Origin of the sequence: Micromonospora sp. NPDC048894, from assembly GCF_040649765.1 — a bacterium.
In the GTDB taxonomy this organism is placed as follows: Bacteria; Actinomycetota; Actinomycetes; order Mycobacteriales; family Micromonosporaceae; genus Micromonospora; species Micromonospora antibiotica.
On the sequence record NZ_JBEZFY010000005.1, the window covers coordinates 170,812 to 228,482 of the forward strand.

Consider the following 57,671-nt stretch of genomic DNA (forward strand, 5'->3'; position numbering starts at 1 on the left):
TGGTCACCACGTCGGCGCTGAACGCCTGGCTGACCATCGCCTTGATGAACTGCTGCTGGTGGCGCTGCCGGCCGTAGTCGGCGTCGGGAACGCCGTTGCGGGGGTAACGCTGCCGGACGTAGTCCAGCGCCTGCCAGCCGTTGAGGTGCTGGTTGCCCTTCTTGTAGACCGCCTGCGGCCCGATGTAGCCCTCGCCGTACGGGTTGCCCTTGCGGTGCTTGCCGTTCGGCTCCCGGTGCTCGGACTTGACCTGACGCTCGATGTACATGTCGACACCGCCCATCGCGTCGACGATCTTCTGGAAGCCGGTGAAGTTGATGATCGCCCCGGCGTCGAACCGCTCGATCCCGGTCGCCTTCTGCACGGTCTTGGCGAGCAGTTCGAAGCCCTGCGGGGCGCTGGGGTTCTTGCCCTCCACGATGCTGCCGAACGACATCGCCGCGTTGATCTTGCCGGAGCCACCCCGGTAGCCGGCCTTGTCGAACTTGGGGATGTCGACGTAGAGGTCGCGCGGAATGGAGAAGATGTACGCCTGCTCCAGCGACTCCGGCACGTGCAGCACCATGATCGAGTCGGCCAGCGGCGGGGTCTTCGCGTCCCGGGGGTCGATCCCCACCAGCAGGATGTTCAACGGGCCCTTGACGTTGCTCTTGCGCTCCTGCGCCCCGGCCGCCTTGTCACCGAAGAGGTCGGCCTTGCCCACCGAACCCTCGTAACGCGACAGCAGCGTCTCGTAGCCCACCAGGACCGCGCCGCTGAGCATCAGCAGCACGACCCCGAAGATGGTGCACACGCGCGCCCAGCGGGGCACCCCGGACCAGATCGACCGCCTGCCGCCCTTGCCGGTCTCACCGACCGCGCCGGCCCTGCCGATCCCGCCGCCCTTACCGTCCCTGTCGCCCTTGCCGGCCTTGCCCACCAGCAGCTCCATTCGTCGCGCACGGGGACTCGTCACGAGGATTCGTCACGCCCACGAAGAGGAGACGGGCGTACCCGGTCGAAAAGTTGCACCGCGTCGACACCCGAACCCGAGAGTCGTTCTCGAAACGGTACCCCGCCTCCCGACCAGTCCTGCGCCCGGCAACCGGACACCGGCCCCCAGCAGGCACAACAACGGCCGAAGGCCACCCCGGCTCGCGCCGGGGTGGCCTTCGTGGGACGACTGTCGAGGGGCTCAGCCCTCCGACATCAGCTCCTTCGCCTTGCGCTCCAGGTCCTCCAGACCACCGCACATGAAGAAGGCCTGCTCGGGGAAGTGGTCGTACTCACCCTCGCTGATCTTCTTGAACGCCTCGATGGTCTCGGCGATCGCGACCGTCGAGCCCGGCACACCGGTGAACTGCTCGGCGGCGTAGGTGTTCTGCGAGAGGAAACGCTCGATCCGGCGGGCCCGGCCGACGGTGAGCTTGTCCTCCTCGGACAGCTCCTCGATGCCGAGGATCGCGATGATGTCCTGGAGGTCCTTGTAGCGCTGGAGGATGCGCTTGACCTCGGTGGCCACCGTGAAGTGCTCCTCGCCGACGAACTCCGGGGCGAGAATCCGGGACGAGGACGCCAGCGGGTCCACGGCCGGGTAGATGCCCTTGTCGGAGATCGACCGCTCCAGGTTGGTGGTCGCGTCCAGGTGGGCGAACGTGGTGGCCGGCGCCGGGTCGGTGTAGTCGTCGGCGGGCACGTAGATCGCCTGGAGCGAGGTGATGGCCTGGCCCCGGACGGAGGTGATCCGCTCCTGGAGCTCGCCCATCTCGTCGGCCAGGGTCGGCTGGTAACCCACCGCGCTCGGCATCCGGCCGAGCAGGGTGGAGACCTCGGAACCGGCCTGGGTGAAGCGGAAGATGTTGTCGATGAAGAGCAGCACCTCCTGCTTCTTGACGTCCCGGAAGTACTCGGCCATGGTCAGCGCCGACAGCGCCACCCGCAGCCGGGTGCCCGGCGGCTCGTCCATCTGGCCGTAGACCAGCGCGGTCTTGTCGATGACGCCGGACTCGGTCATCTCGGCGATGAGGTCGTTGCCCTCACGGGTGCGCTCACCCACGCCGGCGAAGACCGAGGTGCCACCGAAGTTCCGGGCCACCCGGGTGATCATCTCCTGGATCAGCACCGTCTTGCCCACGCCCGCGCCGCCGAACAGGCCGATCTTGCCGCCCTTGACGTACGGGGCGAGCAGGTCGATGACCTTGATGCCGGTCTCCAGCATCTCGGTCTTCGGCTCCAGGTCCGCGAAGGCCGGGGCCTTGCGGTGGATGCCCCACCGGTCGTCCGCGTCGAGCGTCTCGCCCTCGGTGAGGTTGAGGCACTCGCCGATGGCGTTGAAGACGTGGCCCTTGACGGCGTCGCCCACCGGGACGGTGATCGGGGAGCCGGTGTCGACCACCTCGGCGCCCCGGACCAGACCGTCGGTCGGCTGCATGGAGATGGCGCGGATCAGGTTGTCACCCAGGTGCTGGGCGACCTCCAGGGTCAGCGTCTTCTCACCACCGGAGAGGTTCACCTCGACGTGCAGGGCGTTGAACAGGGCCGGCATGCCGTCGCGCGGGAACTCGGCGTCGACGACCGGGCCGATGACCCGAACCACGCGACCGGTGGCCGTCCTGGTCTCTGCCGGTCCCCCGGCAACTGCGGATACAGTCATCACACTTCACTTCCCGACGCGGCCAGCGCGTTCGCGCCGCCGACGATCTCACTGATCTCCTGGGTGATCCCGGCCTGGCGGGCCGAGTTCATCTCACGCGTGTACTTCTCGATCATCTCTTCGGCGTTGTCGGTGGCGCTCTTCATCGCCCGCCGCCGGGCCGCCGACTCGCTCGCCGCCGACTCCAGCAACGCCGCGTAGATCCGCGTGTTGATGTACCTCGGCAACAGCGCGTCGAGCAGCGACTCCGCCTCCGGCTCGAACTCGTACGCCGGCAGCAGCCCCTCGGAGCGCGGCCGGTCCTCGACCTGCATCGGACCGATGATCTTGGTGACCGGGTTCTGCGTCATCAGGCTGTGGAACTCGGTGTAGACGATGTGCAACTCGTCGATGCCGAGCACGCCGTCCGGCCCGGCGTCACCGTCGGTGTCGTCGGCACCGGCGGTGAACGCCGCGATCAGCGTCTCGCCGACCTCACGGGCGTCGGCGAAGGTGGGCTGCTCCGAGAAGCCGGTCCAGTTCGCCGCGATCTGCCGGTTGCGGAACCGGTAGAACGTCAGGCCCTTGCGCCCGATGACGTAGAGCACCGGCTCCTTGCCGTCGGCGGTGAGCCGGGCGATCAGCGACTCGGCGGTCCTGATCGCGTTGGAGCTGTACCCACCGGCCAGGCCCCGGTCGGAGGTGACCAGCAGGACGCCCGCCCGCCGCACCCGCTCGCGCGGGGTGAGCAGCGGGTGGTCGATCCGGGCGTTCGAGGCCAACGCCGTGAGCACGCCGGTGATCGCCTGGGCGTACGGCAGAGACGCCGTCACCCGGGCCTGGGCCTTGGCGATGCGGCTCGTCGCCACGAGCTCCATCGCCTTGGTGATCTTCTTCATCCCCTTCGCCGAACGGATCCGTTGACGAAGAACGCGTACCTGGGCCGCCATGACTCAGCCCTACTGCTTCTCGGCGTCGCCGCCGGCGTAGCGGGTGACCGTCTCGCGGTCGGCCTCACCCTCCAGCGGCTTGGCGGGCGCGTCGTTGACCCGGTGCTCGTCGGCCTTGCCGAGGAAGACCTGCTTGAACTCGGCGATGGCCGAGTCGAGCGAGGCCGCGATGTCGTCGCCCCACTTGCCACCGGCGATCGAGGCCAGCACGCCCTCGTGCTTGTGCCGCAGGTACTGGAGGAACTCCGACTCGAAGCGGCGGACCTCACCGACCGGGACGTCGTCCAGCTTGCCCTCGACGCCGGACCAGACCGAGACGACCTGCTCCTGCACCGGGTACGGCGAGTAGTTCGGCTGCTTGAGCAGCTCGACCAGCCGGGAACCCCGGTTCAGCTGGGCCTGCGAGGCCTTGTCCAGGTCGGAGGCGAAGGCGGCGAACGCCTCCAGCTCACGGAACTGGGCCAGGTTGAGCCGCAGCGAGCCGGAGACCTTCTTCATCGGCTTCATCTGCGCGGCACCACCGACCCGGGAGACCGAGGTGCCGACGTTGATGGCCGGCCGGACGCCCTGGTTGAACAGGTCGGACTCCAGGAAGATCTGGCCGTCGGTGATGGAGATGACGTTGGTCGGGATGAAGGCCGAGATGTCGTTGGCCTTCGTCTCGATGATCGGCAGGCCGGTCATCGAGCCGCCACCCAGCGCGTCGGAGAGCTTCGCGCAGCGCTCCAGCAGGCGGGAGTGCAGGTAGAAGACGTCACCCGGGTACGCCTCACGGCCCGGCGGGCGACGCAGCAGCAGCGACACGGCCCGGTACGCCTCGGCCTGCTTGCTCAGGTCGTCGAAGACGATCAGGACGTGCTTGCCGCCGTACATCCAGTGCTGCCCGATGGACGAGCCGGTGTACGGGGCGAGGTACTTGAAGCCGGCCGGGTCGGACGCCGGGGAGGCCACGATGGTGGTGTATTCCAGCGCGCCCGCGTCCTCCAGGATGCCCTTGATCGAGGCGATCGTGGAGGCCTTCTGGCCGATGGCGACGTAGATGCAGCGGACCTGCTTCTTCGGGTCGCCGGAGCGCCAGTTGTCCCGCTGGTTGAGGATGGTGTCCAGCGCGACGGTGGTCTTGCCGGTCTTCCGGTCGCCGATGATCAGCTGCCGCTGGCCCCGACCGATCGGGGTCATCGCGTCGATCGCCTTGATGCCGGTCTGCAGCGGCTCGTCGACGGACTGCCGGGACATCACGTTCGGGGCCTGGAGCTCCAGCTCGCGGAAGCCCTCGTCGGCGATGTCGCCGAGGCCGTCGATCGGCTGGCCGAGCGCGTTGACCACGCGGCCGAGGAAGGCGTCGCCGACCGGGACGGAGAGCACCCGGCCGGTGCGCTTGACGCGCTGCCCCTCCTCCAGCTTGGCGGAGTCACCGAGAACGACGACACCGATCTCCCGGACGTCGAGGTTCAACGCCACGCCGAGCGTGCCGTCCTCGAACTCCAGGAGTTCGTTGGTCATGGTCGAGGGCAGGCCCTCGACGTGGGCGATGCCGTCACCGGTGTCGGCGACGGTGCCGACCTCCTCGCGGGAGACGTCGGTCGAGTAGGAGGAGACGTAGCGCTCCAGGGCGCCGCGGATCTCCTCCGTCGAGATGGTCAGCTCGGCCATCCTCTGCTTCCTTAAAATTCAGGGGCCCGGGATACCTAGTACCGACCGGTCCGAATGGCGTCGATCAAAGGGCGGCGAGGCCGCTGGTCAGCGCTGCACGAGCGCGTTGCGGGTCTCGTTGAGGCGGCGCAGGACGGTGCCGTCGTACAGGTCGGAACCGACCCGCACGCTCACCCCACCGAGCACCTCCGGGTCGACCGTCTGCTTGACGGAAACCTCTCGACCGTACATCGCGGAGAGGCGGGCACCGAGCCGTCGCTCGTCGGCCTCACTCAACGGGGCAGCCACGGTCACGTACGCGACCTGGCGGTCCCGCCGGTCGGCGGCCAGCTCGACCAGCCGGGTGAGCGCCCCGGTGAAGGAGCGTCCCCCGAACCCGCCGAGAGCCACCTCGACGAGGCGGACGGTGACCGGACGGGCCTTGCCGGCGAGCAGTTCCCGGGCCAGCGCGGCCCGCTGCCCGGCCGGGGCGATCGGGTCGGCCAGCGCCGCGGAGAGCGCGGACTGACCGGTGACCACCTGGCCGAAACGGAACAGCTCGTCCTCGACCTCACCGAGGTCGCCGGCGGAGTCGGCGCTGGCCAGCAGCGCCTCCACCCCGAGCCGCTCGGTGCCGTCGAGCAGCTCCGACGGTGCCGACCAACGGCCGGCGACCAGGCCGGACAGCAGGTCGAGCGCGTCCGCGCCGATCTTGCCGGCCAGGATGCCGGTGAGCAGCGCCGCACGGTCGTCGCCGCTGCGGGCCGGGTCGGACAGCGCCCGGCGCAGCCGCGGCTCACCCCGCAACAGGGCGGCGACGGCGAGGATGTCGTCGGCGGTGGAGGCCACCACCGACGGCTCCGCACCGCGGACGTACGCGTCGAGGCGCTCGGCCGCGATCGCGTACGACTCCCGGCTGGCGGCCTGCATCAGCGGGCCCCCGTGCTCTCGAGGTTGCTCAGGAACCGGTCGACGGTGCCCTTGCGGCGGGCCTCGTCGGCCAGCGACTCCCCGACGATCTTGCTGGCCAGGTCGACCGCGATGGTGCCCACCTCGGTACGCAGCTCGCGCACGATGGTGGCCCGCTCCGCGGCGAGCTGCTCCTTGCCGGCCGCGATGATCCGGTCGGATTCCTCCCGCGCCTTGCCGAGGATGTCCTGCCGGATGCCCTCCGCGTCGGCCCGGGCGTCGTCCCGGATCTTGGCAGCGTCGGTACGCGCCTCGGCGAGCTGCGCGCGGTACTGCTCGAGGAGCTGGTTGGCCTCGGCCTGGGCGGCCTCGGCGCGCTTGATGCCGCCCTCGATCGCGTCGACCCGGGCCTGGAACGTCTGTTCCATGCGGGGGAAGACGAACTTCATCAGGACGAAGCAGAGTACGGCGAAGGCGACGCTGCCGACCACGATCTCCTGCCAGATCGGGATGATCGGGTTGTGCGTCGACTCACCACCCTCAGCGGCGAGGAAGTACATGGATGACCTCCTGGTCTGCGGGGACTGGGTCAGCCGGCCCAGATGAAGCCGAAGGCGATGCCCAGCAGCGCGAGCGCCTCGATGACGGCGAAGCCGATCCAGACGTACGGCAGGGTCATCCGGGACGACTCCGGCTGGCGGGCGGTCGACTGGATGTAGGCGGCGAAGACCAGGCCGACGCCGATGCCCGGGCCGATGGCGGCGAGGCCGTAGCCGATGGCGGCGGTGCTGCCGGTGACCTCGGCGAGAACGCTAGCGTCCATGGGTGTGGTTCCTCCTGGGTATCTCGCGTGACTCTCACGCGGGACGACAACGGGTTGATGCGGTGGACCAGTGCTCGCACGCTGGCGAGCCCCCGCCCGGTGGACCAGTGCTCGCTCGCGAGCCCCCGCCCGGTGGATCAGTGCTCGTCGGCGAGCGCGCCCTGCACGTAGCTTGCGGTGAGGACGGTGAAGACGTATGCCTGCAGGCAGATGACCAGGAACTCGAGGAAGGTCAGCGCGATGGTCATCACCCAGGACAGCACCGAGACCGGCGCCAGCCAGGCGTTGGCGCTGATCATCGCGAAGCCGCCGAGGGTGAAGACCAGCAGCAGCATGTGCCCGGCGAACATGTTGGCGAACAGACGCACGGCCAGCGAGAACGGCCGGACGATGAAGGTCGAGAAGAGCTCGATCGGGATCAGCAGCGGCAGGATGAACCAGGGGGCCGGCGGAACCAGAGAGTTCTTGAAGTACTTCACGAAGCCGTGCTGCCGGATGCCGATGTAGTTGAACAGCACGTAGCTGATCACCGCGAGGATCGCCGGGAAGGCGATGTGCGAGTTCGGCGAGATCTGGAACAGCGGCACGATCGCGAAGAAGTTGGTCAGCAGGACGAAGCAGAAGAGCGTGGTGAAGTACGGCGCGAACCGCACCCCCCGGTGCCCGAGCATGTCGACCGCGATGTTGTTGCGGACGAAGCCGTAGATCGACTCGGCGAGCCACTGCTTCTTGGTCGGGACCAGCTGCGGCTTCCGGTAGGTCGCCAGGAAGAAGATGATCAGGATGCCGGCCGCGACCCAGACCATCGCCGTGATCTTCGTGAACCAGTACGAGTCGTGCGCACCCCAGGGCAGGATGCTGGGCAGGTAGAAGTCCTCCACGCTGGGTGGGAATGCCGCCTGGCCCGCTGCCAGGACGTTCGCCTGTCCGAACACCGCGTCCCTTCCTAAGTAGGCGTGCCGAGCCGACGGACGACCAGGATGATCCCCCCGGCCATGCCGAGCACGACACCGATCCCGGTGGCGATGCCGCCGGAGTCGAGCCACTGGTCGACCAGCCAGCCGATGAAACCCCAGACGAGCATGCCCCCGATGAGGTACGAGAGCGCGGTCCAGCCCTGACCGGCGCCGGTCGGAACGTCGTCCGGACCGCCGGTGGGTTGGGGGGTTTGGTCACCAGCCATGACGGGGCGAACGATATCAGTCGGGAAGACGAGGCTGTGCCTCACCCCCCGCACAACCGTCGTTGTGTGGGCATCAGGCGGGCTCCATCGTCTGGGGGCACGCTACTCCCCTTCGGCCAGTGAGAGAATGACCGCACGCCGACAGTCGCCCACCCGTCCACCATGTGGGACGCCCGGTTCACGGTCGACGGGAATTCCCGCTGCTCAGCCACCAGATGTGCACTCCGGTCCAGACCGCCACGCCGGCGGCGATGCCGACACACAGCGGCACCAGGCCGTCCCAGCCGGTCGACGCCACCGCCACCATGACCACCCCCAGCAGGGTGAACTTGGCGATGTACAGGCCCAGCCCGAGCGGCAGCACCAACTGCGGGTTGATCGCGTCGGCCCAGGCCAGCACCACTGTGGTCAGGGTGTAGCTGAGCACGGTCACCGCCACCCCGGCCGCCGCGCCCGCCGCCGCGGCCCCGCCGCCGGTCAGCCCGCCGACCACCGCCGCGACCGCCCCCAACACCGCCGAGGCGGCCAGCAGCACCGGCAGGTGGCGCAACCGCCAGCCCCGTTCGTCGGCCACCTCCGGCGCGCGTACCCCCGGCTCAGCCACGCGGTCCCACCGGATCGCCGACCAGCCTGACCAGCTGCGGACCGGCGGCGTCGAACCGGTCGGAGGCCGGCACCCACGAGGTGCGCTTCACGTTCTCCACAGCGAAAGAGTCTACGGAGCCGCACACTGGTGACCGTGAGATGCCTCGTCACCGGCGCGACCGGATACATCGGCGGACGGCTCGCGCCCCGCCTGATCGCCGAGGGGCACCAGGTGCGCTGCCTGGCCCGCAAGGCCGGTCGGCTGCGCGACGTGCCCTGGGCGGCCCGCGCCGAGGTCACCGAGGGGGACCTGCGCAAACCCGAGACGCTGGCAGCCGCGTTCGCCGACGTCGACGTCGCGTACTACCTGGTGCACTCGCTCGGGCAGGGCGACTTCGAGGCCGCCGACCGGGAGGCCGCCACCAACTTCGCCGCAGCCGCCGCGGCAGCCGGCGTACGCCGCATCGTCTACCTCGGTGGGCCGGAGCCGGCGGGCGGCGACAGCGTGTCGTCGCCGCACCTGCGGTCCCGGGCCGAGGTGGCCCGGATCCTGCTGGCCGGCGACGTACCCACGGTGGTGCTGCGGGCCGCCGTGATCATCGGGTCCGGGTCGGCCTCGTTCGAGATGCTGCGCTACCTCACCGAACGGCTGCCGGCCATGATCACCCCCCGGTGGGTCCGCAACCGCATCCAGCCGATCGCCGTCCGGGACGTGCTGCGCTACCTGGTCGGCTGTGCCACCCTGCCACCCGAGGTGGACCGGGCCTTCGACATCGGTGGGCCGGACGTGCTCACCTTCCGGGAGATGATGCAGCGCTACGCGCAGGTCGCCGGCCTACGCCGCCGGATCATCGTGCCGGTCCGTCCGCTCACCCCGTCGCTCTCCTCGCACTGGGTGGGGCTGATCACCCCGGTGCCGAACGCCATCGCCCGGCCCCTGGTCGAGAGCCTGATCCACGAGGCGGTGACGCACGAACACGACATCGCCCGCTGGTTGCCCGACCCGCCGGGCGGGCTGACCGGCTTCGACGACGCCGTCGCGCTGGCCCTGACCAAGGTGCGCGACGCCCAGGTGGAGACCCGCTGGTCCAACGCGAGCGGCCCGGACGCGCCGGCCGAGCCGCTGCCGTCGGATCCGGACTGGTCCGGCGGCACGGTCTACACCGACGTACGGGAACGTGCGGTCGACGCCCCACCGGGCGCGCTCTGGCGGGTCATCGAGGGCGTCGGCGGCGAACACGGGTGGTACTCGTTCCCGCTCGCCTGGTCGGTACGCGGCTGGCTGGACCGACTGGTCGGCGGGGTCGGACTGCGTCGGGGCCGACGCGACCCGCACCACCTCCAGGTCGGTGAGGCGCTGGACTTCTGGCGGGTGGAGGAGATCGTCCCCGGCGAGCTGCTGCGGCTGCGCGCCGAGATGCGGCTACCCGGTCGGGCCTGGCTGGAGCTGCGCGCCGAGCCGGCCGGCGCGGGCCGCAGCCGGTACGTCCAACGCGCCGTCTTCCTCCCCCGCGGCCTGCCCGGTCACCTCTACTGGCACTCGGTGGCACCCTTCCACGCCGTCATCTTCGGCGGCATGGCCCGCAACATCGCCAACCACGCCCCCACCCGCTGACCCCGCTCAGTTGCCCGTACGGGGGGCCGGGGCGGGGCGGTAGGTGATCGACTCGCCGGGTGGGACGAAGTCCCGGACCGGGGCATCGGCCAGGGCGGCGAACAGGATGCGGCCCACCGCGTCGACCATCCGGGACTGGACGGCGGCACCGACGGCGTCGCGTGGGTCGTCCGGGTTGGCGGCGATCTGGGCCACCGCGAGCTGCGGGGTGAAAGCCACCACCGACTCGGTCTCGTTCCGCTCCGAACTGCCGGTCTTGCCGGCCACCGGGCGACCCAGCCCCGTCCGGAGCTTCTCCGCCGTGCCACCGTCGCAGCGGCGGTACATCGACTGGTCGCCGACCGGGCAGCGGGCCGCGTCGGCGGCGGCCCGGGCCACCTCGGTGTCGACCACCTGCCGGCAGTCGGGCCGACCGGCGGCCACCTCCTTCCCGGCGTTGTCCCTGATCGACACGACCGGCAGCGGCGCACACCAGGTCCCCTCGGCGGCCACCGTGGCGTACGCGTTGGCCAGGTCGAGCGGGGTGGTGGAGGAGACCCCCAGGGTGAACGCCCCCCAGTCGCGGGCCCCGGACCGGGCCAGTTCGGCGTCGTCGGCGGCGCGGAACCGGATGCCCAGCCGCTCGGCCATCTCCACCACCCGCTCCGCGCCGACCTGCTCGGTGAGCCAGGCGAAGTAGGTGTTCACCGAACGGCCGAAGGCGGTCCACATGGTGCGGTAGCCGTCCATCCACTCGGGGGTGGCGTTGGCCGGGCACCACCGGCCGCCGCAACTGGCCCGGGCGTCGTCGGTCGGGAAGCGGGTCACGATCCGGCTGGGCGCGATGAAACCCGTCTCCAGGGGCCGCCCGGACTCCAGGGCGGCCAGCAGGGTGAACAGCTTGAACGTCGAGCCGGCCTGGTAGCCCTCGATGCCGCCGCCACCGGCGATCAGCTGGTTGACCGTGTTCGGATAGTTCCGCTGCCCGGCCGGGTTGGGGGTGACGCTGTAGTGGCGGTTCACCGCCAGGGCGAGCACCCGCCCGGTGCCGGGCTGGACCACCGCCACCGGCGCCGCCCGGGGATCGTCGACGTCGTAGATGTCGGTCGCCTGGCGGACGGCGGAACGCTGCACGGCCGGGTCGAGCGAGGAGACGATCCGGAAGCCGCCCCGGCGCAGGTTGTCCTGCCGCTCGGCGGCGGTGGCACCGAAGGCGGGCTGGTCGCTCCACCACTGGGTGAACCAGTCGCAGAAGAAACCCCAGTCGTTGCGCTGCTCGGGCACGGCGGTGCAGTCGTTCGGCGTCCGGCTGGGGCGCAACGTCAGCGGCGCGTCCCGGGCCACCGCCGCGTCCTCCGCCGGCACCTGGGCCAACGCCACCATCCGGTCCAGCACGTACGACCGGCGGGTCAACGCCGCGTCGGCGTCGCCGTTGATCGGATCGTCGGTGTCCGGGGAGCGGACCAGCCCGGCCAGCAGCGTCGCCTGGGCCAGGGTCAGCCGGGCCGGGGTGGTGGAGAAGTACCGCTTGGCCGCCGCGGCGATGCCGTACGCCCCGGCACCGAAGTACGCGATGTTGAGGTAGCGGGTGAGGATCTCGTCCTTGGTCAGTTCGCGCTCCAGCGCCAGGGCGTACCGCATCTCCTGGAGCTTGCGGGCGGTGCTGATCTCGGTGGCCTTCTTCCGCTGCTCCTTGGTCAGCCGGGGATCGCTGCTGAGCACGTTACGGACGTACTGCATGGTCAGCGTGGAGGCACCCTGCCGGGCCCGGCCGTCGCGCTGGTTGGCGGTGAAGGCCCGGACCACGCCCCGCACGTCGACACCCCGGTGCTGGTAGAACCGGGCGTCCTCGGCGGCCACGATCGCCTGCCGCATCACCGGGGCGACCTTGGCCAGCGGCACGTCCACCCGGTCCTCGGTGTAGAACGAGGTGATCAGGGTGACGCCGTCGGCGGCGTAGAGGGTGGAGCGTTGGGCGGTGGGTGGGGTGCGCAGCGTGTTGGGCAGTTCGGCGTAGGAGGACGCCAGCCCGCCGAAGCCGATGCCGAACACCAGGGCGAGCGGCAGGGCGGCCGCCGCCAGCACCAGACCGGCGAGCACGCCGGCGATCAGCACGGTGAACACCTTGTCGAGGTGGGCCCGGATCATCAGTGCTCCCCGCAGGAGTCGTCAGGACCCGTTCAGCATGACCCGCAAAACCACCCGAACTCTCATCTTTCCCCGAAACCGGAGGAAGATCGCGAGAAGGACACGGCGCGCACTGCGGGACACGCCGCACCCATCACCCGCAGGAGACCGGCACCGCCACCCGCCGCAACCGGCGCGGCCGGGAGCCCGGCGCCCCGCCTTGAAGCCAGCGCAGCGAGAAGACCGGAAGCCAGCGCAGCGAGAAGATCAGGGCAGCAGCGCCGAGGCGAGCGGGTGCACCGTCTCCTCGATCTCGTCGGCCACCCGGCTGAAGCACTGGTCACCCCGGCCCCACGGATCGTCCAGGTCGTCGGAGTGCAACGAGGCCGTCCCCTGCCGGGCCGCGTCGACCGCCGCCACCAGGGCCACCCCCCGGGCGTACACGGCGTCCGGGGTGGCCTGGGCCGATGGCAGAGCGGCCACGTCCACCGTGGCGAGCAGCCGGCCGAACTCCCCCAGCACGAAGGTGCGACCGGCCGCGTCCGGGCGCAACGCCACCACGTACTCCTGCTGGTCGGCGGTGGCGGTGAGGACGAGGTCGGCGGCGTCGATCAGGTCGGAACGCAGCTTGCGGGCGGCGAACCCGTCCACGTCACCACCCCGGCCCAGCACCTGCCGGGCGGCGGGCGGGTTCATCTCCTCCCCCGCGTGCCAGCCGCCGGTGCCGGCGCTGTGGCTGTGCAGCAACGCGTCCGAGCCGGCCGGGTCGACGCCGAGCCGGCCCAACCGCTCGCGGACGGCGAGCACCAGCAACCGCTCGGCCATCGGGGACCGGCAGATGTTGCCCATGCAGACGTGCAGGACGGTGAACGGCGGCACTCAGGCTCCCCGCTCGTCGAGGATGTCCGGCGCCACGTCACGGAGCTGGTCCAGGTTGATCGCGCCGACCCGGAGCAGCCGGGGCACCTCGGCGGTCAGGTCGACGATGGTGCTCGGCACCGGATCGGGGCACTCCCCGGCCTCCAGATAGACCCGCACCGAGTAGCTGAGCTGGTCGCGGGCCTGCTCGGCGGTCAGTGCCGCCGGCTGGCCCACCTTGTTGGCCGAGGCCACCGCCATCGGGCCGGTCTCCCGCAGCACCTCCAGCGCCACCGGGTGCAACGGCATCCGCACCGCGACCGTCCCGCTGGCGTCGCCCAGGTCCCAGGCGAGGCTCGGCGAGTGCTCCACCACGATGGTCAACGCCCCCGGCCAGAACGCCTCGACCAGGTCACGGGCCGCCTTGGGCAGCGAGAAGACCAGGCCGTCGAGGGTGTGCCGGGAACCGATCAACACCGGCGGCGCCTGCTGGCTGCCGCCCCGGGCATCGGAGAGGGCCTTCACCGCGTACGGGGTGAACGCGTCCGCGCCGATCCCGTAGACCGTGTCGGTGGGCAGAACGACCAGCTCGCCGTTCTTGACCGCCTCGATCGCCGCGGCGACACCGCGGTCCCGGTCGGCGGGCAACCGACAGTCGTAGAGCATCACGAGGAGCCAGTCTGCCACGCCGACGCCCGGACGGCGTGCGGGCCGTCCGACCGGCGGGACGCGGTGGCGAACCGGGCCCGCCCGGCCAGGTCCCGGTGGGCCCGCACCGCCGCGTACCGGCCGTCGGCGGTGAGCAGCGCCGGCACCGCCGCGCCGTGCGTGTCGTCGTGCTCGACGCCCAGCTCGCCGCCGGGTCGTAGCAGCTCGGCCGCCCGGCGCAGCACCGGCCGCAACACCGTCAACCCGTCGGCCCCGCCGAACACCGCCTCGTCCGGGTCGTACCCGGCCACCTCCGGCGGGACCGCCACCGCACGCGGCACGTACGGCGGGTTGCACAGCAGCACGTCCACCGCACCGACCAGGTCGGCGAGCAGCCCCGCACCGGTGACGTCGGCCACCACCACCTCGACCGGCCGGTCCCCGGCGGCGGCCCGCTCGGCGGCGTTGCGGCGCAGCCAGGGCAGCGCGGCCGGGGACCGCTCCACCGCCACCACCCGGGCCGCCGGCACCTCCTGGGCCACCGCCAGCGCGATCGCCCCCGAACCGCTGCACAGGTCGACCACCACCGGGGCGTCCCGGGTCAGCGCCCGCTCGATCCCCCAGCCGGCCAGCAGCTCCGTCTCCGGGCGGGGCACGAAGACCCCCGGCCCGACCGCCAGCTCCAGGTGCCGGAAACCGGCCCGGCCGGTCAGGTGCTGCAACGGCTCACGATCGGCCCGCCGGGCCACCAGCGCCTCGTAGCGGGTCCGCTGGGCGTGGGTGAAGCCGTCGGACAGCACGAGCCGCCCCCGGGGCACCTCCAGCACGTACGCGGCGAGCTGCTCCGCCTCGGCGCGGGCCGACGCCACCCCGGCGGCGGCGAGGGTACGGGCGGCTCGGGCCACCACGGGCGAAGTCCGCTCGCGTTCTGTCCCTTCGGACGGGTGGCACGGGAGTGAGGTCACGCCATAATCATGAGGCGTCGCCGGCCGCGCCACGAGTGGGTGCGTCCGGGCGCACACCGACGGGAGGTTCGCCAGGTGGGGTGGCTCGACCGGGTCGATGACCAGGTTGACGCCCTGACCCATGCCCGCGACCTCCAGGAGGCCAGCCGCTCGGCCGAGGCGGTCGGGGTCCTCGACCGGGTGCTGCGCACCACCGCCGACCCGTACACGAAGGCCGACGCGCTGGTGCAGCGGCTCTGCGCGCTGATCAACCTCGGTCGGACGGCCGAGTTCACCCGGGCCATCGAGGAGGCCTCCGGGGCCGTGCGGGACCTCCCCGAGCCCTACCTGCACGGGCACCTCAACGCGCTGGCCGCGCTGGCCGCGCACCACCAGGGCGCGCTGGACCGCTGCGTCATGCACCTGGTCCGGGCCTCGCGGGCGCTCAAGGCGGCGGAGGACCGGGACCGGGACACCGCCTGGGGCTGGCACGACCTGGCGATGGCCTACTCCTACCTCAGCTTCCACGGCCATGCGCTGGGCGCGATCGAGCGGGCCCGCCAGCACGGCGCCGCCGCCGGCATCCCCGAGGAGACCTTCGCCGCCCCGGGCATCCGGCTGCGCAACGCCGTCGCCCTGGACCACAACGGCGACAGCGACGGCTGCCTGCGGGTGCTCCGCGACATCGCCGCCGACCTGGCCCGTTTCGTCGCCGACGGCCGGGCCGAGCGGCTGCGGCCGAGCAGCCTCGCCGCCTACGGCTACGCGGCGGCCCGCCGGACGGCGCTCGGCGACCCGGGCCCGGTCGGCCCGGAGCCGGCCCGGCTGCTCGACCACAGCGGGGACAGCGCCCGGGCCCGGGACATGCGGCAGCTCGGCCACGTCTGCCTGGCGGTCGCCGACGGACGCCCGATCGAGGCGATCACCCGGCTGGACTCGGCCCGGGTGTCGGCCGAGACGCTCGGCGCGGCGGAGCCGTCCCGGCTGCGCAGCATCGCCTTCTCCCGGGCCGGCGACCACGCCGCCGCGCACCGCGCCGACCGGATGGCGTTCCGGCTGGCCGGGCAGCGCAACGACCGGCTGCGGGACGTCTACATCGACGGCATCGCGTTGCGCATCGACCACGAGGAGATGCGCCGGGAGGCGGCCCGCTACGAGGGTGAGGCGCTGACCGACCCGCTCACCGGGCTGCCCAACCGGCGTCAGTTGGAGCGGCACATCGCCTCGGTGGTGTCCCGGGGCGAGCGGGTGGTGATCGGCGTCTGCGACCTGGACGGCTTCAAGGCGGTCAACACCACCCACGGCCACCACTCCGGCGACCTGGTGCTGCAACGCATCGCCGGGGTGATCAACCGGGTGATGCGGCGGGGCGACTTCGTGGCCCGCTACGGCGGCGACGAGTTCGTGGTGGTGCTCTCCGGGGCCGGCATGGCCGAGGCCGCCGAGGTGACCCGCCGGATCGACGCGGCCGTGCGTACCGAGGACTGGGAGTCGCTGGTGCCCGGCACTCCGGTCGGGTTGAGCATCGGCTTCGCCGAGGTCAGCGGCACCGGGACCGCGCTACGCGACGCCCTCGGCGCCGCGTTCGAGATCGCCGACCGGGAGATGCTGCGGGCCAAGAACCGCACCCGCGCCTCCTGACCGCGCCGGGGACGGCCCGGGTGACCCGGCCCGGCGGCGACGCAGCCGGTGGCGGGCCACCGCTGGTGGGGCGCCGGTGGCGGGGCGCGGTCAGCGGCGGGTCAGCTCGGTGTCGCCGGCCAGCCGGGCGGCCCGGTCGGCCTCGGTGAGGGCGTCGAGGACCCCGTCCAGTTCCCCGGCGAGCGCCAGGTCGAGGTTGTACGCCGTGTAGCCGATCCGGTGGTCGGTGATCCGGTTCTGCGGGAAGTTGTAGGTGCGGATCCGCTCCGAGCGGTCCACGGTGCGCACCTGCGCCCGGCGGGCGTCCGAGGCGGCGGCGTCGGCCTGCTCCTGGGCCACCGCCAGCAACCGGGCCCGCAGGATGCGCATCGCCTGCTCCCGGTTCTGCAGTTGGGACTTCTCGTTCTGGCAGGAGACCACCACCCCGGTCGGCAGGTGGGTGATCCGTACCGCCGAGTCGGTGGTGTTCACCGACTGGCCGCCCGGCCCGGACGAGCGGAACACGTCGATGCGCAGCTCGTTGGGGTCGATGGTGACGTCGACGTCCTCGGCCTCGGGCAGCACCAGGACGCCGGCCGCGCTGGTGTGGATGCGGCCCTGCGACTCGGTGACCGGGACCCGCTGGACCCGGTGCACGCCACCCTCCCACTTCAGCCGGGACCAGACGCCGTTGCCGCCGTCCGGGACCCCCTTGGTCTTGATCGCCAACGAGACGTCCTTGACCCCGCCGAGGTCGGAGTCCTGCGCGTCGATCACCTCGGTCAGCCACCCGTGCCGCTCGGCGTAGCGGGTGTACATCCGCAGCAGGTCCCCGGCGAACAGCGCGGACTCCTCGCCGCCCTCACCGGCCTTGATCTCGATGATCACGTCCTTGGCGTCGTGCGGGTCGCGGGGGATCAGCAGCTCGGCCAGCCGCTCCTCCAGCGCCGGCAGGGTCGCCGCGATCGAGTCCGCCTCCTCGCCGAACGCCGGGTCCTCGGCTGCCAGCTCCCGGGCCGCGACCAGGTCGGCGCGGGTCTGCTCCAGCTCGTCGGCGGCCTTGTGCAGTGGGACCAGCGCGGCGTAACGACGACCGACCCGGCGGGCGGTGTTCTGGTCGGCGTGGATGGCCGGGTCGGCCAGCCGCTTCTCCAGCTCGGCGTACTCGTCGAGGAGGGCGGCCAGGCGCTCGCTGCTCATGTGGGGGTGCTCCTTCGACGGATCCGGTGCAGAGGGAAGGCTGAGGTGAAAAGTAGGACGTAACGGACGACGCCCGCGTCCGGCACGGGGCCGGACACGGGCGTCGTCGGTGGAGCTACTTGGCCTTCTTCGCCTGAACCTTGGCGTACTTCTGCTGGAACTTGGCGACCCGGCCGGCGGTGTCGAGGACGCGCTGCTTGCCGGTGTAGAACGGGTGGCAGGCGCTGCAGGTCTCGACCGAGATCGAACCGCCCTTGGCGGTGCTGCGGGTCGTGAAGGAGTTGCCGCAGGAGCACTTGACCTCGGTCGTCGTGTACTCCGGGTGGATGTTGGGCTTCATGTCGCCTCGGTCCTTTCGTCAGGTGGTCGCCGGGTCGCCGCTGATCCCCCGTCGCCTGGTGCGCGACGGACTCGGGCGTGAACCGGAACCGGTGGCCGATTGACCAGTGTGCCATGGGCGTTAGCCGACCCGACGGGCGGGCCACACGATCGGTCCGGCAGTCGTAACGCCGGCCCACCACCCGTCATTCCCGCTGCTCGCGCCCACCATTCCTGCCCCGGCGCACCGACCGGCCGGGCGGGCTCCTCCCCCAGGTTCAGGAGCCCGCCCGGCCGGACCGCCGGGCGGCGCACGCCTCCCCAGGTCTGCGCCGCCCTCCGGTGGCCGGCCCGGCCGGATCGGCCGGGAACCGCACCTCCAGTCAACCCGGCGGCGCACACAACTTTCAAGAGCTGCCAGGTCTGCCGAAAGAAAAGTCCACCGACGGGGATTCCCACCTACAGGACTCCGGGGGTACGACGAAGGGCACGACCGGAGCGGCCGTGCCCTTCGTCGTGGTCTCACCCGGGAGGGGTCACTCCCCCGGCGTCGACTTGGCGATCTGCATCAGGAACTCGATGTTGGTGCGGGACTGCTTGAGCCGGTCGAGCAGCAGGTCCAGCGCCGCCTGCGAGTCCAGCGAGTGCAGGACCTTGCGGAGCTTGTGGATGATGGCCAGCTCCTCCGGCGCGAGCAGGATCTCCTCCTTGCGGGTACCCGAGGAACTGACGTCCACCGCCGGGAAGGTCCGCTTGTCGGCGATCTTCCGGTCCAGCTTCAGCTCCGCGTTGCCGGTGCCCTTGAACTCCTCGAAGATGACCGTGTCCGCCATCGACCCGGTCTCCACCAGCGCGGTGGCGAGAATGGTCAGCGAGCCGCCGTTCTCGATGTTGCGGGCCGCACCCAGGAAGCGCTTCGGCGGGTAGAGCGCGGTGGAGTCGATACCACCGGACATGATCCGCCCGGAGGCCGGCGCCGCCAGGTTGTACGACCGGCCGAGCCGGGTCACCGAGTCGAGCAGCACGACCACGTCGTGCCCCAGCTCGACCAGGCGCTTGGCCCGCTCGATCGCCAACTCCGCCACCGTGGTGTGGTCCTGCGGCGGACGGTCGAACGTGGCCGCGATGACCTCGCCCTTCACCGAACGCTGCATGTCGGTGACCTCTTCGGGCCGCTCGTCGACCAGCACCACCATCAGGTGGCACTCCGGGTTGTTGTGGGTGATCGCGTTCGCGATCGCCTGGAGCACCATCGTCTTACCGGCCTTGGGCGGCGACACGATCAGCGCCCGCTGCCCCTTGCCCAACGGCATGACCAGGTCGATCACCCGGGTGGTCAGGATGTGCGGCTCGGTCTCCAGCCGCAACCGCTCCTGCGGGTAGAGCGGGGTCAGCTTGTAGAACTCGGGACGACGCTTCGCCTCGTCCGGCTCCATGCCGTTGATGGTGTCCAACCGGACCAGCGGGTTGTACTTGTCCCGCCGCTGGTCACCGCTGGCGCTGCTGTCCCGGGTGGCCCGGACGGCGCCGGTGATCGCGTCACCCCGGCGCAGACCGTACTTCTTGATCTGCGACATGGAGACGTACACGTCGTTCGGGCCGGCCAGGTAGCCGGTGGTCCGGACGAAGGCGTAGTTGTCGAGCACGTCGATGATCCCGGCCACCGGGACCAGCACCTCGTCCTCGCCGACCTGCGGCTCACGGCTGCCGCCGCCGTTGTCGTTGCCGCCCTCGACCCGGTCGCCCCGGCCACGCCGGCGGTCCCGGAACCGGCTGCGCCGACCCCGCCGGCCACCGCCCTCGTCGTCATCCGAGTCGTCGCGGTTGTCGCGGTTGTCGCGCTGACCACGCTCGCCCGAGCGGTCACCCCGGTCGTTGCGGTCGGACCGCTCGCCCCGGTCGCCCCGGTCGTTGCGGTCACCCCGGTCGGAGCGCTCGTTGCCGCCGCGCTCGGCCCGCTCGCCACGGTCGCCGCCCGTCCGCTCGGCCCGGTCGTTGCCGGCCCGCTCACCACGGTCGTTACCGGTACGGCCGGCGCGGTCGTTGTCCGTCCGCTCGACCCGGTCGCTGCCGGCCCGCTCGGCCCGGTCCACGCCGGTCCGCTCACCACGGTCGTTACCGGCCCGCTCGGCCCGGTCCACGCCGGTCCGCTCGCCACGGTCCCGACCGCTGCGTCCCTCGGCCCGCTCGGGACGCTCGCCGGTCTCGACCGGTGCCTCCTCGGTACGGGTCTCCACGGGTCGGGCCTCGACGGGTCGGGCCTCGGCGGCCCGCGGCTCGGCGGCCGGCCGGGCCTCGGCGGTGCTGGCCCGGCTGCGCCGGGTCCGGGTCCGACCCTCGGTCTCACCGGTGGCGGCAGGGGTCGCCGACGCCGGCTCGGTGGCCCGCTCCGGGGTGGTCACCTCGGCACGCACCTCCTCCCGGACGGGGGCAGCCGCAGCAGCAACCTCGGCCCGCGGTCGAGGGGTGCCGGTCGCGGCGCCGCCCTGCTGCCGCTCGGAGATCGCGCTGATCAGCTCGCCCTTGCGCATGCGGGCGGTCCCGGAGATGCCGAGCGACGCGGCCAGGCTCTGCAGCTCCGGCAGCAGCATCGCCGACAGGCCGGTGCCGCTACGCCGACGGCGGGCGGGGGCGGCGGTGGTGGCATCGCCAGCGACGTTGGAAACATCCGACGTCACGTCGGTGGTGTCGCTCAATGGAATCCTTCCCTCGATAGGCCGGGACTGCCCGGGATCGACAAGCAAGGTGGCCGGGCGGCCTCGGTGCACCCGCCTCGCATGACGCGTCGCGGGAGTCTGTGGCACAGCAGCCGGGCGGTTTCCCAACTCACCAACGTCGGTGAGCAGGTCTCGCCGTCTGCGGCGACCTGCGGAAACTGCGGTGCGGCGTGGGCCTTTGGCAGGGGTGGCGGGCTGACCGCCGAGAGCTTCGGGGTGCGCCGACCCGCAGAGAGATCGCGTGCTTCGCGGCTGTGCTGAGTCTAGAGCGTAATCAACTCTTCCGACCTGCGGCAACAGGGCCCCGCTCGGCGTGTCCCAGTCTACCCCGTGCGACCGTCGCTCCGCGCGCCTCTACCGGCAACCGCCAGACTTCCCATTCTGTTCCCTCGGTGAACCCCGCGGGCGGCTCGGTGAACGCCAGCACGGTGGGGCCCGCCCCACTGACCACGGCCGCCACACCAGCCGCTCGCAACGCGCTGACCAGGGCAGCCGTCTGCGGCATTCCCGGCGCACGGTAATCCTGGTGCAGCCGGTCGACGGTGGCCGGCAGCAGCAACGTCGGCTCGGCGGTCACCGCGTGCACCAGCAACGCCGACCGGCCCGCGTTCAGCGCCGCGTCCCCGTGCGGGACGGTCGACGGGAGGGCCGCCCGTGCGGTGGCCGTCAGACCCCGCTGCGCCGGTACGAAGACCGTGGGGCGGACCCCGGCCGCCACCGGCAGCGAGACCGCCCGGCCGCCACCCGGCTCGGTCCAGGCGATGGTGAACCCGCCGAGCAGGCAGGGCGCGACATTGTCCGGATGGCCCTCGATCTCGGCGGCCAGCCGCAGCACGGCGTCGTCGTCGAGCCGCTGCGCGCCGTCGGTGACCAGCGCCCGGGCCAGCAGCACCCCGGCCACGATCGCCGCCGAGGAAGACCCCAGGCCCCGTGCCTGCGGGATCCGGTTGACGCACTCCAGCGCCAGCCCGGGCGGCTGCCCACCGAGCAGGTCGAAGGCGGCCCGCATGGCGACCACCACCAGGTGCCGGTCGTCCTGCGGCAGGTCACCGGCCCCCTCACCGGTCACCGCCACCCGGACGTCGGTCGAGGTCACCTCGGCGGACACGTCGTCGTGCAGGGCGAGGGCGAGCCCGAGGGCGTCGAACCCGGGGCCCAGGTTGGCGCTGGTCGCGGGCACCCGCACCCGCACCGGCCCGGAGGCGAAAGTCGTCGGCACCGGCTCATGCTAGGGCCCGGGGCCGACGACGCACCCGCTCGCCCGGCCGGTGGGACTGGATCGCCTCGGTTAGCCTGACGCCGATCTATCAGCCGCTCAGGAGGCGACGTGGGAATGTTCGGTTACCGGATCACGCAGTTGGTGGGGCACCTTCCCGTGCTGCTCACGCTGCTCGTCGTCCTGGTGCTCGCCGCCACCGCCCGCCGCCGGCTGCCCGGCCGGGCCCGGTCGTTGCTGATCGCCGGGGCCGCTGTCCTGCTGCTGGTGGAGCTGTTCAACACCGCCTGGGTGGCGGCCCTGCCCGAGCTGATCCGGGCCCGGGTCCGCTCCGGCGGGATGCGGCAGTTCGAGCTGATGAACCTCGCCGCCAGCACGGTCAGCTGGATCGGCTACCCGATCGGCCTGGGCCTCGTCGTCGCCGCCGTGTTCGCCGGCCGCGCCGCGAGCCACGCCCCCGGCCAACCGTGGGGCGCCTGGACGCCCCCGGCCGGATCCGCCGCCGGCCAACCGTCCGGCTTCGCCGCCGGCCACCCGGGCCACGGCCACCCAGCCACCGGCCAACCGGGCCCCGGCCCCGTGGTGCCGGGCCCGGCCGCCCCCTGGGGCGGGAGCGACCGGCCGCCGGTTGCACCGCCACAGGGCGACCGGGTCGACTGAGCCGCCCGAGGGTCAGCGGGCGGTCAGCGGGTCCGGGCCGGCGGCCGGGTCGGTGAGCGAGAGCCGGCGGGTGGCGATCCGCCAACCCACCGCGTACACGACGGTGACCAGGCCGCAGCCGGCCAGCACCACCCGCTCGTCCACCAGGTCGACCACGCCGGCCACCACCAGCTGACTGACCGAGATCGCCAGGGTCGCCAGCATCATGTCGGTGGCGAACACCCGGCCGCGCAGCCGGTCGGGCACCTCGCCCTGGAGGGCGAAGTTCGACAGCACCCAGTTGCTGCCGCCACCGAAGTGGGCCACGAAGACCAGCAGCAGCACCAACGGGAACCAGCTCGCCACCGCCGCACCCAGGTAGGCCAACCCGTACAGCGACATCGACAGGGCCAGGCCGGGCAACAGCCAGGCCCGGTTGGTCAGCACCCGGCTCATCAGGATCGGCCCGACCAGCGCCCCCGCCCCGCGCGCGGCGAAGAGCAGCCCGGTGCCGACCGGCCCCACCCCGTAGACGGCGGCCAGCAGCGGAAAGACCGTCAGCACACCGTTGCCCAGGCCCACCGCCGACTTCACCGTGACCAGCGCCAGCACCCGGGGCCGGTGCCGGATGTGACCCAGCGCCTCGCGGATCGCCACCCAGGTGCGCGGCGTCGACCGGTCGGCCTCCCGGGGCGCCTGCAACGGCCGGCGGATCAGCGCCGCCAGGCCCGCCGCCAGCACCAGGCCGACCGCACCCACCCAGAAGCAGGCGTACGGCCCGACCACCGCGCTCAACACGCCACCGAGGGACGCGCCGACCACCGTCATCGTCCCCCAGGCGGACCCGGCGATGGCGTTGCCGGCAGCCAGGTCGGCCGGGTCGACGACGTTGGGCAGGGCGGCCTGCGCGGCGGGCGAGTAGAACGCCTTGCCGACCGCCACCGCCGCGATCGCCACCATGGCCAGCCAGGCCGTGCCGGCGTCACGCACCCCGAGCAACAGCAGCACGCCGAGCAGGGTCACGCCGTTCGCGGCCATCATGACCTTGCGGCGGTCGAACCGGTCGGCGATGGTCCCGGTGTACGGCAGCAGCAGCGCCAGCACCCCGGTGTCCAGGGCCAGCACCAGGGCGCCCCACACGCCGCTGCCGGTCAACTGCGGCAGCAGCACCAGCAGCGGCACCATGACGAACCAGTCGGCGCCGAAGACCACCAGCTCGGCCAGGAAGAGGTTGCGGAAGTCCCGGTTGCGGACGAGTACGGAGAGCGGAGAGGACACGTGCCCGCACCCTACCCGCCGGCTCGCGGCCCGCTCGTTCGGCTCAGCAACTGGGAGACCGTGACGAAGGTGTAGCCCCGGGCCCGCAGACCGGTGATCATCGCGTCCAGGCCCCGCACCGCCACCTGCCGGTTCTCCGGACCCGCGTCGTGGGCCAGCAGGATCGTGCCCGGCACGACGTCCGCCACGATCCGCCGGGCGTGTCCGGCCGGGTCGTCCGGGAACTCACCCTCCACCATCTGCAACGACCAGAGCACGACCCGGTAGTCCAGGCGTACGGCGGCGTGCAGCACCCCGCCGCCCAGGTGCCCGTACGGCGGGCGGGTCAACCGGGGTGCCACCCCGGCGGCCTCGGCGATGGCCTCGTGCGACCGGCGCAGGTCGTCGTGCACCTCGGCGGCGGCCAGCCTCGCCAGGTCCCGGTGCCGCCAGCTGTGGTTGCCCACCTCGTGCCGGGCCAGCCGCCCCCGGATCAGGTCGGCGTGCCGGCGGACCCGCGCGCCGACCAGGAAGAAGGTCGCCGGCACCGCGTGCCGCTCCAGGGTGTCCAGCACGGTCGGCGTCCACCGCGGCAGGGGCCCGTCGTCGAAGGTGAGGGCCACCAGCCGTTCGGTGGTGGGGGCGTGCCACACCACCTGGAGCCCGCCCGCACCGACGTCCTGGCGTCGGTTGCCGACGGTGGCGCTGGCCGGGCCGCCGGAGAGCGGCAGGTGCCGGTCGGCGAGCGACGCCCCCTGCGACATGCCGACGGCGCCCAGCGTGATGCCCCCGGCCAGCAGCGCCCCGCCGCCCAGCACCCGCCGTCGGCCCCACCGCCCGCCGCCCGGGCCGGTCGTCTCACCCCCGTCCCGCGCCATCACCGACGGTGGATGGACGATGACCGAAGGTAGGTGACCACAGGGTGACCGTACCCCCAGGTCGGCGCGCTGTCCCGGGCCCGACACGACGCGCCCCCGGCCGGTGGTCCCGGGCCGGGGGCGCGTGGTGGGGCGACGGTCGTGCCGGGTCTGACCCGGCGCGCTGGTGCGTCGTGGCGTGTCCACCGCGCCGCGACCGGCTGACGGTCGCGATGCGGTGGACGGGACTACTCGGTCGGTGGCAGCGGCGACCGGCGGCTCTTCGGCAGCCGCAGCACCTCGAACTGGTCGGTGCCGTCCACCAGGGCCGCCGACGGGGTCGGCCGGGCCGGCGCTTCGGCGGCGGCCTCGGCTGCCGGGGCACCCACCGGCGCCGGCACCTCGGCGTCCGGCTCGGCGGGCGTCCCGGCGGGTCCACCCTCGTCGGAGGTGCGCCCCCGCCGGCCGGCCCGCCGCTCCCGCAGCGACTCCTTGGTGCGCTCCACCATCGTGTAGAAGGTCGGCACCAGCACCAGGGTGAGCAGGGTGGAGCTGAGCAGGCCACCGATCACCACCACGGCGAGCGGCTGGGAGATGAAGCCGCCCTCCCCGGTGAGCCCGAACGCCATCGGCAGCAACGCGAAGATGGTGGCCACCGCGGTCATCAGGATCGGCCGCAACCGGCGTCGGCCGCCCTCGACCACCGCCTCGCTGACGCTCATCCCCTGCCCCCGGTACTGGTTGACCAGGTCCAGCAGCACGATCGCGTTGGTCACCACGATGCCGACCAGCATGAGCACGCCGATCAGCGCCGGCACGCCCAGCGGGGTCCCGGTGACCAGCAGCAGGCCGATCGCACCGGTCGCCGCGAACGGGATGGAGATCAGCAGGATCAGCGCCTGGACGATGCTCCGGAACGTCGCCACCATGATCAGGAAGACGATCGCGATCGCCGCCAGCACGGCCAGGCCCAGGTCACCGAAGGCGTCCTCCTGCTGGGCGCTGGCCCCGCCCACGGTGATCGTCGCCCCCGGCACGTCCAGCTCGTCCAGCCGCTGCTTCAGCTCGGTCGTGGTCGCACCGAGGTTGGAGCCGGTGGCCGTGCCGGTCACCGACACGCTGCGCTCACCGTCGATCCGGGTGACCTGCTGCGGCCCCTCGCCCCGGGTGACGTCGGCGATGTCGTCCAACTTCACCGGGCCCACCGGCAGCGCCCGCAACTGCTCCTCGGTCAACGGCGGGGTGGCCGTGGTCCGCAGCACCACGTCCTGCTGGCCGCCGTCGAGCGTCACCCGGCCCAGCGGACTGCCCCGGTACGCCTGCGACACCAACTGCCCGACCGCCGCCTCGCTCAGCCCCACCCGGGCCGCGGCCAACCGGTCGACCCTGACGTCGACCCGGGGCACCCGGTCAGCCAGGCTGGTGGCGACGTCCTCGACCCCCGAGATGCCCGCCATGGCGCCCCGGACCTGGTCGGCGGCCCGGTTCAGGGTGTCGGTGTCGGCGGCCTGGACGACCACCTCCAACTGGTTGCCCGAGGTGCCCCCCTGCCCGTTGTCGAAGCTCAGCTCGCCGGCTGCGGCACCGAGCCCGTCGAACTCCCGGCGCAGGACCTGCTTCATCTCCTTGGCGTCGGTGTCGCCGCCGAGCGCCACCGACCAGCGGGCGGTGTTGTTGCCCCCACCCGCCAGCCACGGCTGGTCGTTGCCGCCCGCGCTCACCTGGTAGGTCTCGACCCCGTCGGTACGCGCCAGCACGCCCTCCACCAGGCGGGCCGCCTGGTCGGTGGCGGCCAGCCCCGAGCCGGCCGGCAGCTTCTGGCTGATGTTCAGGGTGTCCTGGCCGGAGTCGTCGAGGAAGTTGGTCTCCAACTTCTGGGCCAGCCCGAAGGTGCCGAACAGCAGCAGGATGCCCACCGCCACGGTGATCCACCGGGTCCCGCGGGACCGGGTGGCGAACCCGATCACCGGCAGGTACGCCCGTTGCAACGGGCTACGCAGCTCCTTGGCCTCCGCGGCGCGGCGTACCGCCTCGTCCGCACCGTCGCGCGGCGGCTTGAGGAACCAGTACGCCAGCACCGGGATCACCGTCAGCGACACCAGCAGCGAGGCGAGCAGGGCCACCGTCACGGTGATCGCGAACGGCGCGAAGAGCTGCCCGACGAAGCCACCCACCAGGGCGATCGGCGCGAACACCGCGACCGTGGTGAGCGTCGACGCGGTGACCGCCCCGGCCACCTCACGGACGGCGGCGACGATCGCGTCCCGTTTCGGTTCGCCGTACTCCAGATGGCGTTTGATGTTCTCCAACACCACGATCGAGTCGTCGACCACCCGCCCGACCGCGATCGTCAGCGCGCCCAGGGTGAGCAGGTTGAGCGAGTAGTCACCGACCCAGAGGGCGAGCAGCGCCACCACCACCGACAGCGGGATGGAGACCGCGGTGACCAGGGTGGACCGGACCGACAGCAGGAAGACCAGGATCACCACGACCGCCATCAGCAGGCCGAGCAGCCCCTCCGTGGTCAGGCTCTCGATCGACTTCTCCACGAACGGGGCCTGGTCGAACACGATGGTCAACTCGGCGCCGGAGGCGGACCGCAGGTCGTCCAGCCGGTCCCGGATGTCGTGCGAGATCCGTACGGCGTTGCCGTCCTGCGCGGCCGTGACCTGGACGCCGATGCTCTCCTTGCCGTTGGTACGGGTGATCGCGGTGGCCGGGGCGAGCTGCTGCTCGACGGTCGCCACGTCACCGAGGCGGACCGGGGCGGCCTTCGGCGCGGTCGGGGTGAGCGCGATGCCCCGCAACTCGTCGAGGGTGGTGACCGGGGCCCCCACCTGCACCGGCAGCGCGGTGGTGCCGTCGACGACCGCACCGGCCGGGACGGCGATGCCGTTGGTCTTGAGCGCGGTGGCGATGGCGGTCGGGTTCAGCTTCGCGGCGGCGAACTTCGCCGGGTCCGGGACGATCGTCACGACCTGGTCGCGGGTGCCGGTGACGGCGACCGTACGGACCCCGTCGATGCCCTCCAACTCGGGCACCACCGTGTCGCGCAGCTTGGCGGCGAGCGCCTGCTCGTCGCCGCCGCCGGTGGCGGCCAGCACCACGGCCGGCAGGTCGTCGGTGCTGCCGGTGATGACCTGCGGGTCCACGTCGTCGGGCAGTTGCGCGTCGACCCGGCTCAGCGCGGTCTGCATCTTGTTGGCCACGTCGTCGATGTCGGTGCCGAAGACGAACTCCACCGCGATCGTCGCCGACCCCTCCCGCGAGGTGGAGGTGACCTTCTCCAGCCCGGGGATGCTCTGGAGGCTGTTCTCGATCGGCTCGGTCACCTGCGCCTCGACGATCTCCGGCGAGGCGCCCGGGTAGACCGCGACGACGAAGGCGCCGGGGAACTCCAGCGACGGCAGCAGCTGCTGCTTGAGCGAGGGGACGGTGAACGCCCCGAACGCCGCGGTCACCACTGCGATCAGGGCGACGAGCCCCCGGTTGGCGAGGCTGGATCTGGCGAGCAGCGACATCGGCGTGGCTCACTCCTGGGAGAGGGGATGGGCGTGGGGAAAGTCTGCCCGACCCGGTATTCCCTACCCGTAACGGGGTGGTCACCGCCGGCCGGGGCGACGGGGGGACGGCACGGTGGCCGGCACCGCCACCCGCCGCGGGTGGCCGGCACCGCCGCCCTCGGCGGGATCGGATCAGGCCAGGTCGAGCGAGCGGGCGGCGGTCAGGGCGTCGTTGGCGATGGTGATCGGAGCGGGTGCGGTGGAGATCGCCCACTCCGGGTCCTTCAGGCCGTGGCCGGTGACCGTGCAGACCACCGTCGCCCCGGCCGGCACCCGGCCCTCGGCCCCCTGCTGGAGCAGGCCCGCCACGCTGGCCGCGCTGCCCAGCTCGACGAAGACCCCCACCTCCCGGGCGAGCAGCCGGTAGGCGGCGAGGATCTCCCGGTCGGTCACGGCGGCGATCAGCCCCTGCGAGGCGTCCCGGGCGTCGAGCGCCTTGGTCCAGCTCGCCGGGTTGCCGATCCGGATGGCGGTGGCGATGGTCGACGGCTCCGGCACCACCTGACCGCTGACGATCGGGGCCGCCCCGGCGGCCTGGAAGCCGTACATCTTCGGGGCGCGGGTGGCGTTGCCGGCCCGCAGGTCCTCCGAGTAGCCCATCCAGTACGCGGAGATGTTGCCGGCGTTGCCGACCGGCAGGCAGTGGATGTCGGGGGCGTCGCCGAGCGCCTCGACGATCTCGAAGGCGGCCGTCTTCTGGCCGTGCAGCCGGTCCGGGTTCACCGAGTTGACCAGGGCGACCGGGAAGTCCTGGGCGAGCTTCGAGGCCAGCGCGAGACAGTCGTCGAAGTTGCCCTGCACCTGGAGCAGCTTGGCCCCGTGCACCAGCGCCTGGGCCAACTTGCCCAGCGCGATCTTGCCCTGTGGCACCAGCACCGCGCAGGTGATCCCGGCCCGGGCCGCGTACGCGGCGGCGGAGGCGCTGGTGTTGCCGGTCGAGGCGCAGATGATCGCCTTGTCACCGGCCTCGACCGCCTTGGAGACGGCGACGGTCATGCCCCGGTCCTTGAACGAGCCGGTCGGGTTGGCCCCCTCGACCTTCAGGTAGACGTCCGCGCCGAGCCGGGCGGACAGCGCCGGCGCGGGCAGCAGCGGGGTGTTCCCCTCGTGCAGGGTGACCACGGGCGTGGCGTCGGTGACCGGCAGCCGGTCCCGGTACGTCTCGATCAGGCCCCGCCACATGTCGCTCTCCTCGCCTCTGCCGCCCCGGTCGTGCCGGGGCCCCTGCCAGCCTGGACCAGCCTCGTCGATCTGTCCCCGGCACACCCACCGATAACCATCAGGCGAGACGCCGGGTCACGCGCCGCCCTCGACCCGCAGCACGCTGGCCACCGAGCGGACGATGTCCAGCCCGCGCAGCTCCCGTACCGTCGCGGCGAGCGCGGCGTCGGGGGCGACGTGGGTGACGATGACCAGGTCGGCGTCCTCACCACGGCCCGCCGGACCGCCCCCGGCCGGCCCCTGCCGGACGGTGGCGATGGACACGTCGTGCCGGGCGAACACCCCGGCCACCGCCTGGAGCACACCCGGCCGGTCGACCACGTCGAGACTGATGTGGTAGCGGGTCAGCGCCTCGCCCATCGGCCGGACCGCCAGGTCGGCGTAGGCGGACTCGCTGGCCGCGTACGCCCCGGCGAGCCGGTTGCGGGCCACCGCGACCACGTCGCCGAGGACCGCGCTGGCGGTCGGTGCGCCGCCCGCTCCCCGGCCGTAGAACATCAGCTGCCCGGCCGCCTCGGCCTCGACGAAGACCGCGTTGAACGCGTCGCCGACGCTGGCCAGCGGGTGGGTCAGCGGGATCATCGCGGGGTGCACCCGGACGCTGACGGTCTCCCGGCCGGCCGCGTCGGTGCCCCGGGCGGCGATGCAGAGCAGTTTGATGGTGCAGCCCATCGCCTTGGCGCTGGCCATGTCGGCGACGGTCACCTCGGTGATGCCCTCGCGGTGCACGTCGGCGGCGGTGACGCGGGTGTGGAAGGCGAGCGAGGCCAGGATGGCGGCCTTCGCGGCGGCGTCGAAGCCCTCCACGTCGGCGGTCGGGTCGGCCTCGGCATACCCCAGCTCGGTCGCCTCGTCCAGTGCCTCGGCGAAGCCGGCGCCGGTGGCGTCCATCGCGGAGAGGATGAAGTTGGTGGTGCCGTTGACGATGCCGGTGACCCGGTTGATCCGGTCGCCGTGCAGCGACTCGCGCAGCGGGCGCAGCAGCGGGATCGCCCCGGCGACGGACGCCTCGTAGTAGAGGTCCGCCCCGCCCTCGGCCGCCGCGTCGTGCAGGGCCGCGCCGTCCTCGGCGAGCAGCGCCTTGTTGGCGGTGACCACGCTCTTGCCGGCGCGCAGCGCCTCCACCAGCCAGCTCCGCGCCGGTTCGATACCGCCGACCACCTCGACGACCACGTCCACGTCGTCGCGTTTGATCAGGCCGAGCGGGTCGGTGGTGAACAGCGCCGGGTCGACGGGGAGGTCACCCCGGTCCCGACCGACCCGGCGCACGGCGATGCCGGCGATCTCCAGCGGAGCACCGATCCGGGCGGTCAGGTCGGCGGCCTGCGTGTGCAACAGGCGGACCACCTCGCTACCGACCGTTCCGCAGCCGAGCAGGGCCAAGCGCACAGGTGACGTCATCCCACATCCAAAGCGAGCAGGTCTTCTTCGGTCTCCCGCCGCACGATCAGCCGGGCCTGGCCGTCACGCACCGCGACCACCGGGGGGCGGGGCACATGGTTGTAGTTGCTGGCCATGCTGCGGCAGTACGCTCCCGTGCCGGGAACGGCGACAAGATCTCCGGGCTGCACGTCGGCGGGCAGGAATTCATCCTTCACCACGATGTCCCCGGACTCACAATGCTTTCCCACCACGCGGGCCAGCAACGGCTCGGCGGTCGAGGACCGGCCGGCAAGCGTGGCCGAGTACGACGCGTCGTAGAGGGCGGTCCGGATGTTGTCGCTCATCCCACCGTCCACGCTGACGTAGGTCCGCAGCCCGTCGACGTCCTTGACGGTGCCCACCTCGTAGAGGGTGAAGACGGCGGGCCCGACGATGGCCCGGCCCGGCTCGATCGACAGGTGCGGGACGGTCAGGTTCTCCGCCGCGCACTCCGAGTCGACGATCTTGCGGAGCCGCTTGGCCAGCTCGTCCGGGGTGGCCGGGTCGTCCTGGGTGGTGTACGCGATGCCGAAGCCGCCGCCCAGGTCCAGCTCGGGCAGTTCCACCCCCCGGGCGTCGCGGATCTGCGCCTGGAGGGCGAGCACCCGGCGGGCGGACACCTCGAAGCCGCTGGTGTCGAAGATCTGCGAACCGATGTGCGAGTGCAGCCCGCGCAGGTCCAGCACACCCTCGTCGATGACCGTGAAGGCGGCTGCGGCGGCGGCCCCGCCGGCCAGCGAGAAACCGAACTTCTGGTCCTCGTGGGCGGTGGCGATGAACTCGTGGGTGTGCGCCTCCACGCCGACGGTGACCCGGATCAGCACGCCGGGGCGGACCCCGCGCTCCCGGGCCAGCGCGGTGAGCCGGTCGATCTCGGTGAACGAGTCGAGGATGATCCGCCCCACCCCGGCGTCCAGCGCCCGGGTCAGCTCGGCGACGGACTTGTTGTTGCCGTGGAAGCCGATCCGCTCCGCCGGCATCCCGGCCGACAGCGCGGTGGCCAGCTCGCCCCCGGAGCAGACGTCCAGGTGCAGGCCCTCCTCGGCGATCATGCGGACCACCGCCCGGCACAGGAAAGCCTTGCCGGCGTAGTAGACGTCCGCGTCGGGGAAGGCCGCCCGGAAGTCCCGGGCGCGCGAGCGCAGGTCGTCCTCGTCGAGGACGTACGCCGGGGTGCCGTACTCGGCGGCCAGCTCACGGACGTCGAGGCCCGCGACGGTCAGCGCGCCGCCCGTGCCGCGCTCCACCTGACGCGGCCAGAGCTGCGGGACCAGGGCGTTGACGTCGGCCGGGGGACGCAGCCAGCCCGGCCCCCGGTCACCGATGTCGCCGTGCATCGCACCGGCTTCGTGGGCACGCATCAGGGCTACATCCTCTCCGGGGCGGAGACACCGAGCAGGCGCAGCCCGTTGGCGATCACCGTTCGGGTGGCGTCGTTGAGCCAGAGCCGGGCCCGGTGCAGGTCGGTGACCTCCTCGTCGCCGCGCGGCAGGACCCGGCAGTTGTCGTAGAACCGGTGGTACGCCCCGGCGAGGTCCTCCAGGTAGCGGGCCACCCGGTGCGGCTCGCGCAGCTCGGCGGCGGCGGCGACCACGGCGGGGAACTCGGCGAGCGCCTTGAGCAGCTCGTTCTCCTTGTCGTGGTCGAGCAGCTCGGGGTGGAACCCGGCCCCGTCGCCCCGGCTCAGGCCGACCTCGGCGGCGTTACGGCCGACGCTCGCCGTCCGGGCCGCGACGTACTGCACGTAGTAGACCGGGTTGTCGCGGGTGGCCCGGGTCCACAGCTCCACGTCGATGTCGATCGGCGAGTCGCTGGAGTAGCGGGCCAGCGCGTAGCGGGACGCGTCCACCCCGATCGCGTCGACCAGGTCCTCCAGGGTGACCACCGTGCCGGCGCGCTTGCTCATCCGCAGCGGGACGCCGTCGCGGACCAGGTTGACCAGCTGGCCGATGAGGATCTCCAGGTTGACCGCCGGGTCGTCGCCGAAACAGGCGGACATCGCCTTCATCCGCCCGAGGTAGCCGTGGTGGTCCGCGCCCAGCATGATCACGACCCGCTCGAAGCCGCGTTCCCGCTTGTCCAGGTAGTAGGCGCAGTCGGCGGCGAAGTAGGTCCACTCGCCGTTGGACTTGCGCAGCACCCGGTCCTTGTCGTCGCCGAAGTCGGTGGTGCGCAGCCAGGTCGCCCCGTCGGCCTCGTACAGGTGACCCTGCGCGCGCAGCCGGTCCAGGGCGAGGTCCAGCTCACCCCGGTCGTGCAGGTCCTTCTCGTTGAAGTAGGTGTCGAACTCCACCCCGAAGCCGCGCAGCGAGGACCTGATCTCGGCGAACATCAGCGTCACGCCCTCGACCCGGAAAACCTCCTGGGCCTCGCCGTCGGGCAGGTCGAGCACGTCCGGCCGGACCGCCCGGACCTGCTCGGCGATCTCGGCGATGTACGCCCCGCCGTAGCCGTCCTCGGGGGCCGGCTCGCCCTTGGCCGCGCACAGCAGCGACCGGGCGAACCTGTCGATCTGCGACCCGGCGTCGTTGAAGTAGTACTCGGTGCCGACGTCGGCGCCGGTGGCCCGCAGCAGCCGGCTGAGCGCGTCGCCGACGGCCGCCCAGCGGACCCCGCCGATGTGCACCGGGCCGGTCGGGTTGGCCGAGACGAACTCCAGGTTGATCCGCTGCCCGGCGAGCCGGTCGCTGCGGCCGTACTCCTCGCCGGCCTCGACGATCACCCGGGCGAGCTGGCCGGCGGCGGCGGCGTCGAGCCGGATGTTGAGGAAGCCGGGGCCGGCGATCTCCACCGACTTGACCCCGGCCGCCCGGCCGAGCTGGTCGGCCAGCGCCGCCGCCAGCTCCCGGGGCGGGACGCCCACCTTCTTGCTGAGCTGGAGCGCCAGCGTCGAGGCGTAGTCGCCGTGGTCGGGATTGCGCGGTCGTTCCACCGCCGTACGCGCCGGAAGCGCGGCGGGGTCGAGCCCACGCTCGGTGAAAACGGCGTGGGCTGCGGAGAGGACGACCTCGGCCAGTTCTGCGGGAGTCACCGAACCATGTTATCGGGGGTAGACTCGGGCACTCGGCGGCGACCCTGAGCGTCACCCGGCCCGCCAGATCCCCTGACCGACCGACCTGACGAGGCACGATGAGCATCAGCACCCCGGGCGGCCCTGAGCGCCGTCCGACCGTGGTCAGCACCGGTAAGAAGCCGGCGGCCGGCCGGCCCGCGGCCGTCGCCAAGCCCGGGGGCGGCAAGTCCGCGGGCGCGCCCCGGCAGACCTCGGGCGGCAAGGGCCCCCGCAAGCCGATCACGCCGGTGAAGGTGAGCCAGGGCCGCTCGTGGGGCCCGATCGCCCTGTTCGTCGCCGTGGGCGTGCTCGCCGTCTCGATCATCGGCTACGGCGCGTACGCGGCCTTCCAGGGTTCCAAGTCGTGGGAGCAGCGGGCCGCCGACATCGACGGCATCGTCGACTTCCGGGACAAGGACCCCAAACTCGTCCAGGGCGGCCAGCACCAGCAGGGCGCGATCAAGTACGACGTCCTCCCGCCGGTGGCCGGCCCGCACAACCCGGCCTGGCAGAACTGCATGGGTGACGTCTACGACGCCCCGATCGCCAACGAGCACGCGGTGCACAGCCTGGAGCACGGCACGGTCTGGATCACCTACCGCCCCGACCTGCCGGCCGATCAGGTCAGCAAGCTCCGCAGCAAGACGCAGGGCGTGGAGAAGGTCATGCTCAGCCCGTTCGAGGGGCTGGACAAGCCGATCTCGCTCCAGGCGTGGGGCTACCAGCTCAAGGTCGACAACGCCGACGACAGCCGGATCGACGAGTTCATCAAGACGCTGCGGGTGAACGCCTCGGTCGAGGGTCCGAACGCCAACTGTGGCCAGGGCATCACGGCCACCGGCACGGCCCCGCGCGACAACGTCCCGCAGCAACAGCAGCAGCCCACCCAGTGAGGACGTGGCGATGACCGCTCCCGCGACGACCGACACACCGCCCGTCGAGCCCTCGGTCACCGGTTCCGGTGACCGGCGGCCCGCCGGCCGCTACGGCCTGCTCGCCCTGGCGGCCGCCGTCGTGGTCGGTCTCCTCCTCGGGTACGCCGGCGGCCTGCTGACCCCGACGTTGACCCGACCGGGTGACAGCTCGGCGGAGGCGGGCTTCGCCCGGGACATGACCACCCACCACGCCCAGGCGGTGGAGATGGGGCTGATCGCCTTCGACCGGGGCACCGACCCTGAGGTTCGCCAGATCGGCGGCGACATCGCCACCGGCCAGCAGGGCGAGATCGGCACCATGCAGACCTGGCTGCGGTCGTGGGGGCTCGACCCGACCGGCGACCAGCCCCGGATGGCCTGGATGCCGGACGGCACCGGCAAGATCGAAAACGGTCTGATGCCGGGCATGGCGACCCCGGAGGAGATGGCGAAGCTGCGCGTCGCCCAGGGGCGCGAGCTGGACGTCCTCTTCCTCCAGATGATGATCAAGCACCACCTCGGCGGCATCCACATGATCCAGGGCATCCTCGACGCCGGTGGCGACGACGACGTCCTCGCGGTGGCGCAGATCATGAAGAACACCCAGCAGACGGACCTGACCAACCTCCAGAACGCGCTGAAGCGACTGGGCGGCTGACCCGCCCGTCCTCCAGGGAGGCCCGCGTCCCGCTCCGGCGGACGCGGGCCTCCGCACGTCTCCGGCCTCCCCCACGACTGGGGCCTCCGCCCGACTGGAACCTCCACGCACCTGTGCACGTCTCGGGCCCCCGCATGCCCTCGGACTGCCGACCTTCCTCGAAGCGTCAGCGGCCCGGGCCGCGCCGCATCCCCTGCCGCCAGGGAGGGAGTTATGGGCGTTTTAGGTTTTTAGCGTGCTGCGCACCTTTGAAGACCTAAGAGACTTTTCTGACCACATATCGTGACCAGTTGTGATTCGTGCTCGTTGCGCAGGACGTGGGGGTTGCACTCAGAGACGCGCGGCGCTCGGTCACCAGTTGGTGCCGACGCCACACCATCGGCGGTGACGGAGCGGTGGCAGCCGCCCGTCGCGGACACCGGCAGGGCGAGTCGGGAGCGCTCAGCCGGGAACAGGAACTCGAACTGATCGACGTACTGCGAGGCGTCCACCCCGACGAGTTCGGGCTGGACGAGGAGCTGTGGACGCGGCAGAGCCTCGCCGCACTGATCCAACGCCGCTTCGACCTGACGATCGACGCCGGCACGGTCGGGGCGTACCTGCGGGCCTGGGGGCTGGGCCCCCGGGAGCCGCGCGAACGGGCCTGTGGTCTCTGCGTCGGCGCGGTCGAACGTTGGGTACGCGGCGAGTACCCGGCCATCACCCGGGCCGCCCAGGAACACGACGCGGAGGTCTACTGGATCGGCCGGGTACGCCTGCGGGGCACCATGCCGGCCGCCGAGGTCATCTCGGCGGTGTCGTCCCGGGGGCGGGTCCGGTTCATGGTCACCACGCCCAGCGTGGACCCACCGCTGCCCCGCGACTTCGTGTTCCGGCTCAGCGGTGCCGACCAGCACCCGGTGCACCTGATCGTGGACGGCTCCTGGCCCCGTAACGAATGGCCCCGCCGGCTCCCCCGGCGCATCGCCCTGCACCCGCTGCCCAGCTGCGGACGCACCCTGGCCGCCGCCTGACCAATTGGCCCCAGCCGCCGGTGACGGCTCACCTGCCGGCGGCGGCGCGTCCCACCACCGGCAGTGACGGCTCGGCCCACCACCAACGGCGACGGCTCGGCCCACCACCGGCAGTGACGTTCCGCCGACCGCCATTGGTGACGGCCTGCCCGCCACCAATGGCGGTCGGGATGGCTCCGCGGCGTCACGATCATGCAGGTCAGTGGACAGCACCGGGGGGTGCCGGGGTGGCGATTCGGTGATCCGGAAGGGGGTTTGCTACTCTTCTCAGGTCGCTGAGCCCCCGTAGCTCAGGGGATAGAGCACCGCCCTCCGGAGGCGGGGGCGCAGGTTCGAATCCTGCCGGGGGCACCACGGACGACCAGCACGAGAAGGCCGCTGACCAGGGGAAACCCGATCAGCGGCCTTCGTCGTATCTCCGGCCAGGTCCGGCCGTCACCGGCCCACGGCGGGTGTCTGTGCCCCCGGCATGCCCAGGCGGAGGCGATGATCCCCGCCATGTCGCCCCCACGGCGGTGTCGCGGCTCGGGGAAGCCGCTGTAGCGGCCCACGGGAGTCGATCAACCACGAAGGCCGGCAGACGGCGGGTCACGGGGTTTCGCGGCGGGCTCTGGCTCGGCGTTTCCCCTCGTGCATGGCCTGCACCCGGGGTACCGGGATGGTGCGGCCCTCGGCGACCAGGTCGGCCGGGAGCCGCTGCGGTGCGGGCATCGCCTCGGCCCACGGGTCGCGGTCACCGAGCAGCGCGGGCACCGTCCGCACGGTGAAGTCACCGGGGCTGATCGCGTCGAGGTCGTCCCAGCCCACCGGGAACGACACCGGCAGCCCGGGGCGCAGCCGGGGGCTGTACGCGGCCACCACGGTCGCCCCGCCGGCCCGGGTCGGATCGACGAAGACCCGACCGCCCCGGTCCTCCCGGATGAAGGCGGTGGTGGCGGACTCCGGGTCGAGGCGCTCGGTGTGTACGGCGAGCGCCCGGGTGGCGGCGGCCACCTCCTCGGCGGTGGTGTCCGGGTGCACCGGGACGAAGATGTGCAGCCCTTTGGCGCCGCTGGTCTTCACCGCCCCGGCCAGCCCGACGTCGGCCAGCGCCCGGCGGACCGCCCCGGCGACCCGGGCCACCACCGCGAAGGCGTCCCCCTCGGGTGGGTCGAGGTCGAGCACGAGATGGGTGGGCTGCTCGGGCCGGGTCGCGGTGACCAGCGCCGGGTGGTACTCGATCGCCCGCTGGTTGGCGAACCAGAGCAGGGTGCGCCGGTCGTCGCAGAGCGCGTACGACACCTGGCGGTGGGAGGTCTCGGCCCAGATCGCGGTGCGGCGTACCCAGTCGGGGGTGTATTTCGGCAGGTTCTTCTGCATGAACGGCTCCTGCCCGCGCAGCAGCCGGACCACCGACAGCGGCCGGTCGTGCAGGCCGGGCAGGATGCGGTCGTGCACGGTGTCCAGGTAGTCGACCAGGTCCCGCTTGGTCACCTCGTCACCGGCGAGCAGCAGCTGCTCCAGGTTGGTCAGGCCGACCCCGTCCCGCGTCTCCTGCGCCCCCGCCATCCGCCCACCCTCCCGGGCGCACGGCCCCGGCGCAACCCCGACACGGGTCGGCCACCGAACCCGTCACCGAGGGGTCGTCTGTGACCATGACACCGGTGGAAGGAGGCACCCCGTGCCCCAGGAACACGACGACGGCACCCCCGGCGGTGACTGCACGCTGCGGGAGGCGCTGGACCGGGTGGGCGGCAAGTGGAGCATCGGCATCCTGTTGGCCGCCTCCCCCGGGCCGGTCCGCTTCAACGAGTTGGCGCGGGGCGTCGAGGGGATCAGCCGGCGGATGCTCACGTTGACGCTGCGTAACCTGGAGCGGGACGGCCTGCTGCACCGGCAGGCGTACCCGACCGTGCCGCCGAGGGTCGAGTACCGCGCCACCCCGATGGCGATGGAGCTGTACGAGCCGTTGGTGGCGCTGACCGACTGGGCGCAGCGGCACCGGGCGGCGATCAGCCAGGCGCGGGCCGCGTACGACCGGGGGCATGGCGGGGCCTGAGCGCGGTGCGGACCCGGCGTGTGGCGAACACCACCGTCTTTCTCTGACCGATCGGTCAGTTTCTGACCGATCGGTCAGGCATGCTGGAACGCATGATCCGTCGCACCCCCCGCACCCACGGTGAGATCCTCGCCGCGGCGGCCCGGCGGTTCGCGGTGACCGGCTACAAGGGCACCTCGTTGCAGGACATCGCCCGCGAGGTGGGCTGCTCCAAGGCGGCGGTGCTCTACCACTTCGCCGGCAAGGAGGCCCTGCTCGCCGAGCTGATGGCCGGGCCGATCTCGGTGCTCTGCGAGCTGGACGAGCGGATCGCGGCGCTGACCGGGGCGGCGGCGCAGCAGGCGGCGGCGGAGGGCTTCGTCGACCTCGCGGTGCGGTTCCGGGGCGAGATCGCGCTGCTGCGCGGGGAGTTCCCGGAGCTGCTCGCCCAACCGGCCTTCGCCCACATCCACCTCATCTCGGAACGGCTGATCGAGGCGATGACCGGCCCCGACGGTGGGCAGGACGCGCGGGTCGCCGCGCTGGTCCTGCTCGCCGGCATCGCCGAGGGATGCGGCACGTTCGCCGACATCCCCGACGAGGAACTGCGTCCCGCCCTGCTGGCCGTCGCCCAACGGGTGCTCGTGACTGCCGCACCACCGCCAACTCCCGACCACCAACACCACGATTGAGGACAAGGATCTGATGGCGACCCTGCTGTACCGGCTAGGCCGGGCATCGTTGCGCCGCCGGCGACTCGTCGTCGCCGTCTGGCTCGTCGTACTCGTCGGCCTCGGCATCGCCGCAGCCACCCTGAAGGGCCCGACAGCCAGCAACTTCACCATGCCCGGCACCGAGTCGCAGCAGGCGTTGGACCTGCTCGCCGAGCGGTTCCCGGCAGCCAGCGGCGCCACCGGCACCATCGCGGTGAAGGCGCCCGCCGACGGCCAGTTGACCACCCCTGAGGGGCAGTCCGTCGTCAAGGGGGTCGTCCAGGAGGCGTCGACGCTGCCCGGCGTGGTCGGCGCCGTCGACCCGTACCAGTCCCAGGCGATCACCCCCAACGGCCGGTACGCCCTGATCCAGGTGCAGTTCGCCACCGGCGGGGACGAGGTGACCCCCGAGCAGCGCGAGGCGTACGAGAAGGTCGGCGCGCAGGCCGAGGCGCAGGGTTGGCAGATCGCCCCCGGCGGTGAGGTGCTCAACTCCGAGCCGGAGGTCGGCTCGACCGAGGCGTTGGGCGTGCTGGTCGCCGCGATCGTCCTGATCGTCACCTTCGGTTCGCTGGTCGCGGCCGGGATGACCATGCTGAACGCGCTGATCGGCGTCGGGGTCGGGATGGCCGGCCTGTTCGCCCTCAGCGGTACGGTCCAGTTGACCAGCACCGCGCCCATCCTGGCGCTGATGCTGGGCCTCGCGGTCGGCATCGACTACTCGCTGTTCATCACCTCCCGGCACCGGCAGCACCTGCTCGAAGGACTCACCCCGGAGGAGGCGGTCGGCCGGGCCGTCGGCACCGCCGGTTCCGCCGTGCTCTTCGCCGGGGCGACCGTTGTCATCGCGCTCGCCGGGCTCGCCGTCGTCGGCATCCCGTTCCTGACCGTGATGGGTCTGGCCGCCGCCGGCACGGTCAGCGTGGCGGTGCTGGTGGCGATCACCCTCGCCCCGGCGCTGCTCGGTTTCGCCGGCCGCCGGGTCCTGCCCCGCCGGCTGCGCAAGGCCGCCCCGGCCACCGAGACCGTCGAGACCGTGGAGGCCGCGCCGGCCGCCGAGGACCGCTCCGGGTTCGGGTTCCGCTGGGCGCAGTGGGTGACCCGGCTGCGCATCCCGGTCATCCTGGTCGGCCTTCTCGGCCTCGGGCTGCTCGCCCTGCCGGCCCAGGACATGCGGATCGCGCTGCCGGACGCCAGTACCGCCCCGGTGGGCAGCCCGGCCCGCACCAGCGCCGACCTGATCCGGGAGGGCTTCGGTCCGGGCTTCACCGGCCGGCTCGCCGTGGTGGTCACCTCGGACTCCGCGCAGGACACCGCAGCCGCCGTGCCGCAGGTCGCGGCGCTGATCCAGCGTACGGACGGGGTGCTGGCGGTGGCCCCGCCGCAGCTCGACCCGACCGGTCGGACGGCACTGCTCGGGGTGATCCCGAAGAGCGGGCCGACCGACGCCGCCACCGAGACGCTGGTCCACGACATCCGGGACCGGGTCGGCTCGGTCGGCAACGCCGAGGTGCTGCTGACCGGGGTGACCGCGATCGGCATCGACGTGTCCGAGAAGCTCTCCGCCGCGATGCCGGTCTACCTGCTGCTGGTGGTGGGGTTGTCGATCCTGCTGCTGATGCTCGTGTTCCGGTCGATCCTGGTGCCGGTGAAGGCCGCGTTGGGCTTCCTGCTCACGGTGGCCGCCACGTTCGGCATCACCGTCGCCGTGTTCCAGCAGGGCCACCTGGCCAGCCTGGTCGGCCTGGACAGCCCGGCCCCGCTGATCAGCTTCCTGCCGATCCTGCTGATCGGCATCCTGTTCGGCCTGGCCATGGACTACGAGGTGTTCCTGGTCTCCCGGATGCGGGAGGACTTCGTGCACGGTGACACGGCCCGGCAGGCCACCATCAACGGGATGGGGCACGGGGCCCGGGTGGTGACCGCCGCCGCGCTGATCATGATGTCGGTGTTCGGGGGCTTCGTCTTCCTCGACGATCCGGTGATCAAGTCGATGGGCTTCGCGCTCGCGATCGGTGTCGCCATCGACGCCTTCGTGGTCCGGATGACCATCGTCCCCGCCGTGATGTCCCTGCTGAACACCAGGGCGTGGTGGCTCCCCCGCTGGCTCGACCGCGCCCTGCCCAACGTCGACATCGAGGGCGAGGGTCTCCGCGCCCACCTCGACAAGCAACCGGTCAACGTCTGACCCTGCCGATCATGGAGTTGTGGTGCCCGGCCCGGGGTTTTTCGCCCCGTTCCGTCCGGCACCACAACTCCATGATCCACTTGGGGGCGGGGCTCAGAGGCCGGTGGGGTAGGTCTCCAGTTCGGCTACGGTGCTGGGGGCGGGTAGCGGGTGCAGGGCGGTGGAGGTGTCGCACCAGATGAAGGCGTCGTAGCGGTCGGCCAGCCGACTCGGGACGTAGTTGCCCCAGCGCTCGAAGGTCGGGTCGTAGACCACGCCGATGGCCCGGTGGTCGGCGGTGCCGGTGACCCAGGCGGGCTGGTCGGGGCCACCGAAGACGAGCACCGCCCGCTCCGGCAGCAGCTCGTGCAGCCGCGACTCCACCGAACCCTCCCGGGCCGGCGGCACCGTCATCACCTCGGCCGGTGAACCCCAGTGCGGGGCGGCCACCACAGTGCCCTGGTAACCACCGAGACCGATCAGCGCCACCGCGTCGCGGCCCAGCCGTTCCCGGGCCAACTGCCCGATGTTGACCATCCCGTCGCCGGCCATGCCGGTGGCGCGGGCGTCCCCGATGTGGGTGTTGTGCGCCCAGACGATGCCGCGTGATCCGGGTCCGTAGCGGGTCAGCAACCTTTCCAGGGTGTCCGCCATGTGGGTGTCGCGCACGTTCCAGGAATCCGGCCCACCGTGCACCATCGCCCGGTAGTACCGTTCCGCTCCCGCCACCACTTCCGCGTTTTGCCAGGCAGCGAAGGCGTCCGGGCCGTCCGAGGCGACATGTGCCCGGGTACGCGCCAACAGCCGGATCACCTCCTCCTCGCAGCGCGCCGAGACGAACCGGCTGGCCGCGCCGTACTCCTCGACCCGCCGGCCGAACGGCTCGAAGCACCGGTACGCGTCCTGGGCGGCCTCCATCGACTTCGGGTCCTCCTCACCGAGATAGTCGAAGATCGCCTGCATGGACTCCCAGAGGCTGTAGACGTCCAGCCCGTGGAAGCCGGACCGTTCCCGCTCCGGACGCTCCAGGTTCCACGCCCGCAGCCACCGGCAGAACCGGTCCACCTCGGCGTTCGCCCACATCCACGTCGGCCAGCGGGTGAACCGTCCCAGCGCGGTCCGGGGGTCCTGGGCGCCACCCGGTGCGCCGACCACCGACCGGTGCACCCGGTCGCAGTCCGGCCAGTCCCCCTCCACCGCCACGAAGTCGAACCCCTGCTCGGCGATGAGCCGCCGGGTGAGCTGCTCGCGCAACCGGTAGTAGTCGTAACTGCCGTGCGTCGCCTCACCGATCATGACCACGCGGGCGTCCCGGACCCGCTCCAGCAGGGGGTCGAAGTCGCTAGGCGTACCGAGCCGCTGTACCAGCATGGGCGGGGCTACCCGGCAGGGTCGGCGGACAAACCGCCGATGGTGTGGCGGGACCGGCCGGTGTGGCGGCGGGCGGAACGGGTAGCCGGCGGCATGAGCGTCACCGGGTTGCAGTTGCAGGAGTACCTGGCCGGGCTCGACTACCCGGTCTCCCGCGAGGACCTGGTCCGCTGGGGTCAGGAGAACGGGGCGAGCACCGAGCTGCTCCAACTGCTGCGGGCGCTGCCCGCCGAGCAGTTCGAGGACCCGGCCGACCTGAACGAGGCCCTCACCACCCTCGCCTGAGCCCCCACCCCGATACCTGGGCCCAGGGCGGGCGGCCCCGCTCACCACCGGCGGTCACCGGGTCGGCCCGGTGCGGTGGAAGCGTGCAACAGCCGGAACAGCACCAACCACTGTTCCGGCCAGACCAGCCCGACCGGGGTGGCCGGGTCGATCCGCGCCGCCCGCAGCGCACCGTCGACCCGCCGGCCGGGATGGGCCGCCCGCAGCGAGGCCGCGAGCGACCCGCCCGCCCCGCCGAACCCCAGCTCCACCATCCGCCGGTACGCCGGCAGCGCGGCCACGGCCAGCAGCGGCTCCGGCCGACGGTCGATCCGCAGGATGCCCCCGTCGACGGCGGGCACCGGACGAAACGCGGTGCGCGGCACCCGCCCGGCGAGCCGCCAGTCGTACTCCGGCCAGGTCAGCACCGTCAACCGACTCCACCGGCCGAGGTCACCGGTCCGCTTGCGGGCGTACTCCCACTGGGTGAGCAGGGTGGCCGCGCGCAACCGGGGCGCGGCGAGGCACCAGCGGACCACCGCCGCGGTCAACGACCACGGGATGTTGCCGACCACGGCGAACGGCTCGTCGGGCGGCGCGACGGTCAGGAAGTCGGCCTGCCGGTGCGCCACGTGTGGCAGCGCCGCGCACACCGCCGCCAACTCGGGGGCGACGGTCGGGTCGACCTCGTAGGCGATCAACCGGCCACACCGTCGGGCCAGCGGCCGGGTCAGCTGACCGCGACCGGCACCCACCTCCAGCAGCAGGTCGTCCGGGCCGGTATCGGCCGCCCGGACCATCCGCGTCACGGCGGCCGGGTCGGCGAGAAAATTCTGGGACAGTACGCGACGGGACCGGTCGCGTGCGGTGGTGCGGTCTCGGCGGGGCGCCACGGGTTCGTCCTGTCTGTCGCCGACCGGCGACGGTACGGACAGGCGCAGCACGACGCGGGGCCTGTCCGAGTGGAGCGGGACTCGGACGACCCTGGGGATCGGCGGGGGGACGCTACGCGGTGACGGGGCAGGCGACGATCAGGCCAGACCCCTGCTCAGATCAGCGTGATCAGGCAGAGCGTGAACACGGGGAACGTGATCAGGGTCGGCGTGACCGGGGTCGGCGTGATCACGCCGAGGCGGTCTCGTCAGGTCAGGCGCGGTGGGCGTCCCGGCCGGCCAGGGCCGGACGCCGGACTCGCGGGCGGGCCACCAGGAGGGGCCCCCGCGCGGCCGACGTGACGGCCACGGTGATCAGGGCATGCATGCACATGGCCGCCACGCTAACGCACCTCCCACGTTCCGCAAGGCAATTCCGGATCGGTCCGCCACCGCCCCACCGCCCCACCGGCTCATGACCCCGCCCACCCACGACACCACCGGCCCACGACACCTGACCCGATCAGCACCCGCGCCGCGCCACCTCCGGGCCGGAAAGATCGGCCGCGCTGACGGTGCTCCGGCGGCCGGCCCGTCCGGTTCCACCCCGGTCCGCAGGACGGTGCCCTACGTCGAGGCGCACGGCACCGGGACCGCGGCCCGCCGTCACCGCTGTCGGGCTGTCCCGCGCCGCGCCACCAGCTACCCAGCGTGACCCGGCAGGACACCATTGCCCAGACATCGATATGACGCAGCGGCATATTTATGCCACCCAGGCATCACGCTCCTCGCCGCACCATGGGTCCACCGCCGCCACGCCCGACCGACCACCGAACCCACCGCACCACGGGACCACCACCGCCACACCCGACCGACCACCGAACCCACCGCACCACGGGACCACCACCGCCACACCCGACCGACGACCCCGCCCGCCCGACGACCGAGCCCGGACGCACGATGGCCCACCGCACGCCGAGCCGACGCACGGTCAGCCGACCTGTGACATGCCCTACCAGCGACGGGCCGACCCCCGACAAGCCGGCCGGATCGGGCGGTCAGTGGTGGAGGTCGACGGTGCGGGCCTCGGCGCGGGCGGTCTCCGCCGCCGCCAGGACCGCCACCACCTCCCGGCCGAACCGGACGTCACACTGGTGGTCCCGCTCACCCGAGTCGATCTGCCCCAGCAGTTGGTCGACGGCCGTACCGAAGGCGGTCAGCGTATTGCCGTCGCCCGGCGGTACGGTCTCGACGCCGTTCTCGCCGTAGAAGACGACGTCCCGGGCAAGCGCCGTCGGCGGGGCGTCCAGGGTCAGCGACAGCGCGCTGGTGGCACCGCCATCGTGGGTGAGCAGCAGGTGCACCATCCCACCGGGACCGTCCAGCGCGGCGACCCGGGTGACCCGGCCGAGCACCGGCACGACGATCGAGAGGGCGTGCGGGCCGATGTCCCACAGCGCCCCCTGCTCCCGCCGCCAGCGGGAACCGGCGTACGGGCTGCCGTGCTGGTAGATCGAGGCGAACTGGGTGGCACGGGCGTGCTGCCAACCGCCGGCCGCAGCGGTGGCGGTGAGGAAGCCGTCGACGTTCGGGTGGAACCGCTGGGTGAAGAAGACCACCGAGGCCACCCCGGCGGCCCGCACTGCTGCGACCAGCCGGTCGGCCTCGGCGAGACTCAGCGCGAGGGGTTTGTCCAACAGCAGGTGGCGGCCGGCGGTGGCGGCCCGGGTGGCGATCCCGGCCTGTACGTGCGGGGGCAGTGCCACGGCCACCGCGTCACAGACGTCGAGCAGCGCGTCGATGTCGGCGAACGCCGGTACACCGTGCCGGGCGGCCAGTGCGCCAGCCTTCTCCGGGTCGCGCCCCCAGACGCCCACCAACTCGGCGCGCGGATGCGCGTCCAGCCCCGCGCCGTGCGTCTGCGCCGCCCAGTGACCGGTGCCGAACAGGCCGAACCGCAGCACGAGGTACCCCCGGTCTCGTCGGGCCACGCGACACCGTGGCCGTCACCCACGCTAGCCGCCCCGCCCAGGCGACGCAGCCGGGACCAGGCGACGCAGCCGGGACCGGGCCGGGAACGCCGTTGTCCGCGTGGCGACCGGCCGTCCGCACCGCCCGCTCCGGCGGGACCGGTTCGCCGGACCGGGACCGGTTCGCCGGACCGGGACCGGGGCCATCCGGGACGGGGACCGGGACGACAGCGATTACTACGCTGGTTAGTAGGCTGTGCCGGTGACCGAGACACCCATCGGAGGGCCGCGATGACCGCCGCGGCGTCGGCCGGCTCGCCGGTGGACGGGGTCCTCGCCACGGCGACGATCGTGCTGTCGCTCGTACTCGCGCTGTGGAGCCTGGTGGCGGCGGTCCGGCACCGGCCGCCGGACCTCGTGCAGTCCGTCGGCCTGGGCCTGCTGGAGGTGGCGCTGCTCGCGCTGACCACCCTTGCCCTGGTCGCGGTCGTCGGCGGGGACCGGGCCGGCGAACCCGGCGCGTTCTTCGGATATCTGGTGACGTTGGTCTGCCTGCCCCCGCTGGCCTGGGTGCTGGCCAGGATGGAGCCGACCCGGTGGGGGTCGGCGATCGTCTGCGCGGTCTGCCTGGTCCTGCCGGTGGTCGTGGTCCGGCTCCAGCAGACCTGGGAGGTCGTCGGTGGTTGACACCCGGGCGTCGGCGCGCGCCACCAACGCGGGGCCGGGACGGCTGCTGATCGCCGTCTACATTCTGTTCGCCATCGCCGCCACCTCCCGGGCCGCACTCCAGATCGCCACGAAGTTCGACGAGGCGCCGGTGGCGTACCTGCTCTCGGCGGTGGCCGCGCTGATCTACATCGTGGCGGCGGTCGGGCTGGCCCGCGCCGGGCACGCCGGCCGACGGGTCGCGCTGGCCTGCTGCTCGGTGGAGCTGGTCGGGGTGGTCGGCGTCGGCGTGCTCAGCCTGGTCGACGCCGAACTCTTCCCCGACGAGACGGTCTGGTCCGGCTTCGGCAGCGGCTACGGCTACATCCCGCTGGTGCTGCCGGTGTTGGGGCTGCTCTGGCTCTGGAGCACCCGCACCCGCACCGCCGCCGACTCCTGACGCCGGCCCCGGCCCCGGCCCCGGGTCCGGGTCCGGGTCCTGACGCCGGCCCCGGGTCCTGACGCCGGCTCCGACGGCTGACGCCGGCCCAGGGCCGGACGCCCCGGCCCGGTCAGTCCTTCGGGCCGCCCGCGACGTAGATGACCTGCCCGGAGACGAAGGACGCGCCCTCGCTGACCAGGAACGAGATGGTGTGCGCGACGTCCTCGGGGCGGCCGGGTCGACGGACCGGGATCTCGGCGGCGGCGTGCTTCTGCAGGTCGTCGAAGTCGACCTTCATCCGGGCGGCGGTGGCGGCGGTCATGTCGGTGACGATGAAGCCGGGGGCGACCGCGTTGACCGTCACCCCGAACGGCCCCAGCTCGATGGCGAGGGTCTTGGTGAAACCCTGGAGGCCGGCCTTGGCCGCCGCGTAGTTGGCCTGGCCCCGGTTGCCCAGCGCCGAGGTACTGGACAGGTTGACGATCCGGCCGTACTTCTGCTCGACCATGTGCCGCTGGGCGGCCTGGCTGAACAGGAACGCGCCGCGCAGGTGCACCCCCAGCACGGTGTCCCAGTCGGCGTCGGTCATCTTGAACAGCAGGTTGTCCCGCAGCACCCCGGCGTTGTTGACCAGCACCGTCGGCCCGCCCAACTCGGTGGCGACCCGCTCGACGGCGGCCTCCACCTGGTCCCGGTCGGCGACGTCCGCGCCGACACCGACGGCCCGGCCACCGGCGGCGGTGATCGCGTCCACGGTCGGCCCGGTCGCCGCCTCGTCGATGTCGACCACGGCGACGGCCATGCCGTCGGCGGCCAGCCGCCGGGCGGTGGCCGCGCCGATGCCGCGCGCGGCTCCGGTGACGATGGCGACGCGGGACTCCTCCGACATGACTACCTCCCGGTAACTTCTGGCTCGATCGGAGGAGCCTACCCGCCCCGCCCCCCGTCGACGTCCCGGCCGGGCCGGGACGTCGACGGGGGGTGACGGTCAGTAGGTGGTGGAACGGCAGAGCCGGATCCAGCGGTAGCCGTGCCCGCCCAGCTTCAGGCTGTCCAGCTTGCCGACGTCGCCGTAACCCCGGTCGGTCAGGACGTCGATCGGCAGGTCCGCCTCGGCGGCCAGGGTGCTCAGATCCACCTCCACGTCCTCGGTACCGAGGTTGTGCAGGAAGACCATGGTGCCGGTCGGACCGTCGGCGCGGTGCGCGAGCACCCCGGCCGGCATCGGCACGTCGATGTGCGAGGTCGAGCCGGAACCGATCTCCGGGGCCTCCCGCAGGGTCCGGATCATCCGCTCGAACCAGGCCAGCAGGGACGTCGAGTCGCCCCGTTGGGCGGTGACGTTGACCTGCTGGTAGCCGAAGTCACCCTGGTCGATCACCGGGCGGATCAGCTTCTCCGGGTCCGCCGTGGAGAAACCACCGTTCTCCTTGTACGACCACTGCATCGGGGTACGGATCGCGTCCCGCCCGTCCAGCGCAAGGTTCTCCCCCATCCCGATCTCCTCGCCGTAGCGCAGCACCGGCGTGCCGCGCAACGAGAACTGGAGCGCGTACGCCAGCTCGATGTGCCGGCGGTCGTTGCCGAGCATCGGGGCGAGCCGCCGCCGGATGCCCCGGCCGTAGAGCTGCATGTTCTCGTCCGGGCCGAACTTCGCCAGCACGTCGTTGCGCTGGTCGGCGGTGAGCCGGGACAGGTCGATCTCGTCGTGGTTGCGCAGGAAGGTGGCCCACTGGCCGCCGGTGGGCAGCTTCGGGGTGTCGCGCAGCGCGTCGATGATCGCCTCCGGGTCCTCCCGGGCGAGGGCCAGCATGAGCCGGCCGTTGAGCATGAAGTCGAAGAGCATGTGGATGCGGTTGCCCGAGCCGCCACCGTCGCCGAAGTAGACCGGCAGCTGGTCGGGCTCCACGTTCGCCTCGGCCAGCAGCACCGCGTCACCGCGCCGCCACTGCACGTGCTGGCGCAGGTCGGTGAGAAAGTCGAAGTCCTTGGGCGCGTCCGGGTTGCCCGGTTCGGTCTGCTCGATGATGAACGGCACGGCGTCCATCCGGAACCCGGAGACGCCGAGCTGGAGCCAGAACGAGATGATCTTCTTGATCTCGGCGCGGACCTTCGGGTTCTCGATGTTGAGATCCGGCTGGAACTTGTAGAAGCGGTGGTAGAACCACGCCTTGGCGGTCCGGTCGTAGCTCCACGTCTCGTGCTGCTCGCCCGGGAACACCATGCCCTGGTGCCGGTCCGCCGGCTCGTGGTCGGCCCAGACGTACCAGTCACGGTACGGCGAGTCGGGCGAGGACCTGGCGGACTGGAACCACGGGTGCTGGTCGGAGGTGTGGTTGACCACCAGGTCGATGATGACCCGGATGCCCCGGTTCTGCGCCTGGTGCAGCAGCTCGGCGAAGTCGCCGAGGGTCCCCAGGCGCGGGTCGACGTTGTAGAAGTCGGTCGCGTCGTAGCCGTCGTCCTGGTTGGGCGAGGGGTGGATCGGGTTGAGCCAGAGGCAGGTCACCCCCAGCCGCGCCAGGTAGTCGAGCCGGCCGATGAGGCCCCGGAAGTCACCGACCCCGTCACCGTCGGAGTCCGCGTACGTGTCGACGTCGAGGCAGTAGACGACGGCCTCGGAATACCACCTGTCACCCATGCCGGCCTAATGTCTCCGATCGCTCGACGCCGCAAACGCGAGGCCCGTTCCATCGTCCGTCGGTGGCCACCGCGCCGACCCGGACGGGCCGGTGCGGGGTACGGTCCGGGCATGGCTGCGCATCCGATGGACGGCTCCCGGACGGTCGACTGGGACGAGGGCCGGTGGCTGCACCCACCGGTACGGGTGGACCGGGCCGGCGACGGCGCGCTGCTGGTGGAGCCGGCCGCCAACAGCGACCTGTGGCGGCACACCAGCTACGGCTTCGTCCACGACGACGGGCCGGCGTTGCTCGCCCCGCTGCCGGCCGACGGCGCGGTCGAGGTGGACTTCCTGCTCGACTACACCGCCCAGTTCGACCAGGCCGGGGTGCTGGTGCGGGTGGACGAGCGGAACTGGATCAAGGCCGGGGTGGAGGTCAGCGACGGACTGCCGCAGGTCGGCGCGGTGGTGACCCGGGAGTTCTCCGACTGGTCGGTGGCCCCGGTGCCGGACTGGCAGGGCCGGGAGGTGACCGTGCGGGCCAGCCGCAGCGGCGACGCGCTGACGGTCCGGGCGCGGGCCGCCGACGAGCCGTGGCGGCTGGTGCGGCTCGCCCCGCTCGCCCCGGACGCGGTGGCACTGGCCGGGCCGTTCTGCTGTGCGCCCACCCGGGGCGGGCTGACCGTCCGGTTCACCGGCTGGCGACAGGGTCCGGCGGACCGGGGACTGCACCCCTGAGACTGAGCCCCGGCTCAACCGGCTGCGACCGCCGGTCTCCTGGCGGCACGACCGGCTGCGACCGGTCTCCTGGTGGCGTGGGTCGGACGGCGCGACCGGGCACCGGTGGGGTTCGGCGGGTGGGCCCCCTCACCGCAAGGTGTAAGTGGTGGCCGGCTGGGTACCACTGTCCGATCCCGCCGGCCCGCTGGAAGGACGCCCATGGCTCTCGCCGAGAACGTCGACCCGAACAAGTTCACCGGGCTGACCGGATGGGTGGCGGGCGTCATCGACTCCCTCGGCGCGGTCGGCGTCGCCTTCCTGGTGGCGTTGGAGAGCATCATCCCGCCGATCCCGAGCGAGATCGTGCTGGCGATGGCCGGCTACCTAGCCGCCGAGGGCCGGTTCAGCCTGGTGGTGATCGTCCTCGCCGCGACGGTCGGTTCGCTGGTCGGCGCGCTGGTGCTCTACTGGCTCGGCGCGGCGATCGGCGAGGAACGGCTCAAGCACTGGCTGGACCGCATCCCGCTGGTCGACCGGGAGGACCTGGAGAAGGCCGACCGCTGGTTCGAGCGGCACGGCCGGTGGGCGGTGCTGATCGGCCGGCTGGTGCCGGTGGTGCGCAGCCTGGTCTCCGTCCCGGCCGGCGCGAACCGGATGCCGATGGGCGAGTTCGTGCTGCTCACCACCCTGGGCAGCGGGGTGTGGAACGCGCTGGTGGTCGGCCTCGGTTACACGCTGGGCTCGCGTTGGCAGGACGTGGAGAAGTACAGCGACTGGTTCAACTACGCCATCTTCGCGGTCTTCGCCGTCATGATCGTGAGCTGGGCGGGCAAGAAGATCCGCTCCCGCCGCGACCGGGGTGACCGACGGTCGGTGTCCGCCGACCACTGACCGGACCACCGCGCCGCCCGACGGGGTTCACCCCGCCCGAAGGGCTGCGAGGGCGGGGTGAGAGGTACGGCCAGTAGGCAACGGCCGGGCATGAGGACCGCCCGGCCGAGCAGCCGCCCCGCCGGTGGAGCCGGACCGTCGGACCGGCCGGCCCCACCGGGCGGTGGTGTTCAGAACCTCGCGGTGATCGAGGTGAACTCCCAGAGGTTCTGGGCGATGCCGGAGCAGTTGGCGACCACTCCCCCGTCCGGGCAGGCGCGGTCGCGGTTGACCGACCAGAAGGTGAACCGGGACAGCCCCCGTGCCTTGGCCCAGTCCCGGATCTGCGTCCAGGTGGCCGGCGAGGTCAGCTCCCGCTGGTCGGACAGGCCGTTCATGCCGCTGATGCCCATGTGCGCGTACGCGGTGGCGTCGGACCAGCCGAACGCCGACTTCAGCGTGGTCTTCAGCCCCTCGGCGGCGTTGACGGTGTTCTGGTACATGTTCGCCCCGCCGCCGAAGTCGAACGGCATGATCGTGAAGGTGTCGATGTTCGCGCCGAGCGCGGCGGCCTGGTTGACCAGCCGGGTGCCGTAGTACGACGGCCCGGTGGTCGAGGTGCCGAAGGTGACGATCGTCCTGATCCCCGGGTTGTTCTGCTTGACGATCTTCAGGGCGCCGAGGATGCGGTCCTGCACCACCTCGTTCTCGAACTCGTCGCTGTTCTCGATGTCGATGTCGATCGCCTTCAACCCGTACGCGTTGATCACCTGCTGGTACGCCCCGGCGAGGGCGCTGGCCGACGCGCAGTTCGGGCCGAGCTTGTTGCCGCTCCAGCCGCCGAAGGACGGGATGACGTCGCCGCCGGCCGCCCGGATCGCGGCGATGGTGTTGGCGTGCGCGCCCCCGGTGAGCGGCCCGGAGCCGTCCCAGGCGGGGGTGCAGCCACCGCCGGAGAGCACGAACGCGATGGTGAACCACTTCACCCCGGTCGCTCCCATCACGGTGGCCGGTGCGGGCGGGTCACCCCAGCCGGGGTAGAGGTAGGGGGCGGCGGCCATCGTGCCGCTGCCGCCGGTGCAGCCGGTGGTGGTGGCCGACACCGGGGCCGACTTCGCCGACTCACCGGCCGCGTTGTAGGCCGTGACGGTCCAGCTGTGGGTGGAGCAGGCGGCCAGCCCGGAGACGGTGGTCGAGGTGCCGGTGACGGTGGCCTTCACCGTGCCGCCCTCGTAGATCCGGTAGCCGGTGACCGTGCCGGAGACGGCGTTCCAGGCCAGCGTGGCCGCGGACGCGGTGGTGCCGGTGACCCGCAGCCCGCCCGGGGTGGCCGGGCCGGTCGGGTTGCCGGGGCCGCCGCCGGTGCAGGCCCCGCCGTTGACGGTGCAGTTGGTCGGGTCGCCGGTGCCGGCGACGACGAAGCCGAAGGTGGTGCTGGCGCCCGGCGCGAGGCTGCCGTTCCAGCTCTGGTTGAGGGCGGTGACGCGCTGGCCGGAGCTGCTCAGCCGGGCGTCCCAGAACGACCCGACGGTGCTGCCCGAGGGCAGGTCGAACGCGACGGTCCACGAGCTGATCGCGGTCGAGGTGTCGTTGGTGACGGTGAATTTGGCCTCGTACCCGCTGCCCCAGCTGGCGGTGCGGACGAAGGCGGCGGTGGCGGCGGACGCGGCCGGCGGGGCCACGAGCGTGCCGGTGACCAGGGCGGCGGCGAGCGCGACGGCGAGGGTTGCCGCGCGGGGGGAGCGGAGTCTCACGGGTGGCCTCCAGTGGACCGGAGCGGGTCGGGGGCGGGGGTGCGACCGGGCCGCGTGCGCGGTCCGGTGGGCGCGGTCCGGGGGTGGGACCGCCGGGACGACGATGAACCGATCCACGATCGTCCACGTCCGCGCTCATTATTAAGACTCTTAACTGTTAATGTCCAGAGCCCTTTCCGGCCGCCCACTCCCCGCCGCCCCGACCCGACCACACCGGCGTGGGCGGTCGCCGGGTCGCGGGCCGGCCCGGCGCATGGGTGCGGGGTCCGCGCCACCCCGGCGCGGACCCCGCACCGCCCGGTCAGCGGCGGAAGGTGAACCAGTTGACGTTGACGAAGTCGGCCGGCTGGCCGCTGCTGAAGGTGAGGTAGACGGTGTGCCGCCCGGTCACCGCCGACACGTTGCCCGGCACCGACCGCCAGCTCTGCCAGCCGCCGGTGTTGGCCAGGGCGAAGCTGCCGATCGGGGTGGCGGTCGGGCTGTCCACCCGCACCTCGACCAGGCCGCTCACCCCGCCCGCCGCGCCGGAGGCCACCCGGGCCAGGAAGTCGCGCGGGCCACTGCTGCCGAAGTCCACGTTGTCGTAGCGGGCCCAGTCACCGTTGCGCAGCGCGGCGATGTTCTGCCCGCCCTCGGCACAGGTCTCGACGGCCACCCCGTTCTGCCCGGAGAACGCCTCGGCCTGGATCGTCGAGTAGGCGTCCACGGTGCCCGACGGCGGCGGGGTGGTCGGGGCCGGCGTGGTGGGGGTGGGCGTCGGGGTGGAGCCACCGCCCCGGCGGTAGACCGCGACGTAGTCGACCAGCATCGGCCGACCGGAGACGGTGGAGCCGGTCGGCGTGACGGCACCGGCCACCCCGTCCGGGAAGGAGCCGCCCATCGCCACGTTGAGCAGCAGGAAGTAACCGCCGTGGCCGGTCATCTGCGCCCAGTAGCTGGCCCCGACCTGGGTCTGGGTGACGGTGTGGAACAGCTGCCCGTCGACGTACCAGCGCAGCTGCTGCGGGCTGACCGAGGTGTCCCACTCGGTGCGGTAGGTGTGGAAGGCCGCCTGACAGGCGCTGCCGGGGCAGACCCGGGTCGCGCCCAGCCCGCTGAACTCGTTGCACGGGCCGCCGGGGGCCACCCCGCAGTGCAGCGCGCCCCAGACCTGGTTGAGCCCGTTGACGTTCTCCATCACGTCGATCTCGCCGATGCCCGGCCAGTTCTGGTAGTTGCCCCGGTAGGGTGCGCCGAGCGCCCAGAACGCCGGCCAGTAGCCGGCCGCCTGGGCGCCGGTGACGTTGGGCATCTGGATTCGCCCCTCGATCGCCAGCACCCCGCCCGACGGGGGCTTGAAGTCGGTGCGCACGGTCTCGATCCGGGCCGAGGTCCACCGGCCGGCGGAGTCGCGCAGCGGGGTGATCCGCAGGTTGCCGGACCCGTCGTGGGCCAGGTTGGCGGTGCTGCCGGTGTACGTCTGGATCTCGCCGGTGCCCCAGCTGGCCGGGCCGCCCGGGTAGCTGGTGCCGGTGTCGACGATCCAGTTGGCCGAGGACGGCAGGGTGCCGGCCCCACCGGTGAAGTCGTCGCTCCACATCAGGCTCCACCCCGACGGCGGCGACGGGACGGCGGCCTGGGCGGCGACCGAGACGCCGGTCAGCGCGGTGGCAGCGGCGAGCGTGACCGCCAGGGCGAGCCGGTGGCGGGGCCGGCGCGGGGCGGTGGGGGCGACCGGAGCCGCCGGGACAGCGTTCATCGGGATGCCTCTCTGGGGGACGGGAGCAAAGAGAGCGCTCTCTGAGCGGTTTTCTACGCTCCCGTCCCACCATTTGTCAACGCTCGTCGATGGCTCCGGCCGGCACCGGTTGCGGCCGACGCAGCAGCACGTGTTCCGCCACCGTCCACCCGGTGGTGGTGACCAGGTAGAGCACCGCCGCCAACGGCACCACCAACGCCAGCAACACCGTCCCGTACGGCAGCAGCGGCAGCACCCGGGCCAGCAACGCCGCCCCCGGCTGGTCCGTCGGCACGGCGGCCGACGCCGCCGTCCGCCGGGCCCGCCGGGACAGCACCGTGGCCAGGCCGGCCAGGGTCGCCAGCAGCACCCCGAACACCAGCAGCACCGACAGGGTCAGCCCATCGCCCAGGTGCCAGCCCAGCGGCACCCCGGCCAGCCGCGCGTCGAGCAGCCCGACCGCACCGTCACCGGTGCCGAACAGGCGGTACATGACCAGGAAGAACGGAGCCTGGAGCAGCGCCGGCAGGCACCCCGCCACCGGCGACGCCCCGGCCCGGCGGTAGAGCGCGAACACCTCCGACTGCAACGTCGCCGGGTCGTCCGCGTACCGCTGCTGGAGCTGGCGCAACTGCGGGGCGAGGGCCGCGCGACGCCGCTCCGCGCGGACCTGGGCGACGGTGAGCGGTGAGATCAACAGCCTGACGGCGATGGTGAACAGCACGATGGCGGCGGCGGTGGCGGCCCCGCCGGCCAGCGGTGTCAGCAGCCCGGCGAGCCAGCCGACGACGGAACCCGCGGCGGCAGCCGCGTCGTGCACAGGTGAGAAGGCGAGCATGGGGGAACCCCTCGGTCCGATTCCGGAGGTCCGCACGGGACGTCGACCGGCCGCCCGTCAGGGCGGTCGGCAGTTCACCGTGGGACGGATGACGACGGAACCGGTCGGGGTCGGCGGCGCGCGGGATCAGCCCGCGACCGGGGACCACCCGACCGGGAGGGAACCCCCGGGTGCCCGGGGGCGGGGTCGGCCCGCCGCGTCCGGATCGACCTGCCGGGGTACGCGTCGACGCCGGGCCCGGTCGCGTAACCCGACCGCCCGCCGTCGCCCCGTGCCGGGGCCGACCGTCGGTCGGGGACGGGTCGCCAGCAGGACGACGAGCAGCAACGCGGCCACCACCGCCGCACCGGCGAGCAGGTCACCCGGCCGGTCCGCGAGCAGGGTCAGCCCGACGAGCGCGTACGCCCACAGACCCGTCACCACCCGCAGCCCCGACACGCCCGCCAGCCTAGGACCCGCTGTCACGTCGGAGGGCCGCGACGGCCTCGACCACCGTCTCCGGCCGGTCCACGTGCAGCAGATGCCGGGCGTCCCGCAACACCTCCTGCCGGCCGGCGGGGAAGCTCGCCGCCAGCGCGGCGTGTCCGGCCCGCCACGCCGCCCGACCGGCCGGGGTGGGCACGTCGCCGAGCGCGGTCAACACCCGCACCGGCAGCGTCGGTGCCGCCGTCACCGCCCGCAACGCCACCAGTTCCGCCGCCACCGCCGGGTACGCCAGCCACTGCACCAGCGCCCCGACCAGCACCGATCCGCCGCCGTACGCCGCCGCAGCGGTCGGGTCGGGCGGGCGGACGCTCATCGGGCGCACCGCCCGACGCCACGCCCCCGGGCCGTACCGGCGGGCCAGACCGGACCGGTCGAGCGCCCCGGCCAGCACCGGTGCCCCGGCCGCCACCGTGCCGGCCGTCCACGCCGACCACCGCCGCCACCGGGCGGCCCCGTCCGGGTCCACCAGGCTCGGGTCCACCAGCACCAGCCCGGCGAGCCGCCCCGGATGCCGTCGGGCGTACGCCTCGGCGGGCAGCGCCGCCGCCGAGTGCGCCACCAGCACCGGCCGGTCCAGCCCGGTCACCGCCGCGTCCACGCGGGCCAGTTCGGCGGTGAGGGTGGGCACCCGGGTGTCGTCCGGCCGGTCCAGCCGGCGCACCAGGTACCCGGCGGCGGTCAGCGGCGGCACCAGCCGGTCCCAGGTCGCCGCCCCCTCCCCCATCCCCGGGCAGAGCAGCACCCCCGGTCCGCCGGCGCGCGCCGCCGGGTCGTCGGTGGCCGGGCCGGTCACCGGGGGCGCTCCGGGCCGGGGCCCCAGCGGGCGACGGCGGCGGTGAGCAGCAGCCAGCCGGACAGGCCGGTGAGCTGGACCCGCTGCCACAGGCCCAACCCCCACTCGGGGTGCAGGGTGGCGACCAGCGTGCCGACCGTGCCGACCGCCAGCACCACCGCCACCACCAGCCCGGCCCGGCGGCGGACCGGACCACGCAGCACGGCGAGGACCGCCACCAGGCCGAGCAGCGCGCCGGCCACCGCCACCGACGAGGTGACCGTGTGGGCCTGGTGCCGCCAGGACAACTCGCCCGCCTCCTCCAGCCGGGCGCAGCGGTCGTCGATCGAGGGGGCGCAGTCCATCGAGGTGTACCCGCCGTCGACGGCGGTGGCGACACCGAACACCAGCAGCCCCCACCAGGCCGGTCGGGGCACCTCCCGGACCACCCGGGCCAGCAGCAACCCGGCCGCCGTCGCGCACAGCCCGGTCGTCACGTCGCCGAGCTGGAAGACCAGGTGGTACGGCTGGTCCCGGGCGGCCAGCTCACTCAGGTAACTCTGCACCGGCCGCAGCCCCGGGTTGAGCACCGGGGCGAGCAACCAGGAGGCGTAACAGACCGCCGCCACCACCAGCGCCACCGCCGCCCCCGTCCGGGCGATCCGGTGCCCGCCGCCCGCACGGGCCCCCGGGTCCGGGTCACGGTGGGGGTGGTTCACGAGGACTCGCGGACCATCGGGAACGGCAGGGTCTCCCGGATGGACCGGCCGGTCAGCAACATCACCAACCGGTCCACGCCCAACCCCAGGCCACCGGTCGGCGGCATCGCGTACTCCAGGGCGGTGAGGAAGTCCTCGTCCAGCTCCATCGCCTCCGGGTCACCACCGGCCGCCTTCAGC

Annotated in this window: 52 protein-coding genes and 1 tRNA gene (2 of these 53 only partly in view); 15 read left to right on the top strand and 38 right to left on the bottom strand. The window is 72.6% G+C overall.

The annotated features are described in order from the left end of the window. The 10 genes from AB0C22_RS12905 to AB0C22_RS12950 all read right to left on the bottom strand — a co-directional run. Positions 1-955, bottom strand: the 5' portion of a protein-coding gene (locus tag AB0C22_RS12905) for an LCP family protein (protein ID WP_308290898.1). It extends 278 nt beyond the left edge of the window; the window shows 955 of its 1,233 coding nt (coding positions 1-955); its start codon is at positions 953-955; the stop codon falls past the left edge of the window. A 219-nt stretch (positions 956-1,174) separates the two neighbouring features. After that, positions 1,175-2,632 (bottom strand): F0F1 ATP synthase subunit beta, encoded by a 1,458-nt coding sequence (atpD, locus tag AB0C22_RS12910; protein ID WP_208568410.1) that lies wholly within the window; start codon positions 2,630-2,632, stop codon positions 1,175-1,177. Then, the gene (locus tag AB0C22_RS12915) at positions 2,632-3,561 is read right to left on the bottom strand and encodes a F0F1 ATP synthase subunit gamma (protein WP_219464440.1); all 930 of its coding nucleotides are present in this window, start codon (positions 3,559-3,561) and stop codon (positions 2,632-2,634) included. Before AB0C22_RS12915 ends, atpD begins: the two co-directional genes overlap by 1 nt. A 9-nt stretch (positions 3,562-3,570) precedes the next feature. Continuing rightward, positions 3,571-5,214: a F0F1 ATP synthase subunit alpha gene (atpA, locus tag AB0C22_RS12920; protein WP_219464442.1), complete on the bottom strand. Its 1,644-nt coding sequence runs from the start codon at positions 5,212-5,214 to the stop codon at positions 3,571-3,573. Between the two features lie 87 nt (positions 5,215-5,301). Further along, positions 5,302-6,123: a F0F1 ATP synthase subunit delta gene (locus AB0C22_RS12925; RefSeq protein ID WP_208568407.1), complete on the bottom strand. Its 822-nt coding sequence runs from the start codon at positions 6,121-6,123 to the stop codon at positions 5,302-5,304. Then, entirely contained in the window at positions 6,123-6,662 is a 540-nt protein-coding gene (locus tag AB0C22_RS12930) for a F0F1 ATP synthase subunit B (protein WP_208568406.1), read from the bottom strand. The genes AB0C22_RS12925 and AB0C22_RS12930 overlap by 1 nt, the downstream gene beginning before the upstream one ends. A 29-nt stretch (positions 6,663-6,691) precedes the next feature. Next, a complete protein-coding gene (locus tag AB0C22_RS12935) occupies positions 6,692-6,925 on the bottom strand; it encodes an ATP synthase subunit C (protein ID WP_067312849.1) in 234 nt (77 codons plus the stop codon). 137 nt (positions 6,926-7,062) lie between these two features. Beyond that, entirely contained in the window at positions 7,063-7,860 is a 798-nt protein-coding gene (atpB, locus tag AB0C22_RS12940) for a F0F1 ATP synthase subunit A (protein ID WP_208568405.1), read from the bottom strand. 11 nt (positions 7,861-7,871) lie between these two features. Beyond that, positions 7,872-8,108, bottom strand: coding sequence for an AtpZ/AtpI family protein (locus AB0C22_RS12945; RefSeq protein WP_208568404.1), 237 nt, complete (start codon positions 8,106-8,108; stop codon positions 7,872-7,874). Positions 8,109-8,286: 178 nt separating this feature from the next. Further along, entirely contained in the window at positions 8,287-8,712 is a 426-nt protein-coding gene (locus AB0C22_RS12950; RefSeq protein ID WP_208568403.1) for a hypothetical protein, read from the bottom strand. A 135-nt stretch (positions 8,713-8,847) separates the two neighbouring features. Between AB0C22_RS12950 and AB0C22_RS12955 the strand changes: the two genes are divergently transcribed. Then, positions 8,848-10,308, top strand: coding sequence for an SDR family oxidoreductase (locus AB0C22_RS12955; RefSeq protein WP_357534993.1), 1,461 nt, complete (start codon positions 8,848-8,850; stop codon positions 10,306-10,308). A 6-nt stretch (positions 10,309-10,314) separates the two neighbouring features. On the opposite strand, the gene AB0C22_RS12960 is transcribed toward AB0C22_RS12955, so the two are convergent. The 4 genes from AB0C22_RS12960 to prmC form a co-directional block, all read right to left on the bottom strand. After that, positions 10,315-12,435 carry a transglycosylase domain-containing protein gene (locus AB0C22_RS12960; protein ID WP_357534995.1) on the bottom strand — a complete coding sequence of 707 codons (2,121 nt, stop codon included), beginning with the start codon at positions 12,433-12,435 and terminating at the stop codon, positions 10,315-10,317. Positions 12,436-12,681: 246 nt separating this feature from the next. Then, positions 12,682-13,293 carry a phosphotyrosine protein phosphatase gene (locus AB0C22_RS12965; protein ID WP_357534997.1) on the bottom strand — a complete coding sequence of 204 codons (612 nt, stop codon included), beginning with the start codon at positions 13,291-13,293 and terminating at the stop codon, positions 12,682-12,684. Then, complete coding sequence (locus AB0C22_RS12970; protein WP_357535269.1) at positions 13,294-13,938, bottom strand: L-threonylcarbamoyladenylate synthase; 645 nt, start codon at positions 13,936-13,938, stop codon at positions 13,294-13,296. It abuts the gene before it with no gap. Then, a complete protein-coding gene (prmC, locus tag AB0C22_RS12975; protein ID WP_357534999.1) occupies positions 13,938-14,885 on the bottom strand; it encodes a peptide chain release factor N(5)-glutamine methyltransferase in 948 nt (315 codons plus the stop codon). The genes AB0C22_RS12970 and prmC overlap by 1 nt, the downstream gene beginning before the upstream one ends. 75 nt (positions 14,886-14,960) lie before the next feature. Here prmC and AB0C22_RS12980 point away from each other — a divergent pair, with 75 nt between their 5' ends. After that, on the top strand, positions 14,961-16,505 hold the full coding sequence (locus tag AB0C22_RS12980) for a GGDEF domain-containing protein (RefSeq protein WP_219464448.1): 1,545 nt from the start codon (positions 14,961-14,963) through the stop codon (positions 16,503-16,505). Between the two features lie 90 nt (positions 16,506-16,595). On the opposite strand, the gene prfA is transcribed toward AB0C22_RS12980, so the two are convergent. The 4 genes from prfA to thrB all read right to left on the bottom strand — a co-directional run bounded on the left by prfA (position 16,596) and on the right by thrB (position 21,938). Next, complete coding sequence (prfA, locus tag AB0C22_RS12985; protein WP_219464449.1) at positions 16,596-17,684, bottom strand: peptide chain release factor 1; 1,089 nt, start codon at positions 17,682-17,684, stop codon at positions 16,596-16,598. Positions 17,685-17,799: 115 nt separating this feature from the next. Beyond that, positions 17,800-18,024, bottom strand: a complete 225-nt coding sequence (rpmE, locus tag AB0C22_RS12990; RefSeq protein WP_088642795.1) for a 50S ribosomal protein L31 — start codon at positions 18,022-18,024, stop codon at positions 17,800-17,802. A gap of 514 nt (positions 18,025-18,538) precedes the next feature. After that, positions 18,539-20,698 carry a transcription termination factor Rho gene (gene rho / locus AB0C22_RS12995; protein WP_357535001.1) on the bottom strand — a complete coding sequence of 720 codons (2,160 nt, stop codon included), beginning with the start codon at positions 20,696-20,698 and terminating at the stop codon, positions 18,539-18,541. 295 nt (positions 20,699-20,993) lie between these two features. Further along, the gene (gene thrB / locus AB0C22_RS13000; protein WP_357535003.1) at positions 20,994-21,938 is read right to left on the bottom strand and encodes a homoserine kinase; all 945 of its coding nucleotides are present in this window, start codon (positions 21,936-21,938) and stop codon (positions 20,994-20,996) included. Positions 21,939-22,046: 108 nt separating this feature from the next. Here thrB and AB0C22_RS13005 point away from each other — a divergent pair, with 108 nt between their 5' ends. After that, a complete protein-coding gene (locus AB0C22_RS13005) occupies positions 22,047-22,595 on the top strand; it encodes a hypothetical protein (RefSeq protein ID WP_357535005.1) in 549 nt (182 codons plus the stop codon). Positions 22,596-22,607: 12 nt separating this feature from the next. Here AB0C22_RS13005 and AB0C22_RS13010 read toward each other — a convergent pair whose 3' ends face one another. From AB0C22_RS13010 to argS, 7 genes are all read right to left on the bottom strand, one after another. Then, on the bottom strand, positions 22,608-23,852 hold the full coding sequence (locus AB0C22_RS13010; RefSeq protein ID WP_219464452.1) for an MFS transporter: 1,245 nt from the start codon (positions 23,850-23,852) through the stop codon (positions 22,608-22,610). Positions 23,853-23,863: 11 nt separating this feature from the next. Next, positions 23,864-24,709 carry a polysaccharide deacetylase family protein gene (locus AB0C22_RS13015; protein ID WP_357535271.1) on the bottom strand — a complete coding sequence of 282 codons (846 nt, stop codon included), beginning with the start codon at positions 24,707-24,709 and terminating at the stop codon, positions 23,864-23,866. Between the two features lie 227 nt (positions 24,710-24,936). Then, on the bottom strand, positions 24,937-28,209 hold the full coding sequence (locus tag AB0C22_RS13020; RefSeq protein WP_357535007.1) for an efflux RND transporter permease subunit: 3,273 nt from the start codon (positions 28,207-28,209) through the stop codon (positions 24,937-24,939). Between the two features lie 174 nt (positions 28,210-28,383). Beyond that, positions 28,384-29,433, bottom strand: a complete 1,050-nt coding sequence (gene thrC, locus AB0C22_RS13025) for a threonine synthase (protein WP_219464454.1) — start codon at positions 29,431-29,433, stop codon at positions 28,384-28,386. 114 nt (positions 29,434-29,547) lie between these two features. Continuing rightward, a complete protein-coding gene (locus AB0C22_RS13030; RefSeq protein ID WP_219470327.1) occupies positions 29,548-30,861 on the bottom strand; it encodes a homoserine dehydrogenase in 1,314 nt (437 codons plus the stop codon). Positions 30,862-30,869: 8 nt separating this feature from the next. Next, entirely contained in the window at positions 30,870-32,255 is a 1,386-nt protein-coding gene (lysA, locus tag AB0C22_RS13035; protein WP_357535008.1) for a diaminopimelate decarboxylase, read from the bottom strand. Between the two features lie 5 nt (positions 32,256-32,260). Further along, on the bottom strand, positions 32,261-33,925 hold the full coding sequence (gene argS, locus AB0C22_RS13040) for an arginine--tRNA ligase (protein ID WP_357535010.1): 1,665 nt from the start codon (positions 33,923-33,925) through the stop codon (positions 32,261-32,263). A gap of 98 nt (positions 33,926-34,023) precedes the next feature. On the opposite strand from argS, the gene AB0C22_RS13045 reads away from it, so the two are divergent. The 4 genes from AB0C22_RS13045 to AB0C22_RS13060 all read left to right on the top strand — a co-directional run bounded on the left by AB0C22_RS13045 (position 34,024) and on the right by AB0C22_RS13060 (position 36,885). Further along, the gene (locus tag AB0C22_RS13045) at positions 34,024-34,839 is read left to right on the top strand and encodes a DUF3105 domain-containing protein (protein WP_208568386.1); all 816 of its coding nucleotides are present in this window, start codon (positions 34,024-34,026) and stop codon (positions 34,837-34,839) included. A gap of 10 nt (positions 34,840-34,849) precedes the next feature. Further along, positions 34,850-35,518 (top strand): DUF305 domain-containing protein, encoded by a 669-nt coding sequence (locus tag AB0C22_RS13050; protein ID WP_208568385.1) that lies wholly within the window; start codon positions 34,850-34,852, stop codon positions 35,516-35,518. 317 nt (positions 35,519-35,835) lie between these two features. After that, positions 35,836-36,531: a winged helix-turn-helix domain-containing protein gene (locus AB0C22_RS13055; protein ID WP_219470329.1), complete on the top strand. Its 696-nt coding sequence runs from the start codon at positions 35,836-35,838 to the stop codon at positions 36,529-36,531. Positions 36,532-36,810: 279 nt separating this feature from the next. After that, positions 36,811-36,885, top strand: a tRNA-Arg gene (locus tag AB0C22_RS13060). Between the two features lie 234 nt (positions 36,886-37,119). On the opposite strand, the gene ligD is transcribed toward AB0C22_RS13060, so the two are convergent. Continuing rightward, positions 37,120-38,079, bottom strand: coding sequence for a non-homologous end-joining DNA ligase (ligD, locus tag AB0C22_RS13065; RefSeq protein ID WP_357535012.1), 960 nt, complete (start codon positions 38,077-38,079; stop codon positions 37,120-37,122). 112 nt (positions 38,080-38,191) lie between these two features. Between ligD and AB0C22_RS13070 the strand changes: the two genes are divergently transcribed. The 3 genes from AB0C22_RS13070 to AB0C22_RS13080 all read left to right on the top strand — a co-directional run bounded on the left by AB0C22_RS13070 (position 38,192) and on the right by AB0C22_RS13080 (position 41,449). Further along, positions 38,192-38,569, top strand: coding sequence for a helix-turn-helix domain-containing protein (locus tag AB0C22_RS13070; RefSeq protein ID WP_219464460.1), 378 nt, complete (start codon positions 38,192-38,194; stop codon positions 38,567-38,569). A 92-nt stretch (positions 38,570-38,661) separates the two neighbouring features. After that, positions 38,662-39,240, top strand: a complete 579-nt coding sequence (locus tag AB0C22_RS13075) for a helix-turn-helix domain-containing protein (protein WP_357535015.1) — start codon at positions 38,662-38,664, stop codon at positions 39,238-39,240. Positions 39,241-39,253: 13 nt separating this feature from the next. Beyond that, positions 39,254-41,449, top strand: coding sequence for an MMPL family transporter (locus AB0C22_RS13080; RefSeq protein ID WP_219464462.1), 2,196 nt, complete (start codon positions 39,254-39,256; stop codon positions 41,447-41,449). A 93-nt stretch (positions 41,450-41,542) separates the two neighbouring features. Here AB0C22_RS13080 and AB0C22_RS13085 read toward each other — a convergent pair whose 3' ends face one another. Further along, entirely contained in the window at positions 41,543-42,799 is a 1,257-nt protein-coding gene (locus AB0C22_RS13085) for an erythromycin esterase family protein (RefSeq protein ID WP_219464463.1), read from the bottom strand. Positions 42,800-42,892: 93 nt separating this feature from the next. Here AB0C22_RS13085 and AB0C22_RS13090 point away from each other — a divergent pair, with 93 nt between their 5' ends. Next, complete coding sequence (locus AB0C22_RS13090) at positions 42,893-43,084, top strand: DUF2795 domain-containing protein (protein WP_208568497.1); 192 nt, start codon at positions 42,893-42,895, stop codon at positions 43,082-43,084. Between the two features lie 41 nt (positions 43,085-43,125). Here the strand turns inward: AB0C22_RS13090 and erm are convergent, their stop codons facing one another. Next, on the bottom strand, positions 43,126-43,956 hold the full coding sequence (gene erm / locus AB0C22_RS13095; protein ID WP_219464464.1) for an ErmE/ErmH/ErmO/ErmR family 23S rRNA (adenine(2058)-N(6))-methyltransferase: 831 nt from the start codon (positions 43,954-43,956) through the stop codon (positions 43,126-43,128). Positions 43,957-44,993: 1,037 nt separating this feature from the next. After that, positions 44,994-45,899 (bottom strand): Gfo/Idh/MocA family oxidoreductase, encoded by a 906-nt coding sequence (locus AB0C22_RS13100; protein ID WP_219470331.1) that lies wholly within the window; start codon positions 45,897-45,899, stop codon positions 44,994-44,996. A 297-nt stretch (positions 45,900-46,196) separates the two neighbouring features. Here AB0C22_RS13100 and AB0C22_RS13105 point away from each other — a divergent pair, with 297 nt between their 5' ends. Together AB0C22_RS13105 and AB0C22_RS13110 are read left to right on the top strand one after the other, a co-directional pair. After that, on the top strand, positions 46,197-46,592 hold the full coding sequence (locus tag AB0C22_RS13105) for a hypothetical protein (protein WP_219464465.1): 396 nt from the start codon (positions 46,197-46,199) through the stop codon (positions 46,590-46,592). Then, positions 46,585-47,010, top strand: coding sequence for a hypothetical protein (locus AB0C22_RS13110; RefSeq protein ID WP_208568378.1), 426 nt, complete (start codon positions 46,585-46,587; stop codon positions 47,008-47,010). The genes AB0C22_RS13105 and AB0C22_RS13110 overlap by 8 nt, the downstream gene beginning before the upstream one ends. A gap of 112 nt (positions 47,011-47,122) precedes the next feature. Here the strand turns inward: AB0C22_RS13110 and fabG are convergent, their stop codons facing one another. Both fabG and AB0C22_RS13120 read right to left on the bottom strand, forming a co-directional pair. Then, positions 47,123-47,881 (bottom strand): 3-oxoacyl-ACP reductase FabG, encoded by a 759-nt coding sequence (gene fabG, locus AB0C22_RS13115; RefSeq protein WP_219464467.1) that lies wholly within the window; start codon positions 47,879-47,881, stop codon positions 47,123-47,125. Between the two features lie 99 nt (positions 47,882-47,980). Beyond that, positions 47,981-49,633, bottom strand: coding sequence for an alpha-amylase family protein (locus AB0C22_RS13120; RefSeq protein WP_357535019.1), 1,653 nt, complete (start codon positions 49,631-49,633; stop codon positions 47,981-47,983). Positions 49,634-49,744: 111 nt separating this feature from the next. Between AB0C22_RS13120 and AB0C22_RS13125 the strand changes: the two genes are divergently transcribed. Further along, positions 49,745-50,353 (top strand): DUF1349 domain-containing protein, encoded by a 609-nt coding sequence (locus tag AB0C22_RS13125; RefSeq protein ID WP_357535021.1) that lies wholly within the window; start codon positions 49,745-49,747, stop codon positions 50,351-50,353. A 201-nt stretch (positions 50,354-50,554) separates the two neighbouring features. Continuing rightward, complete coding sequence (locus AB0C22_RS13130; protein WP_357535023.1) at positions 50,555-51,226, top strand: DedA family protein; 672 nt, start codon at positions 50,555-50,557, stop codon at positions 51,224-51,226. A gap of 170 nt (positions 51,227-51,396) precedes the next feature. Here AB0C22_RS13130 and AB0C22_RS13135 read toward each other — a convergent pair whose 3' ends face one another. The 7 genes from AB0C22_RS13135 to lysX form a co-directional block, all read right to left on the bottom strand. Next, entirely contained in the window at positions 51,397-52,959 is a 1,563-nt protein-coding gene (locus AB0C22_RS13135; RefSeq protein WP_357535025.1) for a cellulose binding domain-containing protein, read from the bottom strand. A 301-nt stretch (positions 52,960-53,260) separates the two neighbouring features. Next, complete coding sequence (locus tag AB0C22_RS13140; protein WP_357535027.1) at positions 53,261-54,697, bottom strand: carbohydrate-binding protein; 1,437 nt, start codon at positions 54,695-54,697, stop codon at positions 53,261-53,263. 76 nt (positions 54,698-54,773) lie between these two features. Next, positions 54,774-55,514, bottom strand: coding sequence for a membrane protein insertase YidC (gene yidC / locus AB0C22_RS13145; protein WP_357535029.1), 741 nt, complete (start codon positions 55,512-55,514; stop codon positions 54,774-54,776). A 126-nt stretch (positions 55,515-55,640) separates the two neighbouring features. Further along, entirely contained in the window at positions 55,641-55,952 is a 312-nt protein-coding gene (locus AB0C22_RS13150) for a DUF6412 domain-containing protein (protein ID WP_357535031.1), read from the bottom strand. A 10-nt stretch (positions 55,953-55,962) separates the two neighbouring features. Then, the gene (locus AB0C22_RS13155) at positions 55,963-56,793 is read right to left on the bottom strand and encodes an alpha/beta hydrolase (RefSeq protein WP_357535033.1); all 831 of its coding nucleotides are present in this window, start codon (positions 56,791-56,793) and stop codon (positions 55,963-55,965) included. Next, positions 56,790-57,491 carry a DUF998 domain-containing protein gene (locus AB0C22_RS13160; protein ID WP_357535035.1) on the bottom strand — a complete coding sequence of 234 codons (702 nt, stop codon included), beginning with the start codon at positions 57,489-57,491 and terminating at the stop codon, positions 56,790-56,792. The genes AB0C22_RS13155 and AB0C22_RS13160 overlap by 4 nt, the downstream gene beginning before the upstream one ends. Further along, positions 57,488-57,671: the end of a bifunctional lysylphosphatidylglycerol synthetase/lysine--tRNA ligase LysX gene (gene lysX / locus AB0C22_RS13165; protein WP_357535037.1), read on the bottom strand. The gene runs 3,179 nt beyond the window's last position; only the last 184 of its 3,363 coding nucleotides appear in the window; its start codon lies beyond the right edge, outside the window — the gene reads right to left on this strand; its stop codon occupies positions 57,488-57,490. Before lysX ends, AB0C22_RS13160 begins: the two co-directional genes overlap by 4 nt.

Bases quoted from the DNA above. Each gene is read 5' to 3' on its own strand.
- AB0C22_RS13015 (WP_357535271.1), bottom strand. From the start codon at position 24,709: ATGGCGCGGGACGGGGGTGAGACGACCGGCCCGGGCGGCGGGCGGTGG.
- AB0C22_RS13085 (WP_219464463.1), bottom strand. From the start codon at position 42,799: ATGCTGGTACAGCGGCTCGGTACGCCTAGCGACTTCGACCCCCTGCTG.
- fabG (WP_219464467.1), bottom strand. From the start codon at position 47,881: ATGTCGGAGGAGTCCCGCGTCGCCATCGTCACCGGAGCCGCGCGCGGC.
- prfA (WP_219464449.1), bottom strand. From the start codon at position 17,684: ATGAGCAGCGAGCGCCTGGCCGCCCTCCTCGACGAGTACGCCGAGCTG.
- AB0C22_RS12925 (WP_208568407.1), bottom strand. From the start codon at position 6,123: ATGCAGGCCGCCAGCCGGGAGTCGTACGCGATCGCGGCCGAGCGCCTC.
- AB0C22_RS13045 (WP_208568386.1), top strand. From the start codon at position 34,024: ATGAGCATCAGCACCCCGGGCGGCCCTGAGCGCCGTCCGACCGTGGTC.
- AB0C22_RS13050 (WP_208568385.1), top strand. From the start codon at position 34,850: ATGACCGCTCCCGCGACGACCGACACACCGCCCGTCGAGCCCTCGGTC.
- AB0C22_RS12970 (WP_357535269.1), bottom strand. From the start codon at position 13,938: ATGCTCTACGACTGTCGGTTGCCCGCCGACCGGGACCGCGGTGTCGCC.
- atpA (WP_219464442.1), bottom strand. From the start codon at position 5,214: ATGGCCGAGCTGACCATCTCGACGGAGGAGATCCGCGGCGCCCTGGAG.
- AB0C22_RS13140 (WP_357535027.1), bottom strand. From the start codon at position 54,697: ATGAACGCTGTCCCGGCGGCTCCGGTCGCCCCCACCGCCCCGCGCCGG.
- AB0C22_RS13020 (WP_357535007.1), bottom strand. From the start codon at position 28,209: ATGTCGCTGCTCGCCAGATCCAGCCTCGCCAACCGGGGGCTCGTCGCC.
- yidC (WP_357535029.1), bottom strand. From the start codon at position 55,514: ATGCTCGCCTTCTCACCTGTGCACGACGCGGCTGCCGCCGCGGGTTCC.
- AB0C22_RS13080 (WP_219464462.1), top strand. From the start codon at position 39,254: ATGGCGACCCTGCTGTACCGGCTAGGCCGGGCATCGTTGCGCCGCCGG.
- lysA (WP_357535008.1), bottom strand. From the start codon at position 32,255: ATGCGTGCCCACGAAGCCGGTGCGATGCACGGCGACATCGGTGACCGG.
- thrC (WP_219464454.1), bottom strand. From the start codon at position 29,433: ATGTGGCGGGGCCTGATCGAGACGTACCGGGACCGGCTGCCGGTCACC.
- AB0C22_RS13120 (WP_357535019.1), bottom strand. From the start codon at position 49,633: ATGGGTGACAGGTGGTATTCCGAGGCCGTCGTCTACTGCCTCGACGTC.
- AB0C22_RS13125 (WP_357535021.1), top strand. From the start codon at position 49,745: ATGGCTGCGCATCCGATGGACGGCTCCCGGACGGTCGACTGGGACGAG.
- AB0C22_RS12935 (WP_067312849.1), bottom strand. From the start codon at position 6,925: ATGGACGCTAGCGTTCTCGCCGAGGTCACCGGCAGCACCGCCGCCATC.
- ligD (WP_357535012.1), bottom strand. From the start codon at position 38,079: ATGGCGGGGGCGCAGGAGACGCGGGACGGGGTCGGCCTGACCAACCTG.
- AB0C22_RS13105 (WP_219464465.1), top strand. From the start codon at position 46,197: ATGACCGCCGCGGCGTCGGCCGGCTCGCCGGTGGACGGGGTCCTCGCC.
- AB0C22_RS12930 (WP_208568406.1), bottom strand. From the start codon at position 6,662: ATGTACTTCCTCGCCGCTGAGGGTGGTGAGTCGACGCACAACCCGATC.
- AB0C22_RS13075 (WP_357535015.1), top strand. From the start codon at position 38,662: ATGATCCGTCGCACCCCCCGCACCCACGGTGAGATCCTCGCCGCGGCG.
- AB0C22_RS13130 (WP_357535023.1), top strand. From the start codon at position 50,555: ATGGCTCTCGCCGAGAACGTCGACCCGAACAAGTTCACCGGGCTGACC.
- atpD (WP_208568410.1), bottom strand. From the start codon at position 2,632: ATGACTGTATCCGCAGTTGCCGGGGGACCGGCAGAGACCAGGACGGCC.
- AB0C22_RS13090 (WP_208568497.1), top strand. From the start codon at position 42,893: ATGAGCGTCACCGGGTTGCAGTTGCAGGAGTACCTGGCCGGGCTCGAC.
- AB0C22_RS12960 (WP_357534995.1), bottom strand. From the start codon at position 12,435: ATGATCCGGGCCCACCTCGACAAGGTGTTCACCGTGCTGATCGCCGGC.
- rpmE (WP_088642795.1), bottom strand. From the start codon at position 18,024: ATGAAGCCCAACATCCACCCGGAGTACACGACGACCGAGGTCAAGTGC.
- AB0C22_RS12915 (WP_219464440.1), bottom strand. From the start codon at position 3,561: ATGGCGGCCCAGGTACGCGTTCTTCGTCAACGGATCCGTTCGGCGAAG.
- AB0C22_RS12945 (WP_208568404.1), bottom strand. From the start codon at position 8,108: ATGGCTGGTGACCAAACCCCCCAACCCACCGGCGGTCCGGACGACGTT.